The sequence below is a fragment of the Microbacterium sp. APC 3901 genome (genome assembly GCF_030407765.1).
Lineage (GTDB): Bacteria > Actinomycetota > Actinomycetes > Actinomycetales > Microbacteriaceae > Microbacterium.
This window is the reverse complement of the sequence record NZ_JASDCU010000019.1, coordinates 1-56016: the sequence shown is the minus strand read 5'-3', so window position 1 is coordinate 56016 and position 56016 is coordinate 1. Positions and strand designations below refer to the sequence as shown.

Below are 56016 nucleotides of genomic sequence, written 5' to 3'. Positions count from 1 at the left end.
GTCATACCGGTCTTGTAGGTATGGCCATCGGCCTCGCGTCGGGTTCCCGGCCGACGCCCGCACAGCAGAGGTCGACCGCTCCCCGGCCGAACCCTCTCCCCGCGGAATCGACTCTCACGAGAGTCGGAGGGACGAGGCATCCCCACTGCCTCGTCCCTCATTCGCCTCCGGCGCTTCCCTTGCGACGTCGGCCCTGACCGCATCCGGAGCAACATGAATCCCCATACGACGTTCGACGGCGATGACGACATCCCGGACGAGCCGTCCGATGCCCAGATCATCGACGCCGTGCGGGGCGGTGACATCGGTGACTGCGCCCTCCTCTGGCGTCGTCACGTCGACGCCGCCCGACGCGCTGCCAGGGCGATCTCGCCGTCATCGGATCCCGACGATCTCGTGAGCGAGGCGTTCGCGTCGATCCTCCGGGTGACCAAGGCGGGCGGTGGTCCGAGCGACGCCTTCCGGCCCTATCTTCTCGCCACGCTGCGCAACACCGCAGCGCGATGGGCTCAGAACAGGAGTGCACTCTCGATCGACACGGTGTCGGAGCGCGACCTGTCAGGGGAAGGCGGCGACGCCTTCGAACGCATCGCCGAGCGGTCCAGCATCGCCGCGGTGTTCGGCACGCTGTCGGCACGGCACCGCAGCCTGCTCTGGTATCTCGAGGTCGAGGGGATGAAGCCGCGGGAACTGGCGCCCCTCCTGGGAATGACCCCGAACGCGGTCTCGGCCCTGGCCGCGCGCGCACGCGACAGCTTCCGCAGAGCCTGGCTGGAGGCGCACATCCACGATCCCTCCAGGCCGGATGACTGCCGATGGTTCTGCGAGCGCGTCGTGGCCAAGCGAGGTCGTTCACTGGTTGCCGATGACGCGCGGCGTTTCACCGAGCACATGACCGTGTGCGGTGGATGCCGGATAGTCGCTGCCGAGATCGACAGCGTCTCGCAACGGCTGCGTTCGATCCTGCCCGCCGCGCTGCTCGGCGGCTCGGCAGCGGCGATCTACACGGGTGACGTCACTGCCGAGGCCGGGGTCGTGGCAGCGGCTCCCTCGGTCGCACTGGCCGGTTCGTCCGGGTGGGCCCAGGAGCCGACGTCGTCGTTCGGTGCCGGCGCACCTGTCGCCGCACATGGAACGGGTGCTCTGGCGCCGGCGGGAGGCCTGGCCGCTCTGGCAGCCACCGCCGTGGTCGTGGTCGGGAGCATCATCTTCGCGGGCAGCGTGCTCGGTCTGTCGACTGCGGATTCCGACCGCTCCGACCTCACCCCTTCGTTCGCCGACACGGTGATCGCCGGTGAGGTCGGTCCGCCCGTCGATGATCTGCCACGCCCGTCGACCCCGCCGATCGAGCCCGCACCGACGCCTGAACCGCAGCCCTCGCCGTCGCCCGAGCCCGAGGTGGCACCGGACCAGGTGCAGAGCGATCGGTCAGATGACGCAGCCCCCGAGGGCGAGGACGACGGGAAGGACGACCGCCCTCAGATCGTGAGTGACGACATCGTTCCGATCTCCTCGGCGCCGGCGCCGGCGCCTGCGCCTGCCCCTGCTCCGCCGACCGAGGCGCCGGCGCAGACGCCGCCCCTCGTCGATCTGTCGGGCTTCCAGGTCACGCGGTCGATCGCGCAGAACTCGCTCGTCCCTGACCTGCTCCGAGGGGTCGGCGCTCCAGGTGCGGTCGTCTCTGTGACCGACGAGACCGGCGCCGTCCTCGACGCCGGCCTCATCGATGAAGACGGTCTCTTCGTGCTGGACGTCTCAGGCGAGGCGACACATCAGGGGATGCTGCTCAATGTCACGCAGTACGACGCGGCGACCGGGGTCACCGAGTGGGCGGAGACGATCGGACCGCTGACCTTCGCGACGCCGACGATCGCGGCTGCCGACGGGGACGCGTGCCCAGGAGCATCCCTCGGCGCTGTCAGCTGCCTGCATCTGAACGCCGAGCCTGCCTCGTGGGTCGAGGTGCTCGACGACGAGGGACGCTCGCGCACGGTCCGGATTCCGGACGATGTCGTCGACGGCATCGTCGTGCGCTCCGGTGGCGGGGAGCAGTTCATCGCTGCGCGGTACATCGATCCGTCTACGGGCCGCGCCGGAGCGACCGTTCTTCTGCCGGCGGCGATCGAATGAGCGCTCAGACGGCGCTGCGCGGGGTGCCGGAGAGCCGGAGCCAGAGCCAGAGCCGCGCATCCGGTGAATCCAGGTCGATCCCCAGTTCGTTGCGCACCACCTCGAGCCGATACCGAACGGTGTTCTGGTGAACGTGCAGGGAGTGCGCAGTCTCGCGCACGCTGCCGAGGTGGTCGAGGAAGACGCGCACCGTGCGTGTCAGATCGGTGCCCCGCGTGGCGTCGTGCTGCGCAAGGATGCTCGCAGAGTCGCCGACGACCGCGTCGAGCCCCTCGATGAGATCGGTGACCTGCATGAGGGCGAGACGATCACGCATCCCGTCGAACTTCGCGATGCGGGGATGATGCCCCTCGCCGTGGTCGAACGCACTCATGAGCATGCCGGCTGTGGCCCCGGCCTCGCGGTACGAGCGAGCGATGCCGGGGATGTCATGGGCGCGCGTACCGATGCCGGCGATCAGCGCGCCGTCGGTGCGGATCACGGCCTGGGTGAATGTCTCGACCGCTGCGTCGTGCGGGCCGGCGATGAGCGTCACGACCTCGGGACCGACGATTGCGCTGTGCGAGCCGGGGAAGGCGGCGCTCGACACGCTGATCGCCAGGTGGAGCAGCCTGTGCAGCCCGCGCGTGGCGTGGACGTCGTCGAAGGTGTTGGCGCGGAAGCACACGACGACGCAGCCGTCTTCCGGGCGGATGAGCAGCTGAGACGCCGCACCGCGTGCGTGCTGTCGGCCTTCGAGGAGGGTGCGCAGGAGCCCGGAGGTGCGGTGGTCCCGGTCGTCCGCGTCCTCGCGCGCACGCAGCAGATGCTGAGCGACGATCGGCTCCATCTGCTGCAGCAGGGATCGGGTGCGGGCAGCAGCCGACGGGTCGATCTGGATCACCCAGATCGAGCCGAGCAGTTCGCCGGAAGCCCGGACGGCGATTCCCACCCGGCCGAAGAGGTCGGTGCTCGACGGGAAGTGCCGTGCCGCGCTGTCACGCAGCAGCGATCGGTAGCGGGAGTCGGAGACGATCGCGAAGTCCTCCTGCAGCAGGAGCGTGGTGCGTCGTCGGGCATCGTCGATCGGCTGCTCGCTGTGGGTGGAGTACCCCACCACCTGGCCGGCGGAGTCGACGATGCTGACCGCTCCGCCTGCCAGAGTGGCGATGGCGTTGGCCAGGGCGAAGAGGTCTCCCATCCGCACACCGCTGACCTGCCCGATCGAGTGAGCACCGAACAGCGAACCCAGAACGTTCGCGAGCTGCGCCCAGTCTCCGCTGTCGGTGCGGAGTACAGCCAGGGTGGGCTGCTCATCGGTCGACGACGACTCACGAGGGGTGCTGTCCTCCGCGGTGCGCAGCACGACAGCAGCCGCCCCGGCGTCGGCCAGCTCGGTCAGGAGCGTCTCGATGTGCGTCGGCGCGACACCGGCACCGAGCACGATGCGGTCGACGTACTCGGAGGTCGGGGTCGACGGATCGTAGAACTCCACGCCGGTGAACGTCCTCGAATCGAAGCGGGTGCTTCGGGCCGGCGCGAAGAGCCGTCCGTCGGCGACCCGCAGAGCGTCCCGCAGGCTCGGTGCGGCGGGGTCAGCCTCGGTAAACGTCATGGAACCTTCTCTATTCAGCATGGAGAACTCATATACAAATCTACATACCAGTCAGATCGCCCAGTGGCGAGACTGGTAGATGAGAAGTCGAAAGGGACCCCCGTGAACAACCCGCCCGTTGCTCCCGACTCGATGCGTGCGACCGGGGTGACACCGTGAGCGCGTCGACTGTGCGCGAGCCCCGCACGCGGGCCGACTCCGAGGTGAGCGACGACGAGCTCGTGCTCGCCACCCGCTCGGGGGACAGCAGCGCCTTCGGCGTGCTCTGGGATCGTCATTCGCCGGCCGCACTTCGCGCCGCGCGGTCGATCACGAGCTCGATCGATCCGGAGGACCTCGTCAGCGAGGCCTTCGCCAAGACCTTCAGTGCGATCCGCAACGGCGGCGGGCCGACCGACGCCTTCCGGCCGTACATCTTCGCTGCCGTGCGCAGTGCTGCCGCAACCTGGGGCGGCAAGCAGAAGGACGTCGTCGCCCTCGAGTACATCGACGAGCTGCCGGTCGAGCACACCGACGACTCGCTCGACATGCTGTCAGACAAGGCGCTGCTGACCGCGGCGTTCAAGGACCTTCCCGAGCGATGGCGCACCCTGCTCTGGTACCTCGAGGTCGAGGGCATGAAGCCGCGAGAGATCGCGCCGCTCATGGGCATGACCCCGAACGCCGTCTCGGTGCTGGCAGCGCGGGCGAGGGAGGGGTTCAAGCTCGCGTGGCTGCAGGCGCACATCAAGGAACCGGGACGCGACCCCGAGTGCCGGTGGACCTGTGAGCGGATCGTGGCGCAGGGGCGGAAGCGCCATGTGGCGCGCTCCGACCGCGCGCGCTTCGACGCGCACCTCGAACGCTGCGCCCGATGCACGATGGCCAGTGCCGAGATCGAGCGGGCTTCGTCGAAGCTGCGGGCGGTCCTGCTGCCGGTGATCATCGGTGGACCGGCGGCGGCGGCCTATTCGGCTGGATCTCCCGCGCCGGCCGTGGCTTCCTCCATGGCCGGCTGGATGCCCCGGGACACGTCGCGATGGCTGGTGGTCGGTGGATCTGTCGCTGCGGCGACGGCTGTCGTCGCTGTCGCTGCGGTCGCCGCGCAGCTGGCGCCGGTGGGCCCGGATGCCGACGAGTCGTCGGCTCTCGTGGTCGCATCGCCGGCTCCCATCGAATCGCCGGGATCGGCAGGGGCCCCCGCGCCGACCGAATCTCCGGCACCGACAGAACCTCCCATCGAGTCGGAGACCCCCGTCGAACCGCAGTCGCCCGCGCCCGTCCCCGAGGAGCCGGGCGAACGCGAGGTCGTCGTGGATCCGATTGACGTGCCACAGGTTCCTGCGGACATCACTGAGCCTCTGACACCGGGGGACGTGCGCACGCCGCCCGTGGCGGTACCGCCGTCCGCCCCTGCGCAGCAGCCCCCGGTCGTGGACCCTCCGGTCGTGGATCCTCCGGTCGTGGACCCTCCGGTCGTGGATCCTCCGGTCGTGGACCCTCCGGTCGTGGATCCTCCGGTCGTGCTGCCGGTGACGATCTCCTGGCCCGTCCTGCCGACGACGGGTGTTCCGCCGACGATCACCGGCACCGGGACACCGGGCGCAGCAGTCGAGATCCTCGACGAGACCGGACGCGTGATCGCCACGGCGCTCGTCGCTGCGGACGGAACCTTCGCGGTGCGCCCCGACGTCGACACCCTCTACCAGGGCATATCGATCTCGATGCGGCATACCTCGCCGACCTCGGGCGAGCAGACGGTGAGCGAGTCGACCGGGCGCACCTACTTTCCCGTGCCGGGGCTCGCCGAAGACTCGGATGGCGTCATCTTCCGCACGGATGCGGATGGCGACGGCAAGCGCGATGACCTCGCGCTCGATGTCCGCGGCGTCGCCGGCTCGACGGCATCCGTGTCCATCGACGGGGGCCCGGCGACGACCGTGGTGCTGACGGATGCTGCGACCATCGTGTCGTTCGTCGACATCCGGCCCGGACTCCATCGGGTCACGCTGCGCTATATCGACCCGGCGACGGGAGACCTCGGACTCGCAGACACGGACCACATCCTCGTCCTGCCCTGACCGTCGCCGCCGACGCCAAGGGCGCCCCGCGGGGTGCGTCAGATGAGAAGCTAGAAGGATGAGCATCTCTCGCGAATCCGACGTGATCGCACCACCAGGGGGTGGCGCTCTGACCGATGGCGAGGTGCGGCGCCTCCGCGAGGATTTCCCGATCCTGCGCGCCGAGGTCAACGGGCATCCCCTGATGTATCTGGATTCGGGTGCCACCTCGCAGCGTCCGTTCGCCGTGCTCGACGCAGAACGCGAGTTCGCTTCGACGCTGAATGCCGCCGTGCATCGCGGAGCGCACACTCTCGCCGCCGAGGCCACCGAGGTGTTCGAGGATGCCCGTGCCACCGTCGCCCGGTTCGTGGGCGCCGACGAGGGCGAGATCGTGTGGACGTCGAACGCCACCGAGGCCCTCAACCTCATCGCCTACTCGCTCTCGAACGCGTCCCTCGGACGCGGGGGAGCGGCCGCCGAGCGCCTTCGACTGCGCGAGGGCGACGAGATCGTCACCACCGAGATGGAGCACCACGCGAACCTCATCCCGTGGCAGGAGCTCGCTGCCCGCACGGGAGCGACCCTGCGGGTGATACCGCTCGATGATGACGGCGCCCTCCGACTCGATGCCGCCGCCGCCCTCATCACCGAGCGCACCAAGCTCGTTGCGTTCACCCATGTGTCGAACGTGCTCGGTGTGATCAACCCCGTCGCGCAGCTCGTCGCACTGGCCCGCGCGGTCGACGCCATGGTCGTGCTCGACGCCTGTCAGTCGGCACCTCACCTGCCGCTCGACGTGCGCGCGCTCGACGTCGACTTCGCCGTGCTGTCGGGGCACAAGATGCTCGGTCCCACCGGCATCGGCGCCCTCTACGGGCGACGTCAACTGCTCGAGGCCATGCCGCCGTTCCTCACGGGCGGTTCGATGATCACGACGGTCACCACGACGGAGGCCGCCTACCTGCCGCCGCCGCAGCGGTTCGAGGCCGGCACCCAGCGGGTCTCGCAGGCGGTCGCGCTCGCCGCGGCGATCGACTATCTGACCGCGGTGGGCATGCCGCGCATCGCCGCACACGAGGCGGCTTTCGGCAGGCGACTCGTCGAGGGGCTCACGGCCATCGACGGGGTTCGCGTGCTCGGTGCCGGGATCGACCTGCCGCGCGTCGGGCTCGCGAGCTTCGACGTCGACGGCATCCACTCGCACGACGTGGGGCAGTTCCTCGACGACCGGGGCATCGCAGTGCGCGTGGGACACCACTGTGCGCAGCCGCTGCATCGTCGTCTCGGCATCACCTCGTCGACCAGGGCGAGCGCATATCTGTACACGACCGAGGCCGAGGTGGACGCCGTGATCGAGGGCGTCGAAGGTGCGATCGAATTCTTCCGGAGGGGCGCATGAGCGACCTGCAGAACCTGTATCAGGAACTCATCCTCGACCACTCCCGCACCCCGCACGGGTTCGGGTTGCGGGGCGAGATCGCGGCGCAGTCGCACCAGGTGAACCCGACGTGCGGCGACGAGGTCACCCTGCAGGTGCACCGTGATGCTGACGGCAGCATCGAGGCGATCGCGTGGGAGGGCCATGGTTGCGCCATCTCGCAGGCATCCGCCTCGCTGCTGGCCGAGCTCGCCGAGGGGCTGACGGTCGACGAACTCGAGATCCGCATCGCCGCCTTCCGCGAGGCGATGCGCTCGCGGGGCAAGATCGAGCCGGATGAAGAACTGCTGGGTGACGCGGCCGCGCTCGGGGGCGTCTCGCGTTACGTGGCTCGGGTGAAGTGCGCCATGCTGGCGTGGGTCGCGGCGGAGGACGCGCTCCACAAGGCGTGAGCATCGGCGCCGTGCGGTGCAGGATGGAATCATGCCTGTTGATCTGAATCCGCTCAGCGCCGACCGCTTCGACGACTGGCGCGATGCCACCCGGGCACGCCTGGTGACTCTGCGACAGGAGTCGGGGATGCACGTCGGCGGGGACGCCGTCTCGGATGTCGACGCGGTCCTCGACGATCTGCTCCCGGCCGGCCATGAGACCCAGACCTCGCTCATCCTCACGATCGATGACGGCGGGGCCCGCGTCGGCACGGTCTGGCTCGCCGCGAACAACGGGGTGCTGATCATCGTCGATCTCGCGTTCGCGATCGAGCCGAGTCGACGACAGCTCGACGACCTGCTCGACGAGCTCAGGTCGTTGGCCCGCAGGCAGCAGGTCGGTCGCCTCAGCATCGCGCTGCATTCGTCCGACATCACGGGCCGAGCCTTCGTCGAGGGGCGAGGGTTCGAGGTCGCGTCGATCCGGATGCTTCTCGAACCGCTCCCGTCGCGCGAGCCCCGCGCGCCCGGTGGGCTCGTCGTGACGCCGATGACTCCCGAGCGCTTCACGAGCTTCGCCTCGGCATCCGAGGCGGCCTTCGCCGCCGACCTCGTGGCATCCGGTCGCTATTCGGCGGCGGACGCGGCGGTCGAGTCGCACCGGCAGATGGAGCTCGAGCTCCCCGACGGCATCGCTTCAGAGGGGCAGGAGCTGTTCACCGCCCATGTGGACGGCGCCGAGGTCGGGGTGCTGTGGATCGGCATCCGCCGCCGAGGCGGACGCCCGCACACGTTCATCCTCGACATCGAGATCGCAGGCGATCAGCGCCGCAAGGGCTACGGTCGCGACCTCATGCTCGCAGCTGAGCGCGAAGCGGCGCGACTGGGTGCCGACTCGATGGGGCTGCATGTCTTCGGCTTCAACACCTCGGCGATCACCCTCTACGAGAGTCTCGGCTACCACCGGATCGAAGAGCGCTTCCTGCTCGCGGTGTGATCGGCGACACGCGGTGTGACATGGGAATAGCAGCGCCGAGCAGGCGTTGGTCCGAGAATGACTACTCTCGGAATCATCGGTGCAGGACAGATCGGCAGCCAGGTCGCACGGGTCGCCGTGGCCAACGGCTATGACGTCGTGATCGCGAACTCGCGCGGACCGGAGACCCTCGCGGACCTCGTCGCAGAACTCGGAGATCGCGCGTCGGCCGCGACTGCCGCCGACGCTGCAGCCGCGGGCGACGTCGTCGTCGTCACGGTGCCGCTCGGCAAGATCGACCGGCTGCCCGTCGAGCAGCTTGCGGGCAAGATCGTGCTCGACACGAACAACTACTACTTCGAGCGCGACGGACACATCGACGCCCTCGACAAGGGCGAGACGACCACATCGGAGCTTCTGCAGGCGCAGCTGCCCACCTCACGCATCGCGAAGGCGTTCAACCACATCTTCGCGGCCGACATCACGACCGACGGCTCTCCGGCGGGCACCCCCGATCGGCGCGCGCTCGCCACGGCCGGTGACGACGCCGAGGCGGTCGCCTTCATCACCCGCTTCTACGAAGAGGCAGGATTCGACACGGTCAACGTCGGCCCGCTCAGCGAATCCTGGCGAGTCGAGCGTGATCGCCCGGCGTACGTCGTGCGCCAGAACGCCGACGAGCTGAAGGCCAACCTCGCCATCGCGAACCGTCTGCCCTGACGCAGGAGAGTGAGGAGCGGATGCCGACGCATGCGCTCCTCACTCGTCTCCGCAGTTCGACGAAGCGCCACCGCCGTAATATATGTGCGCCGTTGGGATACCAAACTTGTCGGACGCGTCCCCGAGTGACATAATTCCGGCATGGCGGGGGTGGGGACTACCGGCGAACTCGAGTCGGTGCGAGTGACGCGCGTTCTTCGCGATGACATCGTGCTCGGTCGGCGCGCCCCGGGATCACGTCTCATCGAACGGGACATCGCGGCCGAGCTCAACGTGTCGCGGCTGCCCGTGCGTGAGGCGATCCGCACTCTGGTCAGTGAAGGAGTGGTCGTCGCGCGCCCGCGGACCTGGGCCGTCGTGCGTGAGTTCACGCATCGCGACATCCAGGATTTCGGAGAGGTCCGCGAGGCGATCGAGACGCTGATCTTCGTCTTCGCCGCCGAGCGCCACACCGACGAGGGCATCGCGCGGCTCCGGGCCGCGTACGAGCGCGAGTTCGCAGCCGCATCCGCCGGTGAGGTCGAACCGGCCCGCATCGCGGCGGGCGAGTTCCATGAGATCTCCGCCGAGCTCGCGGGCAATGAGATGCTCGGCGAGCTCATCGCGGTCTTCGTCACGCGCCTGCGCTGGCTCTTCGGTCAGCACGACGATCTGCTCGCGATGGCTGAGGAGCATCGCCTGATCCTCGAAGCGGTCGAGGCTCGTGACACTGAGACTCTCCGCTGGATGATTCCCCGCCACCTCGCCAGCGGCCAGAAGGCTGCGGAACGGCGCCTGACCGATCAGGCCTTCTCGGCGTAAGCATCCGGACTGCCCTGCGTCGAGAGGGCCGCAGCGGTCTGGAGAGTCATCTCCGGCGAGGATATATTGGCCCTACGGAATCGTTCCGGAAAGTCGTGTCCTGGGGAGCGATATGAGAGCCGTCGCCGTGATCGCCGGGGGCCTGCTGCTGCTCGGTGGAACGGTGCTCATCGCGGTCGCCGATCAGCACCGCGTCGAGGCGCGTGACGAGGCGAGGGCGGCCGTGGTCGAGGCCGAGGAGCGGCTCGACGTCGCACGAGAGGCGAATCTTCGGCTCGCAGAGCGGCTGATCGCGCTGCGCACGGCCATCGCCGAACAGGAGACGCTGCTCTCCGACACCTCGGGTCTCCTGCCATGAGGCGGTCTCCGTGATCCGGCGGGTCCTCTCCGTCGCCATGGTCGCCGCACTGATGCTGGCTGCGGGCGTGGTCGCGCGCGCTGCCGCTCTCGACGAGGACAGGGCGGCGGCGATCGCCGAGCTGCAGTCGCTCGCGCAGTCGACCCTCACGGCGCAGATGCGCACGGATCACCTGGAAGGGTCGATCGCGATCGCCGAGAAAGACGCTGCTGCGCGCGCCGCCGTGCTCGAGGTGCGGCCCGCGTTCGTCGTCGAGATCACCGCGCTGCGCGAGGCCATGGCGGGAGCCGACGGCAAGATCGACACGTCGGCGCACCGCGCGGCGGCGATGTCGGCTCAGGCGTCCGTGCTCGCCGAGCGGAAGGACCCGGCCACGGTCATCGCCGCCACCGCCACGGTGCACGCGCTCATCGACAGGGTCGGGCAGGACGTCGGGAGCTGGGAGGCGACGCAGTATGCGGCGCCCTCAGGCCCGGCCTGGTCATCGAGCGGACCGGACGGATTCGCACGGGTGCGCGCCGCCCTCGACCGTGTCGGCGGCGCGGGCGTCGGCCTCTACGAATCGGCCTCGTGTGCGGGAGGGACCGCACCGGCATGCGCGAACGGCAGCGGATACATCAAGTACCGCGCCGACATCGTCGACTGGAGCGTCGACCAGCTGAACTGGGCGATGGCGCACGAGCTGGCCCATATCCATCAGTTCCGGGTCTGGGGTGCGCTGACCTCGTCGGGCGTCTACCGCTCGTCTTTCGGGGGCGACCCCGAGTTCCTCGCGAACTGCATGGCGGTCGTGCGCGGCTACCCCGGGGCCGTCGGGTGCGACAGTGAACAGCAGGCGTGGGCGTCGGGGATCTGGGTCGGCGCGGTCCGCTGAATCAGACGATCGGGGTGGTCGTGTCGATCGCCTCGCGCAGAGGTCGGCGCATGATGCGCCAGTAGCCCGTCGGTGCGAGGCGGGCGAGCACATCGATCAGCCGCGCCTCCCGCCCGACCATCGTGCGCGCGCGGCGACGCTCCGTCGCCCGCACGATCAGCGCGGCGGCATCCGCTGGCTCGGTGTGGTACATCGCCGCCTGTGCGGCTGCGGCACGGGCGGCGATCGCCGGGTCTATCGCTGCGGCATAGCGTCCGTGCAGGATGATGCCCGTGCGCACGCCCGCTGGGTACACGGCACCGACCGTCACCGAGGTGCCCTCGAGTTCGTGTCGCAACGCCTCGGAGAACCCGCGCACGGCGAACTTGCTCAGCGAGTAGGGGATGCGTCCTGCCGGTGCGGCCAGCGCGTACACGCTCGCGAGATGGGTGATGTGCGCGGCGTGGGTCGAACGCAGGGCAGGCAGCAGCGCCTTCGTGATCGACACGGTTCCCCAGAGGTTCACATCGGTCAGCCAGCGCATCTCCTCCATGGTCAGCTGATCGAGATCGCCGAGCATCGACGAGCCTGCGCACGTGATCAGGGCGTTCACACGCCGGTGCGCTGCGGTGATCTCGTCGGCTGTGGCGAAGACGGCGTCGTCGTCGCGCAGGTCGACGACGTGCGTGGTGACGGTGGCGCCCTCGAGCTCGGACGCCAGGGCAGCGAGTCCGTCGGCGTTGTGGTCGATGAGCGCCAGATGCACCCGTCTGCGAGCCAGCAGACGGGCGATGTCCGCGCCCATCCCGCTCGCAGCGCCGGTGATGACCGTCGTGCTTCCGGTGAGCGTGAGACGCTTCATCGCATCCCTCCTGGCGGCGATCGCGAATGCAGCCGGTCGTGGAGCAGGTCATCGAGACCCGATTCCGATCCATTCTGGCCCACTGCAACCGAGAGCGATACCGGTACGCTCGAAGCAAGGAGGTAGCGGTGGGACGAACTGCAGATGCCATCGCAGAAGGCGTCGCGATCGCGACCGCTGCGGCGCGCCTCGCCGTGAAGAACCACATCCTCATCGGCACGATCGCCGAGAACGGCGTCTTCGACACGGACAAGTACATCGCCGACGCGCGCGAGGCGCTGCGGGCGATGGCCGAGGAGTCCGAAGAGGTCGAGCGCAACCTGACCGAGCTGCGCAAGCGCGCCCGCGGGCGTCACTCCGACCCCTCGGGCACCCACGACTACCGGGACCGCGACGTGCGCAACCTGCGTCGACGGGCCAAGCAGTCGCATGGGGTCGCGACCAAGCTGCGCGACATGATGGAGGACGAGGCGGCATTGCGCGTCATCGTCGAAGAGGCGCGCGAGGGCGCCTGGGCCGACGTGCGGCACAACCTCGATCGCCGACTGCGTGTCGAAGGCATGCGGCCCGATCAGGACCCCGACTACGAGCGCATGCGCGAGGCGCGGATGCAGGCCCTGCGCCTCGTCGATCTGCAGGCTCTGTCGTCTCTGCAGCGCGCGAAGGCCAAGCGCAAGAAGAAGCAGAACACGCCCGACGTTGAGGAGTGAGCCCTCGTTTCGCTTTCGCGTCGCGTCTGTTGTAGGCTGTTCTACGGCCCGCTGAGCGGTCCAGGAGCGCCCGTAGCTCAATGGATAGAGCATCTGACTACGGATCAGAAGGTTAGGGGTTCGAGTCCCTTCGGGCGCACATCAGCTGAAACCCCCGTCGCGAAAGCGGCGGGGGTTTTGCGTTTCCGGACATGCTTTCATCGACCGGTGGCCGTGCGCCTGGCCGGAGAGTGGTGAGACCGTGCAACGAGAGAACGGTGCCGACGGTGGCTTCGTGTCGAGCCGGTAGCGTGGTGCTCGATGACTGTGAACGGTTCCGAGCCCCTCGACCCCGAGCAGGTGGATGCGCGGGCGGCCTCCAACAGCGCGCGACGCCGTCGCACCGAACGGCGCATCATCGACGCTGCGACCGCGCTGTTCCTCCGAGACGGGTACGCGTCGACCAGCTTGGCGGCGGTGGCAGACGCCGCTGGGGTGAGCGAGCGCACCGTCTACGTGCGCTTCGCCGGCAAGGTGGCGTTGTTCCAACGGGTGATCGAGGTCGGGATCGTGGGTGACCTCGACGACGTCCCTCTGCCGGAGCGGGAATGGAGCATTCGCGCGCTCAGCGCTCCTTCCGCGCGCGAGCGAATCGTCGCGTTCGCAGACGGCGTCGCAGACATGCACGAGCGGCTGGGGCCGCTCATGGCCGTCAATGGTGAAGTCGAGGGGTCGGAAGCGGTCGTGCACGCCTCGGCCCAGGCATGGCGCTCAGCCACGCATGTCTTCCTCCGACGGTTCTGGGGGGCGATGTGCGATGACGGCCTGCTTTCTGATGCATGTGACCTGCAGTGGCTCGTGGACACGACGACGGTGCTGACTGCGGCGGAGTCGCGCCTCCTGATCACGCGGACACTGGGATGGGACCGCACCGCGTTTCGCGACTGGATGGTCAAGACGATGATGATCCTCGCGGAAGTCCGGAGCACTGCTTGACGCGATCCTGGCTCGGGTGCACTCTATATTGCATAGTCACTGCAATTTGAGGAGTGGTCATGGGTCTGCAAGTCATGTGGGATGCGGCAGTCGCCAGGTCTGAGGGCCTCCGGCAGGGGTCGTTCGCAGCTGTTCCCTTTTCCTTGGTGACGAGCCAGGAGAACCTCGTCGTTGGGTATGCGGCGGGAAGCCTGAAGCTCGTCCCGCGCACCGGAGGGGCGGTCCGGCGGCTGCAACTCCTCGGCGAAGAAGTGGGACACGTCTTCAGCGATCGGACGGACGGAGGTACGCCTGTGAACTCCTTCGCAGCCAGCAAGGCGGACAGGATCACGCTGGCGCTGAGACCGCCCGAACTCGGACTCGGGGCGCCACGGCCATGGTCGCTTCGGCTGACACTGCATTCGTGGAATGACGCCCGGTTCTCCGTGCCGCTGGAGGACGGATCCGCGGGGCTCGCGGTGGGAGTCGGGCCAGGCGTGGGGCCGGTCGCCGAGGCGATGTACGTCATGGCCTTCGGCCCCGTCCGGGTGGAGCGGGAACTGCCCGACCCGCGCTGAGCCGGCATCGCACGCGTGTCGAAGGGCAACTCGCACAGCGACGGGCGAGATGCGCGACACGCTCCTTCGGAGCGCGAGACCTCCTGCACGGCCTGCGTGGCGTGCGCGGCGAGCAGCTCCCGGCCTCAGCCGAGCAGGCTCGTGATGGCCGGGTCGCGGCGGGCGACCTCTGCCGCTGTGCCGACGATCACGTGCCGCATCGCGGCGACCGCGACGGCGGGCGTGACGTCGGCGCGATGGGCCAGGCTCACGGTGCGTCTCATCATCGGGTGCGAGATCCTGACCGACCGAAGCGCCGGCTGATCGAGCAGCACCATCGCCGGAACCACGGCCACGCCGACCCCGCGTTCGACGAAGCGGAGCAGCGCATCCATCTCAGCGCCTTCGAGCACGACGGTCGGGGTGAGCCCTGTCGAGCGGAACGCCGCGTCGGTGGTCGCCCGCAGCTCATAGGTCTCGTCGAGGGCGATGAGGGGAAGCGTGGCGAGGTGGTGCAAGGTCATCGATGACGAGCTCGACACCGGGGGCTCGGAGGCCGCAGACACCACCACGAGCTCTTCGGTCAGCAGCGGCATCCGGGTCAGGCTGAAACCCGAGGGCGGGGGTCCCTCCGACTCCGTGATGAGGGCGATGTCGACGGCCCCGACGGCCAGCTGATCGACGAGCAGCCTCGACCCGCTCTCGGTCAGGTGCAGGTCGACGCCGGGGTGCGCCGCATGGAAGGCGCTGATCGCCTCGGCGACGAGGCTGATGCAGAGGGTGGGCGGCGCTCCGAGACGCACGCGTCCGCGGCGGAGCCCCGCGAGCTCGGCCATCTCCTCACGGATCGCGTCGGATTCGGCCAGCATCCGCTGAGCGCGGGGGAGCAGGGCCTCTCCTGCCGCGGTGAGACCGATGTGTCCGCGAGCCCGATGGAAGAGCTCGGCGCCCAGTTCTCGCTCGAGGGTCGAGATCTGTCGGCTCAGCGACGGCTGGGCGAGGTGCAGGTGCTCGGAGGCGCGGGTGAAATGACCGAGGCGGGCGACCTCGACGAACCCGCGGAGCTGCTCGAGGTTCATGTTTTCAGTGTATCGATACCAGTAGAACAATGCATTGGAGTTATTAGGGCAGCCTACCTAGCGTGGAGGGCATGAGTACTCGCGAACGTCAGATCTCCACCACGGTCCTCGTCATCGGCACCGGCGGCTCCGGGCTGCGGGCCGCGATCGAGGTCGCCGAACACGGCATCGACGTCCTCGCCGTCGGCAAGCGCCCCCGACAGGATGCCCACACCTCCCTCGCCGCCGGCGGCATCAACGCCGCGCTCGGCACGATGGACGAAGGCGACAGCTGGCAGCAGCACGCCGCCGACACCATCAAGGAGAGCTACCTGCTCGCCAACCCCCACACGGTCGAGATCGTGACACAGGGAGCCGAGCGCGGGATTCGCGACCTCGAGCGCTGGGGCATGGACTTCGCCCGGGAGGACGACGGCCGCATCTCGCAGCGCTTCTTCGGGGCGCACACCTTCCGTCGCACGGCGTTCGCCGGCGACTACACCGGTCTCGAGATCCAGCGCACCCTCGTCGCCAAGGCCGAGCAGCTCGAGGTCCCGATCCTCGACCACGTCTACATCACGCGTCTGCTCGTGCGCGACAACGTCGTGTTCGGCGCCTACGGCTTCGACCAGTCCGACGGCACACGCTATCTGATCCATGCGGATGCCGTGATCCTCGCCGCGGGTGGCCACAACCGCATCTGGCGCCGCACGTCCTCGCGCCGAGACGAGAACACCGGTGATTCGTTCCGTCTCGCGGTCGACGCCGGCGCCCGGCTGCGCGACCCCGAGCTCGTGCAGTTCCACCCCTCGGGAATCATCGAGCCCGAGAACGCGGCCGGCACGCTGATCTCCGAGGCGGCGCGCGGCGAGGGCGGCATCCTGCGCAACGCGCTCGGCGAGCGGTTCATGTCGAAGTACGACCCCGAGCGCATGGAGCTCTCGACCCGCGACCGCGTCGCGCTCGCCGCGTACACCGAGATCGCCGAGGGGCGTGGAACCGAGAACGGCGGCGTCTGGCTCGATGTCTCGCACCTGCCGCGCGAGACGATCATGACCCGTCTGCCCCGCGTCTATCAGACGATGATGGAGCTGCAGATGCTCGACATCACCACCGACCCGATCGAGATCGCCCCCACGGCGCACTACTCGATGGGAGGTGTGTGGGTGCGTCCCGACGATCACCAGACCGACGTCGACGGACTCTATGCGATCGGCGAGGCGTCCAGCGGGCTGCACGGAGCGAACCGACTCGGCGGCAACTCGCTCATCGAGCTGCTCGTCTACGGTCGCATCGTCGGCCAGGCGGCCATGGCGCACGCGGCAGGACTCGACGCCCAGCGCCGGTCTGCGGATGCGGTGGCGCAGGCCCGCGCAGAGATCGACGACCTTCTCGTCGCCGACGGCCGCGAGAACGTGCGGGCGCTGCAGCGCGCGATCCGCAACACCATGACGCAGCATGCGGGTGTCGTCCGCTCGGAGGAGGGGCTGCGAGCAGGCCTCGCCGAACTCGACATGATCGAGGGCCGCATGGAGGACATCGGCATCCACCCCGACATCGCCGGGTTCCAGGACCTCGCTCACGCGTTCGACCTGAAGGCGTCGGCGCTCGCCGCGCGGGCCACGCTCGAGGCGGCGCTGGAGCGCCGGGAGACCCGCGGATGCCACAACCGCAGCGACTACCCCGACACCGACCCGACGCTGCAGGTCAATCTCGTCTGGTCGCCCACGGGCGGTGTGACGCACGAGTCGATCCCCGAGATCCCCGCCGAGATCGCCGAGCTCATGCGCGAGGTCGACACCGAGGGCAAGCTCGTCGAATAGCCTTCCCGAACTCGCTCCCGTCGCAGGGTGCATCGCGACGGGAGCGGCCGGGTGGCCGAGCGAGGTAGGAGTCGCTCAGTCGCCCTCGTCGGTCTCCGGGCCGTCGATGACCCCGATCCCGACCGCTTCATGGTCGGGCTCGGGGTCGTTTCGCGTCGGGGCCTTGGGCTCTTCGAAGGGCTCCTTCTCGGTGCTCGGCTCTTCGAGCTCGTCGTTGCTCGGAACCTCAGACGGGTCCGCGTCTTCGGTGGACTCGGCCTCTTCCGGCTTCTCGGCGGTGCTTCCCGCGTCCTTGAACTCGCCGGCGTCGCCGGAAGACGGGGTCGGGGTCGGTGTCTGCGCCTCAGGGGTGAGGCCGGAGGTCGGGTCCTGGTCAGGCGTGCTGTTCGTCATGGTCGTCCCTTTCACATCGAATGCCCCATCAGGATCGGGCTCCGATCGCGGGGCGAGAAGGGCCTTGACGGCGGTGCCCCGACTCGTCTTCCCGCGCACGACGTAGGCTGAGGAGGTGACAGCGTACGTCTCGGCCTTCGATCTCTTCTCCATCGGAGTGGGCCCCTCGAGTTCCCACACGGTCGGGCCGATGCGGGCGGCACTCGAGTTCGCCCATCGCCTGCGCTCGACAGGCACGATCGACCGCGTCGCGCGCATCGGGTGCACACTGTACGGCTCTCTCGGTGCCACCGGAATCGGCCATGGCACGCCCGATGCGGTCGTCGCGGGGCTGCGCGGCCTGGCGCCGGAGAGCTGCGACCCGGCCGACGTGCGGGCCGCCTGGACCGATCTTCGCGAGGGTGCGACGCTGCGAATCGACGGGTCTCACGAGATCGCGTTCTCGAAGACCGACATCGTGTTCGAGCCCCGCACACGCCTTCCCGGTCACCCGAACGCCATGACGATCGCCGCGTGGGATGCCGCCGGGGGCGTCGTCGCCGACGAGACCTACTACTCCGTCGGCGGCGGGTTCATCCGTCGGGATGGGGAAGACGCGAAGCTCGCCTCGGCCCCGCTGCCGTATTCGTATGCCGATGCCGCGTCGCTGCTCGCACTGTGCGATGAGCACGGCCTGTCGATCGCCGAGGTCGCGCGGCTGAACGAGACCGCGGAGCGCCCCGAAGAAGAGGTCGCCGCCGGACTCGACGCGATCTGGGATGCCATGGCGGCGTGCGTCGACAACGGACTGCATTCCGACGGCGTGCTCCCCGGGATGCTCAAGGTCAAGAGGCGAGCGAGCATGATCCGCGCCCAGCTCGAGGAGGCGGAGGCCGACGGTCATCGCGAGCTGCCGGGGGAGTGGCTCGGTGCCTTCGCGCTCGCGGTCAACGAGGAGAACGCCGCAGGTGGTCGGGTCGTCACGGCTCCGACGAACGGTGCCGCCGGCATCCTCCCCGCCGTCGCGATGTACTGGTGGCGGTTCCTCGCCGATTCGGGCCTCGGTGCAGGCAACGCGGTCACGCCGTACGGAGAACTGGTCGGCAGCGCATTGCTGGGCTTCGACGGCACGAAGGCGATCGACGCTGCGCAATCCGACGACGACGAGGCCGTCGCCGACGCCAACCGTCGCCGCGGCATCAGGCGGTTCTTGCTCACCGCCACGGCGCTGGGCTCGCTGTTCAAGGCGAACGCCTCGATCTCGGGTGCCGAGGGCGGATGCCAGGCCGAGGTCGGCTCTGCCTGCGCGATGGCAGCCGGAGGACTTACGGCCGTCATGGGCGGCACCAACCGTCAGATCGAGAACGCCGCCGAGATCGCGATGGAGCACCACCTCGGACTCACCTGCGACCCCATCGGCGGCCTCGTGCAGATCCCCTGCATCGAGCGCAATGCGATCGCGGCGTCGACGGCGGTTACGGCTGCGCGCCTCGCGCTGCGCGGTGACGGCAGCCATTACGTCTCGCTCGATGCTGTGGTCGAGACGATGCGCCAGACCGGCATCGACATGTCGACCAAATACAAGGAGACCAGCGAGGGCGGACTCGCGGTCAACGTCATCGAGTGCTGAGCGGCGGCCCGTACAGCTGCCGAGCTCCCTTCTTGTCGCTGACGCTCAAGGTGAGCCGTGGATTGCCCACACCGCCGCAGAAGTAGTGCATGACCGACCTCGGATCGTAGTCACCGAAGGGGAAGAGCGTCACATCCTCGGTGTCTCCGGGGCACTCCGCCGGCGCGCCGCTGCGGATGTGCTCGTGCCGGAAGCCGAGCACATGCCCGAGTTCGTGACGCAGCACTCCGACCCTGTTGAACCTGAGCCCCGGTCGGAAGTAGGAGGAGTCGAAGATCACCTTGCGTCTGGGCGGTGGCTGCGTCGGAAAGAACGCAGCGGCGATGAGCGTGCCGCCCTGGTCCTGCAGGCGCGCGGTGAACACCAGGTCGTCGCGGAACTCCGAGGCCGGTCGCGCGATGTCGTCGTGGTCGTCGAAGCTGTCGACGTGCTCGAATCGGACTCCGCACACCTCCTCCCAGTCGTCCGCGGCCGCGCGCAGATTGCGGGCCGCCCGTCGGTAGTCGGCCTCTCGGAGGAACGAGCGTCGCATCACGCTGTAGCGAAGAACGGTGCCCTCATCCCACCGGGTCGCCGCTCCTTCGGTCTCGAACCCCACCAGTCCGGAGTCGCCCAGCGGTGAGTTCGGGATGAGGGGACGCGGTGCGTTGCGCGCGGCGTAGGCGACGAGTTCGTCATCGTCGAGCAGCAGGTCGCCCTCGACGACGTGCAGGCGCTGCTCGTCGCTCTTCGCCGAGCGCCCGGTGACATCAGGCAGCACCACGCTGGGGGCGTTGTGTGCGATCTTCGCGGCCTCGTCGACATAGCCCGTGATCATGGCCTCCATGTGCGGGTCACGGGGTCGACTCAGGATCTCGGCTGCGAGCGTCCGGTCACGGAAGAACATGCTCAGGCATCCGTCTCTGCAGTCGCGGAGATCGAGAGCGCGAGCTCCAGCATCGCGTCTGCCTCGGCACCGTCCGCGAACCCGGACGCACCACCGCGGTTCGGGCCGAAGACCTGCTGAGCGCCCTTCTCCCACTGGGCGCGGATCTCCTCCGCAGCCAGGTCGCGGTCTCCGACGGCGAGGTTCGGATCGTTGCGGGCGTTCGCCATGGCCAGCTTGAAGGACACCCCGGCTTCGGTGAGAGCTTCAGCGGTCGTCGCGTGTGCCAGCTTGTCGTCGGCCGTCTTCCACGGCCCCGCCACAGAGCTGAGGTCCCGCCAACGATCAGGCTGAGAACCTCGGAGAGCGACCCGGATCAGGAGGTAGTCGAAGCCCGACGGATCACCCCACGCACCGTCGCGGGAGAACCTCAGCCGACCCTCGATGACTGCGAGATGTTCGAGCGAGAACTGCCCGGCATCGAGCGATGTGACGACGTAGTAGCCGGCCCGCGGCTCCGACGCGAGGACCGCGCCGTGAAGGCCGATCCGCCCGGCGATCTCGTCGTTGCCGAGGATCGTGTCGATCCCGCCGGCGACCTTGTCGGCGATCGCGCCGACGGCTGTCAGCTCGGTCCGCTGGGTCAGATCAGCGATGTCGGAGAGGAACGAGGCGACACCGGAGAAGAGCGAGGTGCCCGGTGCCGACAGCAAACCGACGGTGTACTCCACATTGCTCGCGCCGAGCGGGAGCAGCGTCGTCAGCGGTACTCCGGAGTGGATGGTGACGACGGCATCGTCGGCGCCGATCGACGCGAAGTCGTCAGCGCTCAGAGTCTTGCTGATGTGCAGATCCTCGCCGCTCGGACTCCGCCAGGTGACCGCGCTGGCGAACACGGGGCTGCGGCCGGCAGCGCGATCCTTCTCGAACCTGAGCCCGAAGTCGGCCACGATCAACTCGACGTACCTGCTGCGCGGCGGACTCGTGTCGGGGAGCGCTGCGGCGCCATCGACCAGCCCGACCCAGCCGTGCACGACGTGTGTCGTCTCGTGACGCCACAATCCTTTGATCCTGTCCACCAGACCCACGCGATCATCTCCCTCGATGACTCGGTTCCCCCCGGTGTTATGAGTGAAGTTAGACCTGAGAGCACCTCTGTGTCTATCCCTCTTCGGCGCGCCTCGCTAGCATGACCATCAACGGGGAGGGGAATCACCCGGGAGGGATCATGGACGAGCGGACCGATGATCACATCGCACAGGTCGAAGCGGCCTTGGCGGCAGTACGAAGGATCCCCGATCCCTCTGAGGACTCCTCCTCGTCGGGATTCTCGGAAGCCGCAGTCGGCGCCCCGATCTCCGCCATCCTGAGCGCCGCGAGGGAGATCGTCGAGTATGTGCTCTCGGCGTCGAGACGGCCGCAGGTGAGCGATGCGAACCTCCAGTTCGCCTTTCCGCTCGGAGCGATGTGGGCTGACGCGGTCGACCTGACAGCGGACGAGGTGCTCTCACGTTCGCTGATCACAGTGCAGGCGTTCGCACGCACCGCGGAGACCCAGGAACTTCCGGGCGATGCCGAGCGAGTCCGATCCCTGCGGATCATCGCGAGGGAACTGAGGGAGGCCGCAGCGGTTCGAGGCGGTCGTTCGCCGGGCGACGTGCATGGTGCGCCCTGGTATCCGCATATTCGTGAAGGGGACCGGTGGGGAGATGTCCTCGGATACCAGGCCCCGTCTTCCGCGTCGCGGGCCGAGCGGGTGTGGCCGTCGATGGAGCATCTCCGAGAAGTTCTCGAGCAGGACGTCCTCGAGTTCCCGGCCACGGCGCCGGATGTCCCGCCGACGCCGCTGCTGCCGATACCCTCGACAGCGGTGAGTGAGTATGAAGACCTCGACCTCGGATCAGCGTGGCGGGTCGAGTCCGATACGAGGCCGAAGAAGAGCGTGGACGACACCGTGGACGTCTGGTTCGGCACCTCGCGGTCTCTGCGCCCGGGAACGAGCTCGGAGTTCGGGCCCGAACTCTCGCGCGACCTCCGGCTCGGCTGCTCCTATGTGTTCGTGCCGGAGACGCATCGGCGTGGTTCCGACGGCAGCTCACTGTGGCAGAAGCTTCTCCGACTGGACTTCCGCGACGACACCCTCAAGCTGCAGAAGACGCTCGTGCTCGATGCGAACTTCGACGCCGAGTTCGTCAAGAGGATGTCTGCCGCTCCGACGAAGAGAGTGCTGCTCTACATACACGGCTACAACTCGCCGTTCGAGAGCGCCATCGTCTGCGCGGCTCAGCTCGCCGTCGACCTCGGATACGACGGCGTCGCTGCCGCCTTCTCATGGTCGTCGCGCGCTTCTCACGTCGAGTACATCCCGGATCTCGCTCAGTCGGAGGCAGCGTGGGAGCAACTGGTGGAATTCATCGGTCACCTCCGTCGAGCGGGTATCGACGGGCTGGACGTGATCGTCCACTCGATGGGGAACCGCGTGCTGTCGTGGGCTGTCGAACGCCTCGCACGCTCGTCGACGGTGATCGACCGGCTCTATCTCGCGGCCGCCGACCTCGATCCCGAGATCCTGCGGCAGCGATCGGCTTTCTACCGGTCCGTGTGCAGATCGATCACCTCGTACGCCTCGACGGAGGACCGGGCGCTCGGCCTGTCCAGGCTCTTGCATGGAGTCGACCGAGTCGGTCTGCTTCCGCCGGTGACGACGATGGACGGGATGACGACCATCGATGTGTCCGACGTCGAGGATTCGTTCCTCGGTCATGGCTACTTCGCGATGTCCTCGCCGGTGCTCGACGACATCAGGGCCGCGTTGAGGGATGAGGCTCCAGGGGGCGTGCGGAGGATGACCCCCGTGCAGGACTGCTCGTCACCGATGCATTGGAGGTTGCACGCCTGATCGATGGATGTCGGCGGATGCAGCTAGCCTTCTGCGCAGGGAGGCGAGCGTGGAATCGATCTGGACACCTGGCAGCCGCCGGCGGCGCGAGCAGCCGGTCGTGGCGGTGAGCGCGAACGACGACGCTCCCGAGCCCGGTCGGGTCTGGCCGACGAGCATCCCGGCGGTGGCCCAGGTGCTGAGGGAGGGGATCGACCTGTCTCCCGGCGTGACGTTCCTGGTCGGCGAGAACGGCAGCGGCAAGTCGACCATCGTCGAGGGCATCGCGGTCGCCTACGGACTCTCGCCCGAGGGCGGGTCGAGGCAGGCTATGCACAGCACCCGGCCCACCGAATCTCCCCTGTCGGAGTGGCTGCGCCTGCAGCGAGGTGTCGGAGCGAACCGCTGGGGATTCTTCCTTCGAGCCGAGACGATGCACTCGTTCTACACGTACCTCGAAGAGAATCCGTCGCCGCGCGGCGATGTGCCGTTCCACGAGATGAGTCACGGCGAGTCGTTCCTCGCTCTCCTCGACAGCCGATTCGACGAGCCCGGGTTCTACTGTCTCGATGAGCCCGAAGCCGCGCTCTCGTTCCAGTCGACGCTCACTCTCATCGCCGTGCTGCAACGCATCGTCGACGATGGCGGGCAGGTGCTGTGCGCCACGCACTCGCCGGTGCTCGCGGCCCTCCCGGGCGCGCGGATCCTCGAGGTCGGAGACTGGGGCATCCGTCCGGCCGAGTGGAAAGACCTCGAGCTCGTGAACCACTGGCGGTCGTTCCTGCAGGACCCGCCGCGGTATCTGCGGCACCTGCTCGACTAGCGCGCCGAGCGGTTCTTGGTGTGCTTCGTGGGCGCGGCGGCCCAGGGATCCTCCGGCCAAGGGTGCTTCGGGTAGCGCCCTCGCATCTCGGCGCGCACCTGGCCGTATGGACCGGACCAGAACGAGGCGAGGTCATCGGTGACCGCGAGCGGACGCCCCGCGGGCGAGAGGAGATGGAACAGCACCGGCAGCCGTCCGTCGACCAGCCGAGGGGTCTCCGCCCAGCCGAAGCACTCCTGCAGCTTCACGGCCACGACCGGACGCGCGGTGGCGTCGTCGGTGTCGGGATAGTCGATGCGGATGCGCGATCCGCTGGGCACCTCGAGGCGCTCCGGGGCCAGCTCCTCGAGTCGCGCAGCCTCGGGCCATGGCAGCAGGCGCCGCAGTGCCGACGAGAGAGAGATCCGTCCTGCCGGCGTGCCACCGGCCAGCGCATCGAGTTCGGGCGCCAGCCACTCATCGAGGGCCTCGAGCAGCCCGGCATCCGACACGTCGGGCCAGGGCGCGCCCAGCTCCCGTCGCAACAGTCCCAATCGACGGCGCAGCGCGGTCGCCGTGTCAGACCACGTCAACATGCCGAGCCCCTCACGCCGGATCGCGCGGCGCACGGCATCACGCCCTTCTTGTGCCGGCGCGCGCACGGGTGACGACGAACGCAGGATCGCGCCGACGCGGCGTTCGCGGCGGGCCTGGACGCGGCCCGCGGTGAACTCCGCCTCGACACGGTCGGTCATCAGGTGATTCGCGGCGCGCTCCATCTGCGCCTCGGTGAGCACAGCCGCCGATCGGATGATCGCACCGGAGCCGGCAGCGGCTCGCGCGGAGGCACGGGCGACGTCGGCGACGGCGAGCCATTCGACTGCCGAGAGCGGACCATGCACCCCGGCCCGGGTGCCGGATGCCAGCAGGAACGTCGCCCCCTCGGCGGTGCGCTCGACGCGATGGGCGATCCGCTCGGGAAAGGCCAGCGCGATCACGAGGCCCACGCCGTCGAGGCCCGATCGGCTGTCCGGTGTCGCACGCACCATGCGCTCGAGGCGATTCGCGTCGTCGCGCCATCGACGCGCGTCCGGTGCGCGTCCGCCCCGCAGAGCGATGAGCGCCTGCGCGACGTCGGCCTCGGCGATACGCAGGTCGCCGCCGAGCACCGCGACGACCTCGGCCGCAAGGCGGCTGCCGACCACGGGACTGCCGTCGCGGAGAGCGCGGGCGAGTCGAGGATCGGCAGGAATCCGAGCGAGGGCGCGACCCTCGGCGGTGGCGCGTCCCTCGTCGTCGATCGCGCCGAGACCACGAAGCACCGACAGCGCGTCAGCCAGGTTGTCTGCGGGCGGCGGATCGATCATTCGCAGGCCGGCGCCGCCCGGAGCACCCCAGCAGGAGAGCAGCAGAGCGGCATCCGCGAGGTCGGTCACCGCGATCTCCGGCGCCGGGCGTGCAGGAGCCGCTGCATAGGTACGCTCGTCGACGCAGCGGATGACGGTGCCGGGGCCCTGTCGTGTGGCTCGACCAGCCCGCTGCACGCACGACGAGCGTGACGCGGCGGTCGTGACGAGACCCGTCATGCCGCGGGTGGCATCGCGTTGCGGATGCCGAGAGAGACAGCTGTCGACCACCAGACGCACACCCGGCACCGTGAGCGAGGACTCGGCGAGTGACGTCGTGACGATGATGCGCGGGCGGTCGTTCGGGGAGCGGCCGCGGATCACCGCATCCTGTTCCGCCGCGGGGATCTGGCCATGCAGCTCCCGCACGTCGAACGCGTCACCGGCGTCGCGCACGCGGCGGGCGATCTCCGACACCTCGCGCGCCCCCGGTGCGAAGACCAGCACGTCGGCATCGCGGTTCTCGCGTCGCAGATCGAGGGCCGCTGACGTGGTGGTGCGGGCGATGTGGTCGAGGAACCCCCTGGTGACCCCGCGCTCGTCGAGGCGCGGCGTCGGGCTCGGAGCCCAGCGCTCGTCGAGCGGAAAAGCGGGGACGTCGTGGTCGATCACCGGCGCCGGAAGATCATCCGAGCCGAGGACTGTGGAGATGAGTGCGGCGTCGAGCGTGGCCGACATCGCGACGACCACGAGGTCGTCGCGCAGCTCGCGCACCTCTGAGAGCAGACCGATCAGCAGATCGGTCTCGAGTGCGCGTTCGTGCACCTCGTCGATGATCACGGCATCCACGCCGTCGAGTCCCGGGTCGTCGATCATGCGCCGCAGCAGCACTCCGGCGGTGACGAACTCGACCCGGGTCTGCGGTCCGACCGAGCGCTCGCCGCGCACGGTGAAACCGACGCGGGTGCCCAGCGCCGAGCCGTCGAGATGAGCGAGGCGCCGTGCTGCGGCGCGAGCGGCGACGCGGCGAGGTTGGGTGACGATCACTCGCCCGGTCGACCGCGATGCCACGAGCGGTGGCACGAGGGTGGTCTTCCCCGTGCCGGGTGGCGCGCTCACGACCACTGATGTGCTCGTGTCGAGCGCCGCCGAGAGTTCGTCGAGAGCAGCCGCGAACGAGAGCCCCTCGCCGATGGCGGCGAGGTCGAAGGCGGCGGGCATCATCACCCCAGTCTGCCCGGTACGAAGTGCGGCGTTCACAATTCAGCAGGACTCCGGCCGATGTGCCCTGGAAAACGATCCCGCGCCCCCGACGCAGCGAGTGATGCTGAGTTGTGCACGATGGTTCCCCGAGACAAAACGGCGGATGCCGCGACCGATCCGGCCGCGGCATCCGCTGTGCGCTGTGCGCTGACTACTCCGCGTCGGGAGCCGGCGGTGCGGGTGGCGGCGGAGTGGTCGGGGTCGACTGGCGCGCCGTCGGAGCGGGCGGTGCGGATGCGGCGGCGACGCCCTCGCCGATGCCACGACCCAGGGCCTGACCCTGGATGATCGACGCGAGGTCGAGCCCGGTGGCCGCGCTCACGCTGTCGAACACCGACTTGAGAGCCTTCGCGCTGTCGGCGCCGACGACGCTCGACGCGCCGTCCTCGCCCGAGCCGCCGATGATCGACACGTTGCCGATCGCGGCGTAGCCCTTCGAGAACTCGGCCATGATCGACGGCAGGGTGTCGAGCACCCGCTGCGACAGGAACGCGTCCTGGTTCGACGCGATGGCCTTCGCCTCTGCCTCGACGGCTGCGGCTCGCGCCTCACCCTCGGCACGGATGGCGTCTGCCTCGGCATTGGCGCGCAGGCGCCGTGCTTCGGACTCGGCCTCGGCCTGCGCCCGAAGTGCGTCGGCCTCACCGGTCGCGCGGGCGATCGCGGCTGCCGCCTCACCGTCGGCCTTGGCCTTGTCGGCCTGGGCCTGCTGCTCGGCGATGCGGGTGCGAGCCTCGGCCTGCTTGACCTGCTCGATCGCGCCGGCTTCTGCGGCACGCTCACGCGTGTAGAGCTCGGCCTGGGCGCGAGTCTCGGCCTCGTATCGCTGGGCGTCGGCGACGCGCTTGACGTCGGCGTCAAGCTGAGCCTGACGGTTCTCGGCCTGCTGCTGCAGAACGGCCTGCTGAGCCTGCTCGCGGGCCAGGTTCTCGGCCTGCTCGGCCTCGGCGCGCGCACGGCCGATGCCGGCGTTGGCGTTGGCGGTGTTGGTGTCGAGAGCCGTCTGCTCGACCAGGTTGGCTTCCTGGTTGGCGATGTTCTTCTGGTTGATCGCACGGTCGGCGTTGGTCTGCGAGATCTCGGCGGACTGACGCTTCGCCTGGATCTCGGGAGCACCGAGCGACTGGATGTAGCCGACCTTGTCGGTGATGCCCTTGATCTGGAACGAGTCGAGGATCAGGCCCTGTTCGGCGAGCTCCTGCGAGACGTCGGCGGCGATCTGGTCGGAGAACTTCTTGCGCTCGCGCATGAGCTCGACGACCGAGAGGGTCGCGACGATTCCACGAAGCGCACCTTCGAGCTGCTCAGTGGTGAACTGCTCGATGGCCTTGTCCTGCGAGGCGAAACGCTCTGCGGCGCGGCGCACGAGGATCGGGTCCGAGCCGATCTTCACGATGGCGACGCCGTCGACGTTGAGCGTCACGCTGTCGAGCGACTGCGCCTCGGCGTTGAGCGAGACCTGGCGCGAGCGCAGCGAGATGATCTCGTGGCGCTGCGTGATCGGGTTGACCAGCGACTTGCCGTTCACGATGACCGTGACGGGCGACTCCGACATCTCGTCTTTGGTCGAACCGTCTGCGCCGATGACGGCTCGCGCCACCTTCTGTTTGCGTCCCGAGATGACGAGCGCCTCATCGGCGCGCGCGACCTTGATCCAGCTGCGTGCGAACAGCAGCAGGATGAGCAGGACGACGATAGCGATGGCTATGCCGATCCCGACGATGATGAGGATGCCGACGATTCCGGCGATCTCCATGAATGACCTCCCTGGTTCCCCCCGAGGGGGCGGTCTCAGATGCCGGCGCGGCCGCGCGGGCGTTCACGCTCCACCCTGCCAGAGATCGGGGGATGCCGTCGAAGAGTCGACGACTCGGGATGCGCCTCGGGAGGAGAAATGCTCTTGGGGAGCAGCCCTCGGCCCGGAGCCTCCTCCCGTGGGGCAGAGCTCCTCCCGTGGGGCAGAGCTCCTCCCGTGGGGCAGAGCTCCTCCCGTGGGGCAGGTCTCCGTCGGTCAGGTCGAGACCCGTGGGTCGGTCAGCGGCCGCGGAGCTTCTCCGCCAGATCCCGCAGCGTCTTCAGTTCGGCGTCGTCGAGTCGCGACATCCGCTCGGCGATCGAGCGGCCGTGCACGGTGGCGACGCTGCGGAACTCACGGACGCCGGCATCCGTGGCCCTGATCAGCGCACCGCGGCCGTCGTCGGGGTCGGGGCACTTCGCGACGAGCCCGCGCGCGACCATACGGTCGACGAGACGAGAGACGCTCGGCTGGCTGATCAGCATGTTCGCCGTGACATCGCGCAGGCGGGCCGACATGCCGGGGGAGCGCGTCACGGTGAGCAGGACGTCGTACTCGGCCTGCCCGAGATCGGTGTGATCGAAGTCCGCGTTCATCTCGGTGAACAGCTCGTGCTGTGCGCGGAACAGGCTCTCCCATGCCTCGAGGGCGAGCTTGCGATCGGTCATGGAGAACAGCGTACTGGCAACAGTAAAGGGCCGGTCGGAGAGGCTCCCGACCGGCCCTTGTCCCTTGCACCAAGAGTGTCCTGCAATCACATGCGGTGTATGCCACAGCAAACATTCACCGTGCGATCACTCTATAACGGCGAGATAACGAATGCAACGTTTTGATCACGGAATCTTCGGTGCTCCCGAGGTGTCGAGCGGGTCGGGGTCGGCGAGCATCGTGGCGGTTCCCGTTCTCTGTACGATCGGTGCGGTGCCTCTGCACCGCACCACGGAGTCACCGGAAGCAGTGAATGAAGTTCGTCGAAGTCCCCATGCTCCCGATCGTGATCCCCTTCGGAGTCGTGATCTTCCTCGTGCTGATCTGGGTGCTCCGCTCCCGCGGGCGCATCACGCTTCCCCGGGCGAGCGTCGCTGCCGTCCTTGCGGTCTACGCGGGCGGAGTGCTCGCCAACACGGTCTTCCCGATCTTCCTCCGCGTCGGTACAGGGTTCTATGACGGGCCACGCCCGTTGGCGCTCTACCTCGTGCCGTTCGCCGACTACGGGATCGAGGACGCTCTCATCAACGTCGCGGTGTTCGTCCCGCTCGGTGGGCTCGTCCCGCTGCTCATCGCACGGCCGAGCTGGTGGAGGGTGCTGGCGATCGTCGCCGGCGCGAGCCTCGCCATCGAGCTGACGCAGATGGCCGTCTCGCGGCTGGCCCTCGGCGGACACCTCGCGGACATCAACGACTGGCTGACGAACATCCTGGGCGGGATCATCGGCTACGGCCTGTTCGTCATCCTGACACAATCGAAGACGATCGCGGACTTCGTCGAACGCTTTCGGTGGCCGGCGCGTGAGCGCACGAGCAGCCACCCGGCCTGAAATCCGCCGCCGGACCGGGTGTTCGTCAGGAACCGTCGCGAAGATCGTCGAGCGTCGCCGCCGTGTATGTGACGGCGTCGAAGCGCACGTCGCAGCCGTTTCCCATGGGGCTTTGGGCTTCGAGCCCGACAGCGACCTCCTGCTCTTGGGCCCCCAGCGCGAACCCTCGAACGAAGTCCCACCGTGTGCCGTCGACCGATGCGTGGAAGGCGTAGACCGTTCCGATGCGTGCGATGCGCAGCCAGACCTCGTCGCCCTCGACGGTGAACGCGTTCGCGTCGTCGGAGACTCCGCGGGTGACGACCGATACGACCATGGGCTTTCGATCGGGGGAGAGCTCGAAGCAGAGCTTGGCCCACAGCGTTTCGTCGGCCCAGACGATCAGCACGCCGGCATCGAACGTGTCGGTGAAGTCGACGTGAACTCGAGCGGTCAGAGTGAAGTCGCCCTCAGCGGGACGACCGGTCAACGAGACCGCGTTCAGCTGACTCTCCGCGGCCACGCTGCCGCTCCCGCTCGGGTCGACGAAGAAGTCGCTGTGCGGCTTGGCCGTCACCAGGACGCTGTCTGCCTCTACTCGCCACGGCCAGTCCTCGGAGGAGTGCAGAGGGAAGGGGACGCCAGGGAGATCGACTCGAGTGTTCATCACACCATTGTGGCCAATCGACATGCCTCGCAGATGAGAGACGGTCGACGCCGTCGGGTGGTGGCCAGCCCGGCTGGACGATCAGGACTGTCCTTTCGGACAGGGCGATCCCGTGCGCCGGGCGGGGGCGCTCGAGAGTCGTGCTGGCGAGGCTGGAGACATGAACATCTCCACATTTCCGCCGCTCCAGGCGCGCGGACTGCACAAGTCCTTTCATGGACGCGCTCGCGTCGATGAAGTCGGTTTCACCATCGAGTCAGGAAGGGTCGTCGGCTTGCTCGGGCCCAACGGCGCCGGCAAGACGACCACGATCCGGCTGCTGCTCGGACTCATGGCGGCGGACAAGGGCGAGGCGCTGGTCTTCGGGCGCCCGTACCGCGACCTCGAGCGCCCCGCCACGATGGTCGGTGCTGTGCTGGACGCCGGCGGCCTGCACCCCGCCCGCACCGGACGTGAGCACCTGCGCATCGCCGCGGCCCGCGCTGACGTCGCTACCGAACGCGTCGATGCGGTCCTCGCCGAGGTGGGCATGACCACCGACGCCGACCGCCGGTCCGGTGGCTACTCTCTCGGCATGAAGCAGCGCATCGCCATCGCCGCAGCGCTTCTCGGAGAGCCGAAGCTGCTCGTGCTCGACGAGCCCTCCAACGGCCTCGACCCCGCAGGTATGCGCTGGCTGCGTGATCGCCTGAGGGCGTTCGCGGATGCCGGGGGCACGGTGCTTCTCTCTTCGCACCTGCTCTCCGACGTGCAGGACATCGCCGACGACATCGTCGTGATCGCCGAGGGGCGGGTCGTCGCAGACGTGGCGCTGGCGGATGCCGTCGCCACGGCGAGCGGAGACCTCGAGGGCTATTACCTCCAGGTCACCGGAATCGCGGGGGTGCGCTGATGTTCCGCGCAGAACTCCTCGGACTGACCACGACCACAGCGACGAAGGTCAGTGCGCTCGTCGCCGTCGTCGGCCTCATCCTGACGCAGCTGATGTTCGTGACCGTTCTCCCCGCGCTGGCTCGCGGCGACATCGGTCCCGGCGCGGCGGCGCTCGGAGCCGACCTCCCCGTGCTCGACCTGACCTCGGCGGCGGCGCAGCTCGACGCGATCAACCCGCTCGGCGCGTCGATGGGAGGCGGCTCGATCGGCATCGCGCTCCTCGCCATCGTGCTGCTCGGCACCCTCGCCGGCACCAGTGACGACCGGTACGGCGGCATGGTCGGAGCAGCCCTCGCGTCTCCCCGACGCGGTCGCATCGTCGCAGGCAAGGCCACGGCCGTCGCGGTCGTCGGTGTCGTCATCGGCGCCGTCATGGCGGTCGTCAGTCTCATCGCCCTGCTCGTCGCGCTCGCGATGACGGGAACGCCTTTCACGGTCGGTGTCGGCGTCGTCGCCACCACCCTGGGGCGGGGTGTCGTCGCGGTCGCGGGCCTCGCCCTGATCGGCCTCGCGGTCGGCATCCTCGTGCGGACGCAGCTCGCCGGCATCCTCACCATGCTTGCGGTGCTCTTCGCCGAGCCCCTCGTCACCGCCATGACCTCGCTGATCGGCGGCGGCCCCGCGCCCGTGTGGACACAGTTTCTGCCGGTAGCGCTCGCGCAGAACGTCATTCACGGCGGGTCGGCCGAGGTGCACGTCGGAGTGGCTCTGGCGGCCCTCGCCGCTCTCTCCACAGCGGCGCTCGCTGCCGCATCCGTCGCTCTCTCCCGACGGGACCTCTGATGCCCCAACCCTCCGGCAGGAAAGGACTCACCGTGAACGACGATCGCACGCCTCAGAACCCGCCCGCCCGACGCCGAAGGATGCGGACGGTGATCACGATCGCGGCCGCCGCCCTGCTCATCGGCGGAGCGGTCACGGCCGGCGCGCTCTTCCGGGCATCCGATCGACCGGCCTTCTCTGCGGAGGCGACGATCGGTGATCACACCTCGGTTCACCCCGCGTCCTGCCTCCCGACGGGGGCGGGACGCGGCGTGGTTGACTGAGTCCATGTCCCCTGCGGAGCCGCCCTCCCCGCGCGCCGAACGCGTGCGCCGTGCGATCCCACCGACGCTCGTGCTCGCTGCGGCCATCGGCTACCTCGGCGCCGATCTGTGGATCGACGAGCTCCCCGCGACAGTGCCGGGCGATGTGTCGCCGTTGGTGCACGCCGCTCTGGTCGCCCTGCAGGCTGTCCTTCTCGTGTTCCGCCGGCGCGCACCCATCATCGTCTTCGCCGGAGCCGTGCTGCTCGACGCCGTGATCCTGGCGACCTCGGCGGGGGAGCTGGGGGTCGGCTCGCTGGGCGTGATCCTCGCTGCCTATGCGATGGCTCGGCGCAGCCCGCGCAACCCGGCGCTGGCGGCGCTCGCCCTCGGCGCGCTCGTGACCACCGGCGTCGGTGCGAGTGCGCTGCTCTTGGGGTCACGCGAATCGGCGCTCGTCCTGATCGTCACCGTGATCGCCCGGGTCGCCCTGCAGTACGCGGCTCCTGCGGCCCTCGCCGAGTACATTCGCGGGCGTGAGCGCCTCGCCGATGCGCTGCAGGAGCAGGCGCGGATGGCCGAGCACGAGCGACGCGAGCGCGCCGAACGCGAGGTGCGTGCCGAGCGCGAGGCCCTCGCGCGGGAACTCCACGACATCGCCGGTCATCACCTCTCGGGGATCATCGTGAGCGCCCAGGCCGCCACCGCTCTCACCCGCAGCGATCTCGACCGGGCGCGGGAGATGATGCAGACGGTGCAGGACGATGCCCGCATCGCGCTCGCCGACCTCCGACGGACCGTCGGGCTCCTGCGCAGTGAGGATGATGCGCCTTCGGGCGCCCCGAGCCCGGTGCCGACCATCGCCGGCCTCGGCGCGCTCGTGGGGGTCGCGCGGGAACGGGGTCAGCGCGTCTCACTCACCACTGTCGGGGATGCTCGTCCGGTGGGTGCGCTCGCCGAGACCACCGCGTACCGGATGGTGCAGGAATCGCTCGCGAACGCCGCCAGACACGCGCCCGGAGCGGCGTGTGCCGTCACCGTGCAATTCGGAGCGGATGCCGTGCAGATCACGGTCGCCAACGAGCCGTCTGCCGAGGGTCGAACGCGCGAGACGACGGAGAGGTCGGGAGTCGGCTACGGGCTCTCCGGCATGGCGGAGCGGGCCGAACTCATCGGGGCGCACCTGTCGGCCAGGCCCGACGACGGCGGCGGATGGACCAATCGCCTGAGTATCCCCTCCGACGGACGGAGCCCCCGATGATCCGTGTCCTCATCGCCGACGACCAGGCTGTCGTTCGCGCCGGCCTCTCTGTGATCCTCGGGGCCGAGGCCGATATCGAGGTGATCGGCGAAGCGGTCGATGGCGCCGACGCTGCGCGTCTCGCCCGTAGCCTTCGCCCCGACGTCGTCTGCATGGACATCCGGATGCCGGGAACAGACGGCATCGCCGCCACCCGCGAGATCGTCGGAGACGCGGAACTGGCGACCGACGTGCTCATCCTCACCACCTTCGACGTCGACGCCGACGTCTTCGCCGCTCTCGAGGCCGGCGCCGCCGGGTTCCTCCTCAAAGGCGCCGACGAGCACACGCTGCTGGCCGCGGTTCGCTCGGTGGCCGCCGGCGGCGGAACCCTCGATCAGCGGCTGACCCGCCGCATCCTGCACGAATTCAGCGAACGCCGTCGAGCGAGTAGCGCGCAGATCCCGGCCGATGGGCCCCCGCTCACCGAGAGGGAACTGGATGTGCTCAGACTCCTCGCCGAGGGGCTGTCGAATGCCGAGATCGCCGACCGTCTCTTCGTGGAGCTGACGACCGTCAAGTACCACCTCGCCGGCATCCTCCAGAAGACCGGAGCCCGTGACCGCCTGCAGGCAGTGCTCTGGGGAATCAGGGCCGGGGTCGTCCAGGCGGGATGACAGCCGCAGTCATACGAACGTGCTCAACGCGCGCCGGTAGCTGTCGCTGTCCTCCCGTGTCGCCGAGGTCATGAGAAGCGCGTTCACGCCGACTCTGCGGGTGAACTCGGCGACACACGGAATGGTGACGATCTTCGTCAGTCCGGCACGCCATGCCGGGATCAGTGCCGACAGATCGCGCCGTTCGGGCTGGTCTTCGAGTCGCGTCGGCATCGCCGCCAGATCAGCATCCGCCCCCTGCTCCGACCAGCCAGCGTATGAACCGTGGTCGAACGCCGCGTCGCCGAACTCGTCGCGCCAGCTGGGTCCGGCTATGCGGTGGAGAAGCTCGGCGCGTTCGGGCGAACCGTCCGCGGTGGTCCGAAGCTCGTCGAACAATCGCGGATCATGGTCCCGGCCGGCGTGAGCCAGGGCTGCACGCCAGATGCGTGGCCATGCAGCACCCCACTCGTCGAGAGTGGCGGCACTGACCGCCGGATCCTGAACGGCGGCGGGAGTATCGACGAGCAACGGAGGGAGATCATCGCCGTGGATCCGCAGCGCATACGCTTCCCGCAGCCACAGCAGCTCCATGAGGTTGTGCGGGCGGTCGTCGACCGTGATCGACATGTCATGCGGCCACGGGTTGCCCGGCATCGGTGTGCTGGATCTCATGGTCCCCCTCTCGAACCCACCCATCCTTGCGTTCTCACCTGCTCGAAGCAACGAGTTCCAGAGGCCCACGACTGAAGATGGGGCGGCGTGCGTCGATCTGCACTCCGCCCCATCTCCCTCGTGAGGTCAGCCCGCGGCGGGAGCGATCTCGTTCGGCGTCACGTCGAGCTCGGTGCTGGCGAGCACCTCACCGGTGGTCAGGTCGACCGCATGCACGCTGTTCGCGGCGGGTTCGGTGACGTAGGCGACGTTCCCTGCGACGACGATCGCGGGGTGCGCATCCTGCCATTCGGCCGGGCCCTCCCATGCTTCGACGACGGGGAAGCTGTCGGTGATCTCGCCGGACTCGGGGTCGAGCACGTGGATCGATCCGTCGCTGCTGAGGATGTAGGCGAGGTCCTCCGGTCCGCGCACGACATCACGGAAGGTGTACTCGACTCCCTCCGGCAGGTCGACGACCTCGAGCGTCTTGGCCTCGGTGTCGATCAGGGTCACGGCGCTGAGGAGGTAGCCCTCGGCGTCGACATCGTTCTTGTAGTCGCCGACGATGATCGGGCTGGTCTCGCTGACGTATGCGTTGCCCATGCGTCCGTACGGCTGGTCGGGAGCATCGACCTTGGTGATCTCGCCGTCGTGGTAGATGATCGCGCCGTTCTCGCAGCCGAAGACGACGGCTTCGTCCTTCGCGGTGCCCTCGCCGTGCACGCCTGGGCACTGGTCCGACGACGCGATCTCGGTGCCCTCGGCATCCTTCGCGACGATGCCGTTGCGGCCGTCGGCGTTGCCCACCGTGGTCAGGAAGGTGCCGTCCTCGAGCACGACCGAGACGCCGTGGTGCGCTTCGACACCAGGGATGGTCTCGACGTCTGGAAGGCCGTCGGCGCTCACCAGGTCGGCGGTGTCGAAGATCGTGGTGTCGCTCGTGCCGTCGGCGTACAGCACGGTCTTGTCAGCGTGCCGCACGACGTGACCCGGGGTGTCGGCCTCGAAGATCGTGTCGGTGAGCTCGGGCTCGTCGGTCGATCCGGCGGCGGTGTCGAGCACCTGGAAGCCCTCGCTCATGGTGACCATGACATGCCGGTCGTCGCCGGCCGGGTTGAGACGTGTGAACGGCTCGGACTCGAAATCGGCGACGGTGTCGAGGGTCTCGCCGTCGAGCACGAGGATGCCGCCCTCATAGGCGACCGCGACGCGAGGACCCGGCTGGGTGTCCGACCCGCTGCCGTCGGGGGTGGATGCCGGAGTGGTCGAGCCGCCGGCGGCGCACGACGCCAGCGTGACGACGGCGCCGAGCGCCGCGGCGCTGATCAGCGCGCGGCGAAGGGGGGAGGTTCGCATGTGCATTCCTCTTTCTCTGTGGTGGGGTCTCACTGCGTGAGACCGGTGGTGATGCGTTCGGTGTTGACGCGCATCATGGTCAGGTAGTCGGGTGCGCCCTCGTCAGGTGCGGTGAGCGACTCGGTGAAGAGCTCGATGACCTCGACCCGCACGTTCGCCTCGCTTGCCAGGGCCTGCACCAGGCGGTCCGGCGACGAGGACTCCGCGAAGATCGCGGGCACGCCGGTCTCCTCGATCGCGTCGACGAGGTCGGCCAGGTCGGATGCCGAGGGGGCGGCGAGCGTCGTGCCACCGGGGATGACCGCGCCGACGACCTCGAAGTCGAAGCGGTCGGCGAGATAGCCGAAGACGTGGTGGTTGGTGACCAACGCGCGTCGCTCGTCGGGGATCGTCGCGAAGGCCTCGACCATCTCCGCATCCAGCTCTCGGAGCTTCTCGCGGTAGTCCTCGACCGTCGCATCAAGAGCCTCGACGTCGATGCCGTCGACCTCTGCGAGCACCGGCCCGATGGCGTCGACCACGTCGATCATGCGTTCGGGGTCGGTCCAGAAGTGGGAGTCCGGCATGCCGGCGGCGTCGCCCTCGCTGTAGTCGAGCACCTCGATGACATCACCCGCCACGAAGGCGGGCACGTCGACCGCCCCGTCGAGGTGCTGCTGCAGCCCCTCCTCCAGGCCGAGTCCGTTCGACACCAGCAGGTCGGCGCTACGCAGAGTGGCGGCCTCCTGCGCAGAGATCTCGAACGAGTGCGGGTCGGCGTCGGGCTTCATGAGCGTCACGACCTGCGCCTGGTCTCCGACCAGCTCTTCGACGACGTCGCCGAGGATGTTCGTCGAGACGACGATGGTCGGCCGGGAGTCGCTGGCTGTGGAGCAGGCTGCGAGGCCGGTCGCGGCGAGGCCCGCGAGGGCGAGCGTCGCGAGAAAGCGGGCGGCGCGCATCTCAGCGTCCTGTCTCGGCGACGAACGCCGGTTCGGTGGCGGTGTCGAAGGTGCGGGCGACGCGCGCGGCATCCGCGTAGTCGATCTCGTAGAGCCTGTGTTCGGCAGGTGCGCTCAGATAGGCCCGGTGCTGATCGGCGATGAGCGTCGGCGCCATGCCTGCGGCCAGTGACTCGGCCACGACTGGCGCTGTCTCCGCGAGCATGGCGCCGCTTTCGTCGTCGAGCACCAGCACGCGGCCGTCCTGAGCGAGGGCGAGCAGGTGGCCGTCTTCGTCGTCCACCGCAGCGACCTGTGCGAGCGGCGCGGGGGAGGGGAGCAGCGTCCACGACCTCGCGCGGGTGTCGAGCATCCAGATCCCCTCGGAGCCGGCGAGGCCCGCGACGGTCGGGCGTCCCTCGCGGTTGTCGAAGGATTCGACGGCCGGTGCGGTCGTCCCCGCCGGATAGGGGATGCGCTCCACCTTCAGCTCATCGCCGTCGACGTGCGCGAGGAGGGCGCCGTCTTCGCACCCGATGACCGCACCGACCCGCGTGGTGATCGTGCCGACCGGAGCGACGCACGGCTCTTCGAGACCGGTCTCCTCGCCGGCGGCGGTATACCCGCGCACACTCGTGCCGATGCCGTCAGTCGCCTCGGTGACCAGGGCGAACGAGCCGACCGGCACGACGAGGCCGTCGTGCGGCTCGCGCTCGATGCGGAACAGCTCACTGATCTCACCCTTCGACAGCGCCTGGGTGTCGAGCAGAACGGCATCGCCGGAGCCGGCGAACGAGATGCCGGTGCCGCCGGTCGTGGAGAGATTGGTCGTCGCGATGGTGGCGTCGCCTTCTCCGTCCACCGCGCCGAGCAGAGCGGGCTCAGCGCGGTAGTAGTGGAAGTGGTCGACGTGATCCCAGGTCCACACACCGCTGTCGACGATCTCGACACCGTCGCTGATCTGGGCGAACAGATAGCGACCATCGGTCGTCGTCTCGGTGGGCGCCGGGATCTCGCCGATGTGCGTGACGCTCTCGTCGAGCAGGTCCAGGTGGGTCACGACACCTTCCGGATCGATCGAGGTCAGGCCGAGCTGTGGTTCGGCCACCTCTTCCGCGCCGGCGATGTCACCGTGCCCGTCGTCCGTCGTTCCGGTCGAAGACGGCTCGGCGGAGGGTGTGCCGCAGGCGGCGAGAGCGACCGTGAGAGCGCCGGTCAGGGTGAGCAGAGTGATGCGAGAGCGCACGGGGTCCTTCCTTGTCGTGTGTCGTGCGAGAGGTCGCGTCGTCGCGACAACGGGGTCAGACGCGTTGCGTCCGGACCACGCGAGAATCGAGGGCTGTGCGCACCATCCACGAGAGGCAGGCGAGCAGGATCGCAGATGCCGCGACGGAGGCGCCGGCTGCCGTCGCGGCATACCAGGACGCAAGCAGGCCGAGGAACACGGCGGACACGCCGAAGGCTGCGGCCAGCGCCATACGGGTCGGGATGCGGGTGGTCCAATGGCCGGCGGCCACGGACGGGGCGAGCAGCAGGCCGACGACGAGCATCGAGCCGACCGCCTGGTAGGACGCGACGACGGCGAGAGTGACGAGCCCGACGAGCGCCGCCTGTGCGATCTGCGGCCGCAGCCCTAGCACCGACGCGATGCGGGCATCGAGAGACAGGGCGACGAACGAGCGGTGGAACACTGCGGCCACGATCAGTCCGATCGCGGCGGCCGCAGCGAGCAGCACGAGGTCGGCGGAGCTGATCGCGAGGATGTCGCCGAACAGGATGGCGGTCGCATCGGTGGCGAAGCTGCCGGAGTGGGAGATGATGATGACCCCCAGCGCCAGCATCGACACGAACAGGAGTCCGATGCTCGTGTCGTACGAGAGGCGAGCGCGCCGCTGCAGCGCGCCGATTCCCAGGCTCATGGCGATGGCGCTGAGCGCTCCGCCGACGAGGACAGGCAGTGAGAGCACGGTGGCGAGAGCGACGCCCGGAAGCATGCCATGCGCCAGGGCTTCGCCGAGGAACGCCATTCCGCGAATGACCACCCACGTGCCGACGATGGCGCAGAGGATCGCGACGAGCGCACCGCCGAGCATCCCGCGCTGCAGGAAGTCGAGGGCGAACGGGTCGAGAACTCCGGTCGGATGAGCAGTCACAATCTGCGAGCCTAGACGTTTTTGAGAATGATTATCAAACTCATAAAGTGAAGTCATGACTTTTCTCGCATCAGCCCAGACTGTGGCCGCACGCCTGGCGGGCATCCACGTCTCCTTCGACGGCCGCGCCGCTCTGTCGGGCGTCGATGTCGACATCCCCTCGGAGACCGTGACCGTCATCACCGGCCCGAACGGAGCCGGCAAGTCGACGCTGCTCGAGGTCCTCGCCGGCACGCGAGAGCATGACGGCGAGCGGAACGTCAGCGGGGCCGTCGCCTTCGTGCCGCAGCGAGCGGCGATCCCACAAGGGCTACCGGTGTCGGTGAGAGACGTCGTGAGCGTCGGCGTGTGGGGCCGTCTCGGACTCTGGCGACGAATGGATGCCACGGCGCGCGATCTCGTCGAGCGGTCGATGGCTCGACTGGACATCCGTGACCTCTCACGTCATCCGTTCGCGTCTCTCTCGGGTGGCCAGCAGCAGCGTACGCTGCTCGCCCAGGGGCTGGCACGCGACGCCGACCTGCTGCTGCTCGATGAGCCGACCACGGGTCTGGATGCGGCGAGCGGACTCCGCATCCGAGAGGTGCTGGGCGAGGAGGCAGCGCGCGGTGTCGCGGTTGTCTGCGTCTCGCACGACCCCGCTGTCATCGGGGATGCCGAGCACGTGGTTGCCCTGCTCGAAGGGCGAGTCCGCGTCGACGGCTGATTCGTCGTAGAGACTGCTGGCCTCTCTTGACCTTGACACCGTGACAAGGTGTGAAGTGTGATGCGGAGGTGGTTTTCATGAACGACAACAGCACGCCGACACAGGTGACACGACTTCGCGACGCTCTGCGCGCATCCGATGCGTCCGCTCGACTGCAGGCGGCTCTCACGGCGGGTATCCACGCAGACGACGCGTATCTCTCGACCCTCATCGACAGGTGTGCGGTGGAACCGGATTTCTACGTGCGCGACATGCTCACGTGGGCGATCACCCGACACGATCGCACCCGGGCCGTCGACCTCCTGCTGCCTGAACTCCGTTCCGCGAACCCGCAGGCACGGAGTCAGGCCCTGCACAGCCTGTCCAAGATCCAGGACCCTCGGGCCTGGCCGGCGATCACGACAGACCTGCTGCGCGATGCGGATGCAGAAGTCGCCAAGACGGCATGGCGCACCGCGGCAGGACTCGCGCCCGAGAGCGGACGCGGCGAGTTGGCTCGTGAACTCGGGAGGAACTTCGGCCGGGGCGATGGAGAGCTTCAGCGCAGCCTCAGCCGCGCGATCGCCATGCTCGGTCCCGCGGCCGAACAAGTGGTCGAGGAGGCTTCAGAGTCCAGGGATGCGGGCATTCGTGCTCATGCTCTCGCCACGGCACATGTGATGGCGAACCCCGACGACAGCTTCGAGACCGCCGTCGAGGAAGCACGACGCGTGGCCGCGCTTCGCGCTGCGCCGACGATCGAGGGCCACTGACCGTGCTGATCGGCGAGGTCGCACGGCGAAGTGGGGTCAGTGCACGGATGCTGCGCCATTACGACCGCATCGGTCTCCTTTCGCCATCCGCGCGCACGGCGAGCGGCTACCGGCAGTACACGGAAGCGGACCTGCAGCGACTCTTCCATGTCGAGAGCCTGCGCTCGCTCGGATTCAGCCTGTCGGAGATCGCGACGAACCTCGACACCGACGACTTCGCCCCGGGGAAGCTCGTCGACCGGCTCGCTGAGCGCGTTCGGGCGAAGCTGATCGCGACCGAGGAGCTACTCTCACGGCTCGAACGAATACGCGCGAGCGAGCCTCGCGGCTGGTCGGACGTGCTGCGTATCGTCGAACTCATACGTGGGTTCGACTCCAGCAGTGCGTCCGACCGGCAGCGGTTGGCACTGTCGTTGGACACGGTCGACGAAAGCAGTACCGCAGTTCTCGTGGAGGCCGTACTTCGCGAGACTGAGCCGAACGTGGCCGGTGCGCTCCTCTGGTCGATCGCTCGAATGGGCGATGCCGCCGTGCCCGCACTCACCCAAGCGCTCGACTCGCACGAGCAGTCGCGATGCCATCGCGCGCTCGAAGCGCTGCTGAAGATCGGGACGCCGAGGTCGCTGGCCGTGGTCGCTGCACGAACCGCCCACCGCGATCGACACGTGCGCGCGCGGGCCAACCTCATCGCGGGCGCGAACGGAGACGACCGAAGCGTGGCGTCGCTGGTCGAGTTGGTGACAGTGGGCGAGTTGGATATCGAAGCGGCAGAGGCGCTCGAGACCCTCGCTCAGAGCGAGCAGGGTGCGAGGCGAGTGGCCCGCCAGGCCGGCATCGCCACCCACGCTGCGGACGCGGACGGGCGCCGACGCCTCGCGGGAATGCTCGCCTGTATACCGGGCGCGGAAGCGGAAGCGATTCTGCGCCTGCTCGCGGCCGACGCCGACAGCGCCGTCGCGCTGACCGCCCGTGCCCACCTCCAGGCTCGCGCCACCTGAAGAAGGTCACACGGAGAAAAGCTGCCCGCTAGAGCAGTCGGCGCTGCGACGCCCAGACCGTGAGCTCGTGGCGCGACGACAGCTGCAGCTTCCTCAGCACCGAGGAGACATGCGTCTCGACCGTCTTGATCGAGATGAACAGCTCTGCGGCCACCTCCTTGTAGGCGTATCCGCGCGCGATCAGCCGCATCACCTCCTGTTCGCGCGCCGACAGCCGATCGAGTTCGTCGGTCGTCGTGGCGATCTCGCCCGCGACCGCGCCGAACGCATCGAGCACGAACCCGGCGAGCCGCGGCGAGAACACCGCATCCCCGCCCGCGACGGCGTGCACCGCGCGGCTGACTTCGCCGCCGGACGAACCCTTCGTGATGTAACCGCGAGCGCCAGCGCGGATCACCCGCACGACGTCGGCGGCGGCATCCGACACGCTCAGGGCCAGGAACCGGGCCGTCGTCGGCAGCGATCCTCGGATCACCGACTCCCCGCCGGTGGAGTCGTCTCCGCTGCCGCCGGGAAGGTGCACGTCGAGCAGCACGACATCGGGAACGGTCTCGCTGATCATCGCGATCGCCGACGGCACGTCGGCCGCCTCGCCGACCACCTCGACGCTCGCATCGAGATCGGCGCGGAGCCCCGAGCGGAAGATCGAGTGGTCGTCGACGATCACGATCCGGATGCTGTCAGCCACGAGCGTCCTCGCCCTCACCCGTGTTCGCCTGCGCGTTCGGCACCTGGGCGTTCGGCGCGCCCCGCGGCACGGTCGACAGTCGCAGATGCACCTCGGTGCCGTTCTCGTCGCTGCGCACGGAGCCAGACCCCCCGGCTCTGCGCATCCGCCCGATGATCGACTCCCGCACACCCAGACGGTCGCTCGGCACGTCGTCGAGTCGGAAGCCGGGGCCCCGATCGCGCACGAACACGTCGACGTCGGTCGTGGTGCCTTCGATGTAGACCGAGACCTCGCCCGTCGCATGCTGTGCTGCGTTCAGCATCGCCTCTCGCGCGGCCGCGGCGAGCTCCCCGCTCGCGCGCTCCGTGGAGAGACCGGCCGAGACCACCTCGATCCGCACCGGGTAGTCGAGCTCGAGGCCCCCGGCGTAGTCGCGCAGGTCGGTCGCCAGGTCGCTGTCGGCCGGTGCATCGCCGTCGTACAGCCAGGCGCGCAGCTCACGCTCCTGCGCTCTCGCGAGACGTGCCGCCTCGCTCGACGCTCCTGCCCTGTTCTGGATCAGCGCGAGAGTCTGCAGAACCGAGTCGTGCAGGTGGGCGGCCATCTCGCTGCGCTGCTCCTCGCGGATGCGCCGCACACGTTCGCCCGCCAGGTCGCGCCACCGCGGGATCAGGGTCGACAGCAGCACAGCGAGGATCCCGGCGAGCGGGACCAGTACGAGTGCCACACCGGTGCTGCCGACCGGCCGGGTCAAGAGCAGACCGAACAGCATCGCCAGGAGTGCGGCCGAGAGGATCCGGACCAGCATCGTGTGCCGAGGGCCGCGGGCGGTGTCGGTGCGATCGATCAGGGTCGCCCACAGCCCGGCCCCGGTCGCCGCCCCCACGGTGCCGAAGACGACGACGGCCGCCGCATCAGGCGGAATCATTCCGGAGAGCCAGTCGCTCCCTCCTCGCCAGAGGAGCACGACGAGCATGCCGACGGCTGCCGGAGCGAGCAGCATCCAGGCCACCGGCACCCGTCGCGTAGGGGTGCCGTCGCCGTCCGCCCAGGGCGTGAAAGCCCAGCACCAGGCGTAGAGCAGAATGCCGGCCCCACCGCACATCGTGAGAGCGATGAAGAGCGCACGGACCATCCACACCCGCACGCCCAGGTGACGGGCCAGACCGGCGCTGACGCCTGCGACCAGGCAGTCACGGTCACGCGTCAGGGCCGGACGCGGCTCATGCGCGACGCCCTCTCCGGCTCGCGGCGACACGGCGGTGCGAGCGGGTCGCGCAGAGGCGGTCGCGGAAGAGGACATGTCGCCATCCAACCATCCGTCGCGCGGATGCGGGGTCTCCCCGGGCGAGAATCAGGGGTGGCTCAGGGGTTCACCCCATGGCGGGGATCCGACCGCGGGAGACAGGATCGACACATGACGATTCCGACTGCGCCACCGCCTCCCGCCGACCGGGCCGACCGGCCGAGGCCGACAGTTCCGCACGGCGCCGAGCGCTTCCTCCTGTGGATCGCCGGTCTCGGCGTCGCCCGCTCCGACGGCTGGCTCGGCGGGGTCGCCGCCGGCATCGCGGCCCGGTTGCGAATCGACCCGCTGATCGTGCGCGGCGTGCTCGTGGTGGCAGCGCTCTTCGGCCTGCCGGTCATCTTCCTCTACGCCGTGGCGTGGGCGCTGCTGCCGGATCTCGACGGCCGGGTCCACGTCCGCGACCTGCTGCATAGGGACTATCAGCCCGTGCAGCTCGGTCTTCTGGGCATGGCCGTCGTGGGGCTGATTCCGACGGCTCCGCTCACCGGACGCCTGTTCGGGTTCGGATACGACAGCTGGTCGGCGCTGGCGGTGTTCAGCTGGATCGTCGGGCTGGTCGTCGTGGGCGGCCTGCTCTTCCTGATCGTGCGTGCTGCGAGCCGCACCCCGGGTGCTTCCGCGCCTGATCTGCCGGTGGGTTCCGCAGACCAGGCGGCCCCGGCGGCATCCGTTCCCCTCGGCGGTTCGGGTACCGCCGAGGGGACGGATGCCACATCCGCAGCCGCTGAGTACATCGCGCCCGTCGCCTTCGCCGACGACGTCCCGCCTGCTCCTCCCGCGCCGCTGCCGTCCGGGGTGCAGGACCCCGCCGAGGTCGCCGCGTGGCGGACCCAGCACAGGGCGTGGAAAGAGCAGGATCAGGCGTGGCGCCGGCGACAGCAGGATGCTGAACGCATGGCCCGCGACGAGGTCAGACGCGAGCGTCAGGCGGAAGCCGCGGTGTTCGCCGCCGAGGCCGCGGAGCGCCGTCGCATTCGTCGTGCCTCCCGCCCGCGCGCCGGCTTCGCGATCGTCGCCTCGGTGCTCGGCCTCGCCATCGTGGTCGGCGCCCTGGTCGGGCTCGGCAGCGGCGACGCCGCAGTGGGCGGTGCCCTCGGCCTGCTGTCGGCCGCACTCGTGCTCGCGGTCGGGATGATCATGGCCGGCGCCCTCCGACGGCGCAGCGGCTTCCTCGCCTTCACGACAGTGCTGACGCTCGTCGCCGGACTGGTGGCCGGCGGGTTCTCGGCCTTCCAGGGCGTGAGTGTCGGCTGGGCGTCGATCTCGAACAACGAGGCGGCACACGTGCGACAGCCGTTCGGCGACCTCTACATCTCGCTCAACCAGCACCAGGGCGCTCCGCGTCCGATCGTCGTGGAGAAGGGCGCCGGTACCACCCAGATATCGGTCTACCCCGGTGTGCAGCTGCAGCTGAGGGCGACCGTCGGATCCACCGACGTGAGTTGGGCCCGTGTCGAGGCCGACACCGGCACGATCGTCGACAGCGGCACATGGACGGCGACGGAACGCGGCGGCGACTCGGTCGTGGCCGAGGCGATCTCGGCCGAGAACGCATCGACGACGACCGTGCAGCGCGTGACCATCGATCAGGACAGCGGCGAGATCAACATCACCCTCATCGAGGCTGAGGAAGAGGACGAGCGATGAGCACTCAGACGACCACCGAAGCGGCCACCGCGGCATCCACACCTCACACCGAAGCGGTCACCCCACCGCGCACACGCTGGGCGGCCATCGTCTGGGGCGTCCTGTTCGCCGCCGTCGCGGCGACCTCGATGTGGCTGATCGCCGCCGACGACCGCCGCTCGGCCATCGCCGACTGGGCGCTCACCCTCACGCCCGTCACGATCAGCACTCTGATGATCCTGACCATCGGCGTGCTCGTGCTCGCCACCGGTGCGTCGGCGTTGCTCCGAACAGTGCAGCGCCGGACGACCGTCAGTGCCCCGCGGCCTCCCCATTCCAGCGCGCCATCGGTTCGCTGACCCGCGAGTGAGGATCGTGCTCGTGCTTCAGCAACCCATGCCGGTATATCGGCGTTGTATACCGGTTGCCGCGTAATCCTGAGGCGTTTTCCTGATCTCTTAGATGGGTCGCGACTGGGAGCGACTCGAATCGGATGGGGAAGACGATGACTGGGGAGCGTGGTTTCGTGCGTGCGCGCAGAAGGACGATAGGCGAGGCGAAGGCAGCCGGCAGAGCGAGGAACCGAGGGCGGGGCATCGCGGCGATCATCGTGGGGATGGTCATGGCACTGGCGGGCCTTCTGGGGTCTGTCGTGCCCGCAACCGCGGCTCCGGCCGTGACGTATCCCGGAGCGATCGGCAGCATCTCGCTCGAGAATGAGAACGGCGGCGGGCCGCTGGTGCAGTGGCAGACCGTGCGGATCTCGGGAGAGTGGGCCGTGCCGGCCGGAGCGCAGGCGGGGGAGACCTTCGGGATGACGCTCCCCGCCGAGTTCAGCCGGCAGTCGGCGGGAGAGTTCACGATCTCAGATCCGGTGACTGGCCTGGTCATGGCGAACTGCGTCGTGGCGGCAGGTGGGGGTCCCGACATCGTGTGCACTCTCACCGAAGCTGTCGACGGTCTCGACGAGGTCGGCGGCTCGTTCTGGATGGAGGCACGGGCCTCTCAGACGACGACCAGCGAGACGGTCGAGTTCGACCTGGGCGACACGATCGAGATCGTCGACCTCCCGGGTGACGGCGGAGTGGTGCCCGAAGACCCGACGGAACAGGAAGAGCCCTACAAGTACGGCGGGGAGACCGCGACCGATGGACTGTTGAAGTGGGTCATCGGGATTCCGAGCGGCTATGTCGACGACGGCTCCTTCACGATCAGGGACACGCTCGACGCGGGCCTCACGGGGCATCATTACACCGGCGACGTGAAGCTGATTCAGCGCGCGGTCGTGAACGGCGCCCTGGTCGGGGACTGGAGCGCGGTCGACTCCTCGGCGTACGTCATCGAGCTGGCAGACGACGGGCGCTCGTTCGAGTTCGCGGCGTCCGCTCTGCCGGCCGGAGGGTTCGCCTACGAGCTGATCTACTTCACGCAGGCGGACGCCCCGGTGTCGGAAGGCGACATCTTCGGCAACCGCGCGATCGTCGACACCTTCGAGACGTCCGCGACCCACACGGTCGTCGAGTCCGGAGGAGGGGACGGCAGCGGAGTCGCCTATACGACGTTCTCGATCGTCAAGGAGATCACGGGCGCACAGGCGGATGCTGCTCGCGACGCGACGTATACGGTGCGGTACTCGGTCGAGGGCTCGGAAGCCCCGGCAACCACGATGTCGGTCCCCGTGGGGGAGCCGGTGGTCAGCGCTCGCGCGCCGCTCGGATCGACGTTCGTGGTCGAGGAGATCGATCTGCCGGAGATCGAGGGAGTGACGTGGGGTGAATGGACGATCTCCGGCGAGGGCGTCGTCGACGGCGGCGATGGCGCCTACGAGGTGACGCCCGGAACGACTGCCGGCGTCGAGCTCACGCTCACCAACATCGCCAACCGGGTGCCGGTCGTGACCCCGACGCCCACTCCGACTCCGACCCCCACCGCGACTCCGACTCCGGTGACCACGCCTGCCCCGACCCCGACTCCGGTCACGACGCCGACTCCGACTCCGACCCCGGTCGCCGGTGGACTGGCTCTGACGGGAGGCGAATCCGGCGCAGCATTCCTGTCTCTCGCATTCGCGTTGATCGTCGGCGGCGGACTGGCCACGGGCATCGCCGCGAAGCGCCGGTCGAGCGCCGCGCGTCGCTGACGTTCGTCACGCACCGAAGCCCACCCGCTCTGCGCGGGTGGGCTTCGGTGCGTGCGGCGCGGTGTCTCAGCCGATCGCGTAGACGGCGCTGCCGACGATCACAGCCACGATCGTGGTCCAGCCGACGATCGCGACTGCCTGCCAGATGAGGATGCGGACCTTGCCGACGCCTGACGCGGCGAGCATCGTGGCCGTGAAATGCGTGGGCAGCAGCAGCGGACCGAGCAGGCTGACGCCCGGCACGCCATAGCGCTCGAAGGCCCCCTGGAACTTCTCGCGGCGGGCGCTGCCACGGTCAGAACCCGCGGAGTCCGCAGCCACCGTCTCGACGGCTCCACCGCCGGCGACCACAGCCTGCCGGCTGCGTGACCGGTTCACGATCGCCGTTCGCGCCCCCGAGCTCGCGATGACGAGCACGGCGACGCAGAGGAAGTTGCCGATGATCGCCGCGATCGCCGCGACGACAGGATTGATGCCGCCGATGATGCCGATCGACACGGCACCCTCGCCCTCGATGAAGGGGATCGCCCCTGCGAGGGCGACGATGAGTGGCTGAACGAGTTCGGGCACCTGGGCGACGAAGCCCTGGAAGGTCTCGATGAGATTCATGGGGTGGCTCCTGCCGGTCTGAGTGACGGGGTCTCCGTCGTGATGCATCCAGTCCATCGCTTCTCGCCCGACGGCGGCAGTGTCGGAGCGTCACTGCTCTCCGGGTGGTTCGCCCGCGGCATCCGTGACATGTGTCACGCCCGTACTCTGGGGGGCATGAGCAGCACTTCTCCGGTCGCCGACCACTCCGGTGACCCGCCACCCGGCGCGCGTCAGCTCGCCCGGGGCATCACCGCGACCTGGTGGTACACCTTCTCGGCCGTGGTGTTCCTCGAGCTGTTCCTGGTGCTCGTCTGGACGCTGCAGGCGCTCGCCGTGCCGGGTGGCGCGGTGGCGCCGTTCGTCGTGGGTCTGGGGGGCCTCGTCTGGTGGGCCTCGACGATGGTTCTGCTCGTCGACTATCGGCATCGGTTGGATGCGGAGCCCGGCATCGCCTGGACGCGCATCGGGCTGCCGCTGCTGGTGGCGATCGGGTACGGACTCGTGGCCGGACTGATGATCGACAGCTGGCTGCTCGCCCTCATGCCCGTCGCTCAGTCGGTGGTGCTGCTCAACTGGCCCAAGGGCATCCGCCTGCGGGTCGTCGTCTTGACCACTCTGCTGCTCGTGCTCGTCGCCTTCGTCGATGCGGCGAGGGGAGCGGCCGACATCGGCCTCCCCGGGTGGATCCCCGCGTTGTACGCGATCCTCATTCCGGCGATGTCGGTGAGTTCCCTCTGGTGGTGGGACGTGCTGGTCACCGTCGACCGCGCCAGGGCATCGGAGGCCCGTCTCGCAGCGACCCAGGAACGTCTGCGCGTGGCCACAGATGTGCACGATCTGCAGGGGCATCACCTTCAGGTGATCGCGCTGCAGCTCGAGCTGGCCGAGCGTCTGATGGGGATCGATCCCGATGCGGCTCTGGAGCAGCTGCAGGCGGCCAGGGTCAGCGTCGACGAGGCGCGGCAAGGCACCCGCGACCTTGCGACCCGCTTCCGTTCGGTGCCGTTGGGAGACGAGGTCGCGAATGCGCGAGACCTTCTCACCGCGGCAGGACTCGATGTCGAGGCTGACATCGCGCCCGACGCCGACGATGCGCCGTCGGCGGCCCTCGGGCCCGTGATCAGGGAGACGACGACCAACGTCCTGCGGCACGGCGCCGGCCGCCGCGCTCGTCTCGCGCTCCGCCGGGTCGCCGACGGATGGCGTTATGAGGTCGCGAACGATGTGGCGCCCGGCGCCGGAGACGAGCCCGTGGGGTCGGGGCTCGACGGAGTGCGGCGACGCATATCGGAGGCAGGCGGGACCCTGGAGGTCCGGGAGGATGCCGGCGAGTTCATCGTCTCGGTGACGGTGCCCGACTCTGAGGCACAGCCTGCCGTCGGAGAGGGATACAGATGATCCGGGTGCTTCTCGCCGACGATGAGGGCATGATCCGTTCGGCCCTCGCCGCACTGCTGCGCCTCGAGGGCGACATCGAGGTGGTGGCCGAGTGCGCGGACGGAGAGCAGGCGCTCGCTGCTGCGCTCACGTTGACGCCCGACGTCTGCCTGTTGGACCTCGAGATGCCGGGGCTCGATGGCGTCGAGGTCGCCGAGAGGCTGAACCGAGCCATCGTCACCCGCTGCGTCGTGGTCACCCGTCACGCCCGTCCAGGGGTACTGCGGCGAGCGCTCGCATCAGGCGTCGCTGGCTTCCTGCCGAAGTCCCGAGGCGCCGATCAGGTCGCCGATGTGATCCGCAGGGTCGCGGCGGGAGCTCGCTATGTCGACCCCGAGATCGCGGCAGACGCGCTGAGTGATGAGCGGTCGCCCCTCACAGATCGTGAGCTGGACGTGCTGCGCGCGGGGCGCCGCGGCGAGACCACGACCCAGATCGCGAGGGCGCTGTCGCTCGCTCCCGGGACGGTGCGCAATCACATCTCCGCGGTGCTCGCGAAGCTGTCTGTCGGCACACGGCAGCAGGCGGTGCTGATGGCTGAGGAGCGCGGCTGGATCTGACGCCGGGGCGACGAGCCCGCGAAGACGAGGAGGGCGGGTGGGGCCGTGGGAGGTGCCCCACCCGCGAGCCGCTCAAAGGGGAGAGTGCGGCTCAGACCGGAAGCGGGCTCGTGTTCCCCCAAGGCCGACTTCTGGTCTCATGTGCAAGACCCGAAAGCTCACCGAAAGTGACGTCGGGGTCAGAATCTCGCTGAAGCTCCGTCGAGTTCAGTGCTCATGACGCGACTCGTCGTCATGATGATGACGGCCGTGCTCGTCTTCCAGGATCATGCCGACCGAGGTCGCGCAGGCGTCGCCCTTCCACGCTTCGAGGCCCTCTCGCACTGCGAAGATCGCGATGACGAGCCCGGCGACGGCATCGGCCCACCACCAGCCGAGCAGGCTGTTGAGCGCCAGCCCGATGAGCACCGTGGCTGACAGGTAGGTGCAGATCAGCGTCTGTTTCGAGTCGGCGACGGCCGTGGCTGATCCCACCTCGAATCCCGCTCGTCGCTCGGCGAACGACACCAGCGGCATGATCACCACACTGAGTGCGGTCAGCACGAGACCGACCGTACTGTGCTCGGGGCGATCTCCGCCGAACAGCGACAGCACGGACGACGTCGTGACGTAGACCGCGAGTGCGAAGAACGCCACGGCGATCACTCGCAGTGTGGGCTTCTCCCAGCGCTCGGGGTCACGCCGCGTGAACTGCCAGGCGACGGCAGCCGCCGACAGCACCTCGATGCTCGAGTCGAGTCCGAAGCCGATCAGTGCGGCGGACGACGCGGCCGACCCCGCGGTGATCGCGACGACGGCCTCGATCACGTTGTAGACGATCGTGAACGCCACGATGAGACGGATGCGGCGATGAAGCGTCGCGCGCCGATCGGGGGTGAGAGTGGTCGCCGACATCAGCAGCTGCACCCGTCTCCGTCGCAGCAGTCGGGTTCGACGATCAGCGTGACGCGCATCAGCTCGTCGAGGGCCGTGGCGAGGTGCGGGTCTGCGAGCGCATAGCGGGTGCGGCGTCCGTCGGGCACGCTCTCGACGAGTCCGCATCCACGCAGACACGCGAGGTGGTTCGACAGGAGCTGACGGCTGACGCCGAGCTCGTCCGCGAGATCCGAGGGATAGGCGGGTGCCTCTCGGAGCGCCAGCAGGATGGCTGCCCGCGTCGCATCGGACAGTGCGTGGCCGAGGCGAGCGACGGCGGCGGTATGCGTGGGCGAGGCGGTGAGGGTCACGATGTAACAGTACACAGGATGCTGAATTCAGAAAAGTGTGTACTCACACCGTTTCGGCAACATCCGTGAAATCTCGCCTCGATATGGTGATCGGCGGTTGTGCCGAATCGAGAGGAAGACATGAACGTGACGGTCGAACGGGTGGCATGGTCGCATCCGGATGCCGAACGGCTCAGAGCTGCGCAGCGCAGCGAACTCGATGCGCGGTACGGCAGCGATGATCACGAGCCGGGCGTGATCCCTTCGGCCGATGACGTGCCCGTCTTCCTCGTAGCTCGGGACGGCAGCGGTCACGCGGTCGTGTGCGGCGGTCTCCGGCCCCTCCATCCGGAGGTGCTCGGATCGGATACGGCGGAGATCAAGCGGATGTACGCCGCGCCCTCTGCGCGCGGAACGGGCGCGGCCGTCGCCCTGCTGCGCGCGCTCGAGGCGGAGGCGCGGCAGCTCGGCATCCGGTGTCTGGTGCTCGAGACCGGCACCGCTCAGCCGGATGCCGTGCGCTTCTACGAGCGCGAAGGGTACGTGCCGATGCCGCTCTTCGGACACTACGTCGGCAGCGACCTGTCACTGTGTTTCGCGAAGGTGCTCGACGCCGCCTGAGACGGTTCAGCGCGGCGGCGCGACGATCACTGCAGACTCAGGCGGCAGCGCGACGGTCCGCGCCATCATCCGGCCCGGCACCGTCTCGAGCAGGATCCGCGAATCGGCGCGCAGGTCGAACTCCACCTCGTCTGCGGTGAGGTTCACCAGCACGGCGAGCTCGCCGCGCTCGATGCGGTAGGCCCGATGCTCGGGCGCGCCATCGAGATGCGAGACCGAGACGACGTTGTGTGACATCTCGGGGTCGGTGAGCTCGGGCACCTCGCGCCGCAGCGCGATCAGGCGTCGATACAGATCGAGCATCCGGGAATGCTCCGGCGTGCCGACCTCGCTCCAGTCCAGCCGCGATCGCTCGAAGGTCGCGGGGTCCTGAGGGTCGGGTACTGCGGCCGGGTCCCATCCCATCTGCGCGAACTCCGCAATCCGCCCCTCGGCCGTGGCTCGCGCGAGCTCGGGTTCCTTGTGAGACGTGAAGAACTGCCAGGGAGTCGAGGCTCCCCATTCCTCGCCCATGAACAGCATCGGGGTGCCGGGAGCGGTCAGGGTCAGCACCGCGGCGACGGCGAGCCGATCGGACGACAGCGACGCGGTGAGCCTGTCGCCGGCTGCGCGGTTGCCGATCTGGTCGTGATCCTGCGCGAACGTGACCAGACGCCAGGCGGGAACGCTCGACGGCAGCGGAGCGCCGTGCGCTCGCCCGCGGAACGACGAATATGTGCCGTCGTGGAAGAACCCGCCCTGCGTCACCTTCGCAACAGCATCAGGCGCTGCGAAATCGGCGTAGTACCCATCGGTCTCGCCGGTGAGCGCGACGTGCACCGCGTGGTGCCAGTCATCCGACCACTGAGCGGTGAGACCGTATCCTCCGGCCTCACGCGGGAGAATCATGACGGGGTCGTTGAGATCGGACTCGGCGATCAGGCTCAGCGGGCGATCGATCTCGCGCGACAGCGCATCGACTCGCTCCGACAGCTCGTGCAGGAGATGCGGTGTGCTCTCGTCGTGCAGGGCGTGCACGGCGTCGAGACGCAGACCGTCGACGTGGAAGTCGCGCAGCCACATCAGGGCGTTCTCGATGATGTACTCGCGCACGGCCCGTTCATCGAGGTTCACCGAGTCGCCCCAGGCCGTGTGCTGGCCTTCGCGCAGGTAGGGGCCGAACTCGGGCAGGTAATTGCCGCTCGGGCCGAGGTGGTTGTAGACCACATCCTGGATCACGGCGATACCGCGGGCATGAGCGGCGTCGACGAACCGCTGGTACGCGGCGGGGCCGCCGTATCCCTCGTGCACGGCGTACCAGAGCACGCCGTCGTATCCCCAGTTCCACTCGCCACTGAACGCGTTGACCGGAAGAAGCTCGACATGGGTGATGCCGAGCTCGACGAGGTGATCGAGGTGTCCGGCGAGTGAGTCGAGTGTGCCCTCCGGCGTGAAGGTCCCGACGTGCAGCTCGTAGATCACTCCGCCGTCGAGCGGCCGGCCGCTCCAGTCGATTTCGCTCCACTCGAAGCGGGTGGGGTCGAACAGCGCCGACGGTCCGTGCACGCCTCGAGGCTGTCGGCGAGAGCGGGGGTCGGGACGCAGCTCGGAGCTGTCGCCGAGGAGGAAGCCGTAGCGCTCACCCTCGGCCATCGGCACATCCGTGCTCCACCACCCCGATCCGTCATCCGCCCGCTCGAGATCGTGTTCCGAGATCGTCGTGCAGGCGGGGGTGAGACGCCGCAGCCGCACCCTGTCGACGCGTGGAGCCCAGACCGAGATCATCGCTCATCCACCAGGAGTGCGACCGGATACGTGTCGAGGAGTTCGGCGAGAAGGATCGGACCCCGGCCGAATCGACGTCCCGTGATCGCGTCGGTCGCGGGCAGCTCACGGCGCAGCAGCACGGTGTCGCCCCAGCCACCGCGGCGGGCGAGCCCTGCGGGCAGACGCGTCGCGACCGCGAGCACGCCGCCCCGGTCCATGGCGACCGCATGATCCGATGCCTCCCCGGCGACGCCGCCGGGGCGATACCGGTAGAACAGCTCGCGGTTGTCTCGGCGCAGGCGCAGCGTGCGAGAGGTGACGAGCATCTTCGCGAGACCCGACTCGTCGACAGGGGGGAGGATGCCGCGGGCGACATCGTCGTCGAGCCGCCGGAGCATCGCCGATCGTTCAGCGAAGTCCACGGGCCGCCGATTGTCGGGATCGACGAGAGAGTGATCCCACAGTTCTGTGCCCTGATAGACGTCGGGCACGCCGGGGGCGGCGAGCTGCAGGAGCTTCGCAGACAGCGAGTTCACCCGACCGTGGTCGATGATCTCGTGCACGAACCCGTCGAGGATCGCGCGGGCATCTCCGTTCGCCGCGTGTGCGATCGACTCGACGCCCTTCTCGAACTCGAGGTCCGGATGCTGCCATCCGGTCGACTCCGCGGCCTCGCGCGACGCCTTCAGACCGTAGGCGAGCAGTCGCTCGGATGAGATCGGCCAGGCCCCCACCGCCGCCTGCCAGAGCAGCGAATCGAGGGGGCCGTGTCCCGTCGAGGCGACGGCCCTGAGTTCGGCCAGCACCTCGGCCCAGCGATCCGGAATCTCGGCGAGCACCGAGAGACGTGCGCGGACATCTTCAGATCTTTTGGTGTCGTGCGTGGACAGTGCCGTGAGCGAGTGCGGCCACGACGCCAGTCGTGCTCGCTGCGCCTCATGGAACCCGTCGACCGAGACGGAGGTGATCGACGGGTCGCCGCCGACCTCGGTCAGGGTCCCGAGGCGGGTGTGGCGATAGAACGCGGTGTCCTCGACGCCCTTGGCCATGACGGCGCCCGTCACCTGAGGAAAGCGCGCCGACACCTCGAGAGTCGTGTCGAGCAGCAGCGGCGCCAGCTCGGCGATCGGCGCCGCGAGGTCGGGGCGTCGTCGCGAGGCGTCATCGATCGCGTGCTGCAGGTGCTCGCGTCCTGCCGGCAGGTAGGCCCTGTAGACGGGGAAGCTCGCGACGATCTCGGCCATCGCGTCCTCGGCGCCGACCACGCCGAAAGGCAGCGCCCTGACCAGGCGACGCACCTCGGACTGCAGCAGCTCATCCGCGATCATCCGCTTGGTCGTGTGGATCAGGTCGTGCCACGGCTCCGCCGCAGGCAGACCGGTCTCGGATCGCAGCCGCTCATCGAGCCGATCGAGAGCAGCGACTCCGTCTCCGTCGATCAGGACGCGGTCGATCTCGCCCATCGCGTCGTATCCGGTCGTGCCGTCGGTGCGCCACCAGGAGGGCAGCTGCTCGCCGGGTTCGAGGATCTTCTCGACGACCGTGTACGCGCCGCCGGTGATGTCCGCGAGTCGCTCGAGGTAGCCGCCGGGGTCGGTCAGCCCGTCGGGGTGGTCGACCCGCAGGCCGTCTGCCAGCCCGTCGGTGATCCACCGCGCGATCTCCTCGTGCGACTCGTCGAACACATCGGGGATCTCGACGCGGATGCCGGCGAGCTCCGAGACGGCGAAGAAGCGGCGATAGTCGAGGTCGGTGTTCTGGTCTTCCCAGAACCGCAGCTCGTAGTGCTGCGCGTCCAGGAGTGCAGGCAGGTCTTCCGCGAGCTCGCCGGAGCCCGGTGCCAGGGGCAGCACGTGGTCGAAGTACGACAGCGTTCCGTCGGGGGCGTCGTCGGCGGGGGCGGTGTCGATGACGATGTCGCCGGACTCGAGGACCTCGGAGAGCGACGAGCCCAGGATCGGCAGGCGCACGCGCCCCTCCGACAGGCGTCGGTCGATGTCGAACGCCACCGCGTGACGTGATGAGCGCCCGAGCCTCAGCAGATCCCACCACCAGATGTTGGCGCGGGGTATCGCCACACCGACGTGGTTCGGCACGATGTCGACGAGGATGCCGAGTCCTGCTGCGCGCGCGGCGGCGGCGAATCGCTGCAGGCCCTCGCGGCCACCGCGGTCGCCATCCACCCGGGAGTGGTCGACGACGTCGTACCCGTGGTCCGACCCCGGCACGGCGGCCAGGAGCGGAGACAGGTACGCCCACGACGCTCCGAGGTCGGCCAGGTACGTCGTGACCGAAGCCGCATCGTCGAGTGTGAAGCTTGAGCGGATCTGCAGA

53 protein-coding genes and 1 tRNA gene are annotated in these 56016 nt (G+C 68.9%); 32 read left to right on the top strand and 22 right to left on the bottom strand.

Features of this window, described 5'->3' with window-relative positions:
* The first annotated feature begins 213 nt into the window (after positions 1-213).
* Positions 214-2130 (top strand): sigma-70 family RNA polymerase sigma factor, encoded by a 1917-nt coding sequence (locus QMA07_RS15580; RefSeq protein WP_290163518.1) that lies wholly within the window; start codon positions 214-216, stop codon positions 2128-2130.
* A 4-nt stretch (positions 2131-2134) separates the two neighbouring features.
* Here the strand turns inward: QMA07_RS15580 and QMA07_RS15575 are convergent, their stop codons facing one another.
* Entirely contained in the window at positions 2135-3724 is a 1590-nt protein-coding gene (locus tag QMA07_RS15575) for a helix-turn-helix domain-containing protein (protein WP_290163516.1), read from the bottom strand.
* 155 nt (positions 3725-3879) lie between these two features.
* Here QMA07_RS15575 and QMA07_RS15570 point away from each other — a divergent pair, with 155 nt between their 5' ends.
* The 8 genes from QMA07_RS15570 to QMA07_RS15535 all read left to right on the top strand — a co-directional run bounded on the left by QMA07_RS15570 (position 3880) and on the right by QMA07_RS15535 (position 11304).
* Positions 3880-5784 (top strand): sigma-70 family RNA polymerase sigma factor, encoded by a 1905-nt coding sequence (locus QMA07_RS15570; RefSeq protein WP_290163513.1) that lies wholly within the window; start codon positions 3880-3882, stop codon positions 5782-5784.
* 58 nt (positions 5785-5842) lie between these two features.
* Positions 5843-7165, top strand: coding sequence for a SufS family cysteine desulfurase (locus QMA07_RS15565; RefSeq protein WP_290163511.1), 1323 nt, complete (start codon positions 5843-5845; stop codon positions 7163-7165).
* Entirely contained in the window at positions 7162-7596 is a 435-nt protein-coding gene (gene sufU, locus QMA07_RS15560; protein WP_290163508.1) for a Fe-S cluster assembly sulfur transfer protein SufU, read from the top strand. The genes QMA07_RS15565 and sufU overlap by 4 nt, the downstream gene beginning before the upstream one ends.
* A gap of 31 nt (positions 7597-7627) precedes the next feature.
* A complete protein-coding gene (locus tag QMA07_RS15555) occupies positions 7628-8572 on the top strand; it encodes a GNAT family N-acetyltransferase (RefSeq protein WP_290163505.1) in 945 nt (314 codons plus the stop codon).
* 57 nt (positions 8573-8629) lie between these two features.
* A complete protein-coding gene (locus QMA07_RS15550) occupies positions 8630-9271 on the top strand; it encodes an NAD(P)-binding domain-containing protein (protein WP_290163503.1) in 642 nt (213 codons plus the stop codon).
* Between the two features lie 141 nt (positions 9272-9412).
* On the top strand, positions 9413-10072 hold the full coding sequence (locus QMA07_RS15545) for a GntR family transcriptional regulator (protein ID WP_290163500.1): 660 nt from the start codon (positions 9413-9415) through the stop codon (positions 10070-10072).
* Between the two features lie 112 nt (positions 10073-10184).
* Positions 10185-10430 (top strand): hypothetical protein, encoded by a 246-nt coding sequence (locus QMA07_RS15540; protein ID WP_290163499.1) that lies wholly within the window; start codon positions 10185-10187, stop codon positions 10428-10430.
* Between the two features lie 10 nt (positions 10431-10440).
* Positions 10441-11304, top strand: coding sequence for a hypothetical protein (locus QMA07_RS15535; protein ID WP_290163496.1), 864 nt, complete (start codon positions 10441-10443; stop codon positions 11302-11304).
* Position 11305: 1 nt separating this feature from the next.
* Here the strand turns inward: QMA07_RS15535 and QMA07_RS15530 are convergent, their stop codons facing one another.
* Positions 11306-12145, bottom strand: coding sequence for an SDR family NAD(P)-dependent oxidoreductase (locus QMA07_RS15530; protein WP_290163494.1), 840 nt, complete (start codon positions 12143-12145; stop codon positions 11306-11308).
* A 128-nt stretch (positions 12146-12273) separates the two neighbouring features.
* Here QMA07_RS15530 and QMA07_RS15525 point away from each other — a divergent pair, with 128 nt between their 5' ends.
* The 4 genes from QMA07_RS15525 to QMA07_RS15510 all read left to right on the top strand — a co-directional run bounded on the left by QMA07_RS15525 (position 12274) and on the right by QMA07_RS15510 (position 14387).
* On the top strand, positions 12274-12855 hold the full coding sequence (locus QMA07_RS15525; RefSeq protein ID WP_290163491.1) for an asparagine synthase: 582 nt from the start codon (positions 12274-12276) through the stop codon (positions 12853-12855).
* A gap of 66 nt (positions 12856-12921) precedes the next feature.
* A tRNA-Arg gene (locus QMA07_RS15520) sits at positions 12922-12994 on the top strand.
* Between the two features lie 161 nt (positions 12995-13155).
* A complete protein-coding gene (locus tag QMA07_RS15515) occupies positions 13156-13830 on the top strand; it encodes a TetR/AcrR family transcriptional regulator (protein ID WP_290163489.1) in 675 nt (224 codons plus the stop codon).
* A 59-nt stretch (positions 13831-13889) separates the two neighbouring features.
* Positions 13890-14387, top strand: coding sequence for a hypothetical protein (locus tag QMA07_RS15510; protein WP_290163487.1), 498 nt, complete (start codon positions 13890-13892; stop codon positions 14385-14387).
* Positions 14388-14512: 125 nt separating this feature from the next.
* On the opposite strand, the gene QMA07_RS15505 is transcribed toward QMA07_RS15510, so the two are convergent.
* On the bottom strand, positions 14513-15445 hold the full coding sequence (locus QMA07_RS15505) for a LysR substrate-binding domain-containing protein (RefSeq protein ID WP_290163484.1): 933 nt from the start codon (positions 15443-15445) through the stop codon (positions 14513-14515).
* 71 nt (positions 15446-15516) lie between these two features.
* Here QMA07_RS15505 and QMA07_RS15500 point away from each other — a divergent pair, with 71 nt between their 5' ends.
* On the top strand, positions 15517-17247 hold the full coding sequence (locus QMA07_RS15500; RefSeq protein WP_290163481.1) for an FAD-binding protein: 1731 nt from the start codon (positions 15517-15519) through the stop codon (positions 17245-17247).
* Between the two features lie 75 nt (positions 17248-17322).
* Here QMA07_RS15500 and QMA07_RS15495 read toward each other — a convergent pair whose 3' ends face one another.
* A complete protein-coding gene (locus tag QMA07_RS15495; protein ID WP_290163479.1) occupies positions 17323-17640 on the bottom strand; it encodes a hypothetical protein in 318 nt (105 codons plus the stop codon).
* A gap of 115 nt (positions 17641-17755) precedes the next feature.
* Here QMA07_RS15495 and QMA07_RS15490 point away from each other — a divergent pair, with 115 nt between their 5' ends.
* On the top strand, positions 17756-19249 hold the full coding sequence (locus QMA07_RS15490) for an L-serine ammonia-lyase, iron-sulfur-dependent, subunit alpha (RefSeq protein WP_290163476.1): 1494 nt from the start codon (positions 17756-17758) through the stop codon (positions 19247-19249).
* On the opposite strand, the gene QMA07_RS15485 is transcribed toward QMA07_RS15490, so the two are convergent.
* Together QMA07_RS15485 and QMA07_RS15480 are read right to left on the bottom strand one after the other, a co-directional pair.
* Positions 19236-20135 (bottom strand): matrixin family metalloprotease, encoded by a 900-nt coding sequence (locus QMA07_RS15485; protein WP_290163474.1) that lies wholly within the window; start codon positions 20133-20135, stop codon positions 19236-19238. The two genes, QMA07_RS15490 and QMA07_RS15485, sit on opposite strands and share 14 nt — an antisense overlap.
* A gap of 2 nt (positions 20136-20137) precedes the next feature.
* Positions 20138-21193 (bottom strand): hypothetical protein, encoded by a 1056-nt coding sequence (locus QMA07_RS15480; RefSeq protein ID WP_290163471.1) that lies wholly within the window; start codon positions 21191-21193, stop codon positions 20138-20140.
* Between the two features lie 149 nt (positions 21194-21342).
* Between QMA07_RS15480 and QMA07_RS15475 the strand changes: the two genes are divergently transcribed.
* Both QMA07_RS15475 and QMA07_RS15470 read left to right on the top strand, forming a co-directional pair.
* Positions 21343-23013: an alpha/beta hydrolase gene (locus QMA07_RS15475; protein ID WP_290163469.1), complete on the top strand. Its 1671-nt coding sequence runs from the start codon at positions 21343-21345 to the stop codon at positions 23011-23013.
* Between the two features lie 49 nt (positions 23014-23062).
* On the top strand, positions 23063-23815 hold the full coding sequence (locus QMA07_RS15470; protein ID WP_290163467.1) for an AAA family ATPase: 753 nt from the start codon (positions 23063-23065) through the stop codon (positions 23813-23815).
* Here the strand turns inward: QMA07_RS15470 and hrpB are convergent.
* The 3 genes from hrpB to QMA07_RS15455 form a co-directional block, all read right to left on the bottom strand.
* Positions 23812-26364, bottom strand: a complete 2553-nt coding sequence (gene hrpB / locus QMA07_RS15465) for an ATP-dependent helicase HrpB (protein WP_290163464.1) — start codon at positions 26362-26364, stop codon at positions 23812-23814. The genes QMA07_RS15470 and hrpB overlap by 4 nt on opposite strands.
* 190 nt (positions 26365-26554) lie before the next feature.
* Positions 26555-28159: an SPFH domain-containing protein gene (locus QMA07_RS15460; RefSeq protein ID WP_290163463.1), complete on the bottom strand. Its 1605-nt coding sequence runs from the start codon at positions 28157-28159 to the stop codon at positions 26555-26557.
* 278 nt (positions 28160-28437) lie between these two features.
* A complete protein-coding gene (locus QMA07_RS15455) occupies positions 28438-28866 on the bottom strand; it encodes a MarR family transcriptional regulator (RefSeq protein WP_290163460.1) in 429 nt (142 codons plus the stop codon).
* A gap of 293 nt (positions 28867-29159) precedes the next feature.
* Between QMA07_RS15455 and QMA07_RS15450 the strand changes: the two genes are divergently transcribed.
* Positions 29160-29735: a VanZ family protein gene (locus QMA07_RS15450; RefSeq protein ID WP_290163457.1), complete on the top strand. Its 576-nt coding sequence runs from the start codon at positions 29160-29162 to the stop codon at positions 29733-29735.
* Between the two features lie 25 nt (positions 29736-29760).
* Here the strand turns inward: QMA07_RS15450 and QMA07_RS15445 are convergent, their stop codons facing one another.
* Positions 29761-30381, bottom strand: a complete 621-nt coding sequence (locus QMA07_RS15445) for a DUF1349 domain-containing protein (RefSeq protein WP_290163455.1) — start codon at positions 30379-30381, stop codon at positions 29761-29763.
* A 160-nt stretch (positions 30382-30541) separates the two neighbouring features.
* Here QMA07_RS15445 and QMA07_RS15440 point away from each other — a divergent pair, with 160 nt between their 5' ends.
* From QMA07_RS15440 to QMA07_RS15420, 5 genes are read left to right on the top strand one after another with little or no spacing between them, the layout of a single operon-like run.
* Positions 30542-31273, top strand: coding sequence for an ATP-binding cassette domain-containing protein (locus QMA07_RS15440; RefSeq protein WP_290163452.1), 732 nt, complete (start codon positions 30542-30544; stop codon positions 31271-31273).
* A complete protein-coding gene (locus tag QMA07_RS15435; RefSeq protein ID WP_290163450.1) occupies positions 31273-32097 on the top strand; it encodes a hypothetical protein in 825 nt (274 codons plus the stop codon). Before QMA07_RS15440 ends, QMA07_RS15435 begins: the two co-directional genes overlap by 1 nt.
* A gap of 32 nt (positions 32098-32129) precedes the next feature.
* A complete protein-coding gene (locus tag QMA07_RS15430) occupies positions 32130-32360 on the top strand; it encodes a hypothetical protein (protein ID WP_290163448.1) in 231 nt (76 codons plus the stop codon).
* Positions 32361-32364: 4 nt separating this feature from the next.
* Positions 32365-33600: a histidine kinase gene (locus QMA07_RS15425; RefSeq protein ID WP_290163446.1), complete on the top strand. Its 1236-nt coding sequence runs from the start codon at positions 32365-32367 to the stop codon at positions 33598-33600.
* Positions 33597-34256, top strand: a complete 660-nt coding sequence (locus QMA07_RS15420; protein WP_290163444.1) for a response regulator transcription factor — start codon at positions 33597-33599, stop codon at positions 34254-34256. The genes QMA07_RS15425 and QMA07_RS15420 overlap by 4 nt, the downstream gene beginning before the upstream one ends.
* A gap of 9 nt (positions 34257-34265) precedes the next feature.
* Here the strand turns inward: QMA07_RS15420 and QMA07_RS15415 are convergent, their stop codons facing one another.
* The 5 genes from QMA07_RS15415 to aztB all read right to left on the bottom strand — a co-directional run bounded on the left by QMA07_RS15415 (position 34266) and on the right by aztB (position 39321).
* Positions 34266-34910, bottom strand: a complete 645-nt coding sequence (locus QMA07_RS15415) for a hypothetical protein (protein WP_290163442.1) — start codon at positions 34908-34910, stop codon at positions 34266-34268.
* Positions 34911-35036: 126 nt separating this feature from the next.
* On the bottom strand, positions 35037-36248 hold the full coding sequence (gene aztD, locus QMA07_RS15410) for a zinc metallochaperone AztD (RefSeq protein WP_290163439.1): 1212 nt from the start codon (positions 36246-36248) through the stop codon (positions 35037-35039).
* A 29-nt stretch (positions 36249-36277) separates the two neighbouring features.
* Positions 36278-37189 (bottom strand): zinc ABC transporter substrate-binding protein AztC, encoded by a 912-nt coding sequence (gene aztC, locus QMA07_RS15405; RefSeq protein ID WP_290163436.1) that lies wholly within the window; start codon positions 37187-37189, stop codon positions 36278-36280.
* Position 37190: 1 nt separating this feature from the next.
* The gene (locus tag QMA07_RS15400) at positions 37191-38414 is read right to left on the bottom strand and encodes an ABC transporter (protein WP_290163434.1); all 1224 of its coding nucleotides are present in this window, start codon (positions 38412-38414) and stop codon (positions 37191-37193) included.
* A 55-nt stretch (positions 38415-38469) separates the two neighbouring features.
* Positions 38470-39321: a zinc ABC transporter permease AztB gene (aztB, locus tag QMA07_RS15395; RefSeq protein ID WP_290163432.1), complete on the bottom strand. Its 852-nt coding sequence runs from the start codon at positions 39319-39321 to the stop codon at positions 38470-38472.
* A gap of 55 nt (positions 39322-39376) precedes the next feature.
* Between aztB and aztA the strand changes: the two genes are divergently transcribed.
* The 3 genes from aztA (at position 39377) to QMA07_RS15380 (ending at position 41777) form a co-directional block, all read left to right on the top strand.
* On the top strand, positions 39377-40027 hold the full coding sequence (aztA, locus tag QMA07_RS15390) for a zinc ABC transporter ATP-binding protein AztA (protein WP_290163429.1): 651 nt from the start codon (positions 39377-39379) through the stop codon (positions 40025-40027).
* 77 nt (positions 40028-40104) lie between these two features.
* Positions 40105-40779 carry a HEAT repeat domain-containing protein gene (locus tag QMA07_RS15385; RefSeq protein ID WP_290163426.1) on the top strand — a complete coding sequence of 225 codons (675 nt, stop codon included), beginning with the start codon at positions 40105-40107 and terminating at the stop codon, positions 40777-40779.
* 2 nt (positions 40780-40781) lie between these two features.
* Positions 40782-41777, top strand: a complete 996-nt coding sequence (locus QMA07_RS15380; RefSeq protein WP_290163424.1) for a MerR family transcriptional regulator — start codon at positions 40782-40784, stop codon at positions 41775-41777.
* 28 nt (positions 41778-41805) lie between these two features.
* Here QMA07_RS15380 and QMA07_RS15375 read toward each other — a convergent pair whose 3' ends face one another.
* Together QMA07_RS15375 and QMA07_RS15370 are read right to left on the bottom strand one after the other, a co-directional pair.
* A complete protein-coding gene (locus QMA07_RS15375; RefSeq protein WP_140036210.1) occupies positions 41806-42465 on the bottom strand; it encodes a response regulator transcription factor in 660 nt (219 codons plus the stop codon).
* Positions 42458-43750, bottom strand: coding sequence for an ATP-binding protein (locus QMA07_RS15370; RefSeq protein WP_290163420.1), 1293 nt, complete (start codon positions 43748-43750; stop codon positions 42458-42460). Before QMA07_RS15370 ends, QMA07_RS15375 begins: the two co-directional genes overlap by 8 nt.
* Positions 43751-43864: 114 nt before the next feature.
* Between QMA07_RS15370 and QMA07_RS15365 the strand changes: the two genes are divergently transcribed.
* From QMA07_RS15365 to QMA07_RS15355, 3 genes are all read left to right on the top strand, one after another.
* Entirely contained in the window at positions 43865-45403 is a 1539-nt protein-coding gene (locus QMA07_RS15365) for a PspC domain-containing protein (RefSeq protein ID WP_290163417.1), read from the top strand.
* Entirely contained in the window at positions 45400-45741 is a 342-nt protein-coding gene (locus QMA07_RS15360; RefSeq protein ID WP_290163413.1) for a hypothetical protein, read from the top strand. The genes QMA07_RS15365 and QMA07_RS15360 overlap by 4 nt, the downstream gene beginning before the upstream one ends.
* Before the next feature lie 257 nt (positions 45742-45998).
* On the top strand, positions 45999-47522 hold the full coding sequence (locus tag QMA07_RS15355; protein ID WP_290163410.1) for an Ig-like domain-containing protein: 1524 nt from the start codon (positions 45999-46001) through the stop codon (positions 47520-47522).
* A gap of 66 nt (positions 47523-47588) precedes the next feature.
* Here the strand turns inward: QMA07_RS15355 and QMA07_RS15350 are convergent, their stop codons facing one another.
* Positions 47589-48131: a small multidrug efflux protein gene (locus tag QMA07_RS15350; protein WP_290163408.1), complete on the bottom strand. Its 543-nt coding sequence runs from the start codon at positions 48129-48131 to the stop codon at positions 47589-47591.
* 156 nt (positions 48132-48287) lie between these two features.
* Here QMA07_RS15350 and QMA07_RS15345 point away from each other — a divergent pair, with 156 nt between their 5' ends.
* Both QMA07_RS15345 and QMA07_RS15340 read left to right on the top strand, forming a co-directional pair.
* Complete coding sequence (locus QMA07_RS15345) at positions 48288-49511, top strand: histidine kinase (protein ID WP_290163405.1); 1224 nt, start codon at positions 48288-48290, stop codon at positions 49509-49511.
* A complete protein-coding gene (locus QMA07_RS15340; RefSeq protein ID WP_290163403.1) occupies positions 49508-50110 on the top strand; it encodes a response regulator transcription factor in 603 nt (200 codons plus the stop codon). The genes QMA07_RS15345 and QMA07_RS15340 overlap by 4 nt, the downstream gene beginning before the upstream one ends.
* A 207-nt stretch (positions 50111-50317) precedes the next feature.
* Here QMA07_RS15340 and QMA07_RS15335 read toward each other — a convergent pair whose 3' ends face one another.
* Together QMA07_RS15335 and QMA07_RS15330 are read right to left on the bottom strand one after the other, a co-directional pair.
* The gene (locus tag QMA07_RS15335; protein ID WP_290163400.1) at positions 50318-51004 is read right to left on the bottom strand and encodes a cation transporter; all 687 of its coding nucleotides are present in this window, start codon (positions 51002-51004) and stop codon (positions 50318-50320) included.
* Positions 51004-51339, bottom strand: a complete 336-nt coding sequence (locus QMA07_RS15330; RefSeq protein ID WP_290163533.1) for a metalloregulator ArsR/SmtB family transcription factor — start codon at positions 51337-51339, stop codon at positions 51004-51006. The genes QMA07_RS15335 and QMA07_RS15330 overlap by 1 nt, the downstream gene beginning before the upstream one ends.
* Positions 51340-51456: 117 nt before the next feature.
* Between QMA07_RS15330 and QMA07_RS15325 the strand changes: the two genes are divergently transcribed.
* Positions 51457-51936 carry a GNAT family N-acetyltransferase gene (locus tag QMA07_RS15325; RefSeq protein ID WP_290163397.1) on the top strand — a complete coding sequence of 160 codons (480 nt, stop codon included), beginning with the start codon at positions 51457-51459 and terminating at the stop codon, positions 51934-51936.
* A gap of 6 nt (positions 51937-51942) precedes the next feature.
* Here the strand turns inward: QMA07_RS15325 and treZ are convergent, their stop codons facing one another.
* Both treZ and treY read right to left on the bottom strand, forming a co-directional pair.
* Positions 51943-53700, bottom strand: coding sequence for a malto-oligosyltrehalose trehalohydrolase (treZ, locus tag QMA07_RS15320; RefSeq protein ID WP_290163394.1), 1758 nt, complete (start codon positions 53698-53700; stop codon positions 51943-51945).
* Positions 53697-56015, bottom strand: a complete 2319-nt coding sequence (treY, locus tag QMA07_RS15315) for a malto-oligosyltrehalose synthase (RefSeq protein ID WP_290163391.1) — start codon at positions 56013-56015, stop codon at positions 53697-53699. Before treY ends, treZ begins: the two co-directional genes overlap by 4 nt.
* Position 56016: the final 1 nt, after the last annotated feature.

Excerpts from the sequence above, each read along its gene's own strand:
- QMA07_RS15580 (WP_290163518.1), top strand. The coding sequence starts at position 214 with ATGAATCCCCATACGACGTTCGACGGCGATGACGACATCCCGGACGAG.
- QMA07_RS15575 (WP_290163516.1), bottom strand. The coding sequence starts at position 3,724 with ATGACGTTTACCGAGGCTGACCCCGCCGCACCGAGCCTGCGGGACGCT.
- QMA07_RS15565 (WP_290163511.1), top strand. The coding sequence starts at position 5,843 with ATGAGCATCTCTCGCGAATCCGACGTGATCGCACCACCAGGGGGTGGC.
- sufU (WP_290163508.1), top strand. The coding sequence starts at position 7,162 with ATGAGCGACCTGCAGAACCTGTATCAGGAACTCATCCTCGACCACTCC.
- QMA07_RS15555 (WP_290163505.1), top strand. The coding sequence starts at position 7,628 with ATGCCTGTTGATCTGAATCCGCTCAGCGCCGACCGCTTCGACGACTGG.
- QMA07_RS15550 (WP_290163503.1), top strand. The coding sequence starts at position 8,630 with ATGACTACTCTCGGAATCATCGGTGCAGGACAGATCGGCAGCCAGGTC.
- QMA07_RS15545 (WP_290163500.1), top strand. The coding sequence starts at position 9,413 with ATGGCGGGGGTGGGGACTACCGGCGAACTCGAGTCGGTGCGAGTGACG.
- QMA07_RS15540 (WP_290163499.1), top strand. The coding sequence starts at position 10,185 with ATGAGAGCCGTCGCCGTGATCGCCGGGGGCCTGCTGCTGCTCGGTGGA.
- QMA07_RS15530 (WP_290163494.1), bottom strand. The coding sequence starts at position 12,145 with ATGAAGCGTCTCACGCTCACCGGAAGCACGACGGTCATCACCGGCGCT.
- QMA07_RS15515 (WP_290163489.1), top strand. The coding sequence starts at position 13,156 with ATGACTGTGAACGGTTCCGAGCCCCTCGACCCCGAGCAGGTGGATGCG.
- QMA07_RS15510 (WP_290163487.1), top strand. The coding sequence starts at position 13,890 with ATGGGTCTGCAAGTCATGTGGGATGCGGCAGTCGCCAGGTCTGAGGGC.
- QMA07_RS15505 (WP_290163484.1), bottom strand. The coding sequence starts at position 15,445 with ATGAACCTCGAGCAGCTCCGCGGGTTCGTCGAGGTCGCCCGCCTCGGT.
- QMA07_RS15500 (WP_290163481.1), top strand. The coding sequence starts at position 15,517 with ATGAGTACTCGCGAACGTCAGATCTCCACCACGGTCCTCGTCATCGGC.
- QMA07_RS15495 (WP_290163479.1), bottom strand. The coding sequence starts at position 17,640 with ATGACGAACAGCACGCCTGACCAGGACCCGACCTCCGGCCTCACCCCT.
- QMA07_RS15485 (WP_290163474.1), bottom strand. The coding sequence starts at position 20,135 with ATGTTCTTCCGTGACCGGACGCTCGCAGCCGAGATCCTGAGTCGACCC.
- QMA07_RS15475 (WP_290163469.1), top strand. The coding sequence starts at position 21,343 with ATGGACGAGCGGACCGATGATCACATCGCACAGGTCGAAGCGGCCTTG.
- hrpB (WP_290163464.1), bottom strand. The coding sequence starts at position 26,364 with ATGATGCCCGCCGCCTTCGACCTCGCCGCCATCGGCGAGGGGCTCTCG.
- QMA07_RS15460 (WP_290163463.1), bottom strand. The coding sequence starts at position 28,159 with ATGGAGATCGCCGGAATCGTCGGCATCCTCATCATCGTCGGGATCGGC.
- QMA07_RS15455 (WP_290163460.1), bottom strand. The coding sequence starts at position 28,866 with ATGACCGATCGCAAGCTCGCCCTCGAGGCATGGGAGAGCCTGTTCCGC.
- QMA07_RS15450 (WP_290163457.1), top strand. The coding sequence starts at position 29,160 with ATGAAGTTCGTCGAAGTCCCCATGCTCCCGATCGTGATCCCCTTCGGA.
- QMA07_RS15445 (WP_290163455.1), bottom strand. The coding sequence starts at position 30,381 with ATGAACACTCGAGTCGATCTCCCTGGCGTCCCCTTCCCTCTGCACTCC.
- QMA07_RS15440 (WP_290163452.1), top strand. The coding sequence starts at position 30,542 with ATGAACATCTCCACATTTCCGCCGCTCCAGGCGCGCGGACTGCACAAG.
- QMA07_RS15435 (WP_290163450.1), top strand. The coding sequence starts at position 31,273 with ATGTTCCGCGCAGAACTCCTCGGACTGACCACGACCACAGCGACGAAG.
- QMA07_RS15425 (WP_290163446.1), top strand. The coding sequence starts at position 32,365 with ATGTCCCCTGCGGAGCCGCCCTCCCCGCGCGCCGAACGCGTGCGCCGT.
- QMA07_RS15420 (WP_290163444.1), top strand. The coding sequence starts at position 33,597 with ATGATCCGTGTCCTCATCGCCGACGACCAGGCTGTCGTTCGCGCCGGC.
- QMA07_RS15415 (WP_290163442.1), bottom strand. The coding sequence starts at position 34,910 with ATGAGATCCAGCACACCGATGCCGGGCAACCCGTGGCCGCATGACATG.
- aztD (WP_290163439.1), bottom strand. The coding sequence starts at position 36,248 with ATGCGAACCTCCCCCCTTCGCCGCGCGCTGATCAGCGCCGCGGCGCTC.
- aztC (WP_290163436.1), bottom strand. The coding sequence starts at position 37,189 with ATGCGCGCCGCCCGCTTTCTCGCGACGCTCGCCCTCGCGGGCCTCGCC.
- aztA (WP_290163429.1), top strand. The coding sequence starts at position 39,377 with ATGACTTTTCTCGCATCAGCCCAGACTGTGGCCGCACGCCTGGCGGGC.
- QMA07_RS15385 (WP_290163426.1), top strand. The coding sequence starts at position 40,105 with ATGAACGACAACAGCACGCCGACACAGGTGACACGACTTCGCGACGCT.
- QMA07_RS15370 (WP_290163420.1), bottom strand. The coding sequence starts at position 43,750 with ATGTCCTCTTCCGCGACCGCCTCTGCGCGACCCGCTCGCACCGCCGTG.
- QMA07_RS15365 (WP_290163417.1), top strand. The coding sequence starts at position 43,865 with ATGACGATTCCGACTGCGCCACCGCCTCCCGCCGACCGGGCCGACCGG.
- QMA07_RS15360 (WP_290163413.1), top strand. The coding sequence starts at position 45,400 with ATGAGCACTCAGACGACCACCGAAGCGGCCACCGCGGCATCCACACCT.
- QMA07_RS15355 (WP_290163410.1), top strand. The coding sequence starts at position 45,999 with ATGGTCATGGCACTGGCGGGCCTTCTGGGGTCTGTCGTGCCCGCAACC.
- QMA07_RS15350 (WP_290163408.1), bottom strand. The coding sequence starts at position 48,131 with ATGAATCTCATCGAGACCTTCCAGGGCTTCGTCGCCCAGGTGCCCGAA.
- QMA07_RS15345 (WP_290163405.1), top strand. The coding sequence starts at position 48,288 with ATGAGCAGCACTTCTCCGGTCGCCGACCACTCCGGTGACCCGCCACCC.
- QMA07_RS15340 (WP_290163403.1), top strand. The coding sequence starts at position 49,508 with ATGATCCGGGTGCTTCTCGCCGACGATGAGGGCATGATCCGTTCGGCC.
- QMA07_RS15335 (WP_290163400.1), bottom strand. The coding sequence starts at position 51,004 with ATGTCGGCGACCACTCTCACCCCCGATCGGCGCGCGACGCTTCATCGC.
- QMA07_RS15325 (WP_290163397.1), top strand. The coding sequence starts at position 51,457 with ATGAACGTGACGGTCGAACGGGTGGCATGGTCGCATCCGGATGCCGAA.
- treZ (WP_290163394.1), bottom strand. The coding sequence starts at position 53,700 with ATGATCTCGGTCTGGGCTCCACGCGTCGACAGGGTGCGGCTGCGGCGT.